Annotated in this window: 32 protein-coding genes (1 of these 32 only partly in view); 11 read left to right on the top strand and 21 right to left on the bottom strand. The window is 49.1% G+C overall.

Annotated elements, in window-relative coordinates:
• Nucleotides 1-313: 313 nt before the first annotated feature.
• The 8 genes from QEH59_RS10710 to QEH59_RS10675 form a co-directional block, all read right to left on the bottom strand.
• A complete protein-coding gene (locus tag QEH59_RS10710; RefSeq protein ID WP_308985367.1) occupies nucleotides 314-8,350 on the bottom strand; it encodes a S8 family serine peptidase in 8,037 nt (2,678 codons plus the stop codon).
• A 386-nt stretch (nucleotides 8,351-8,736) separates the two neighbouring features.
• Nucleotides 8,737-10,194: a phytoene desaturase family protein gene (locus tag QEH59_RS10705; protein WP_308947886.1), complete on the bottom strand. Its 1,458-nt coding sequence runs from the start codon at nucleotides 10,192-10,194 to the stop codon at nucleotides 8,737-8,739.
• A 638-nt stretch (nucleotides 10,195-10,832) separates the two neighbouring features.
• Nucleotides 10,833-11,276, bottom strand: a complete 444-nt coding sequence (locus QEH59_RS10700) for an SGNH/GDSL hydrolase family protein (RefSeq protein WP_308985366.1) — start codon at nucleotides 11,274-11,276, stop codon at nucleotides 10,833-10,835.
• A gap of 46 nt (nucleotides 11,277-11,322) precedes the next feature.
• Nucleotides 11,323-14,475 carry an efflux RND transporter permease subunit gene (locus tag QEH59_RS10695; RefSeq protein ID WP_308985365.1) on the bottom strand — a complete coding sequence of 1,051 codons (3,153 nt, stop codon included), beginning with the start codon at nucleotides 14,473-14,475 and terminating at the stop codon, nucleotides 11,323-11,325.
• A 1-nt stretch (nucleotide 14,476) separates the two neighbouring features.
• Nucleotides 14,477-15,625 carry an efflux RND transporter periplasmic adaptor subunit gene (locus tag QEH59_RS10690; RefSeq protein ID WP_308985364.1) on the bottom strand — a complete coding sequence of 383 codons (1,149 nt, stop codon included), beginning with the start codon at nucleotides 15,623-15,625 and terminating at the stop codon, nucleotides 14,477-14,479.
• Nucleotides 15,626-15,629: 4 nt separating this feature from the next.
• The gene (locus QEH59_RS10685; RefSeq protein ID WP_308985363.1) at nucleotides 15,630-16,904 is read right to left on the bottom strand and encodes a TolC family protein; all 1,275 of its coding nucleotides are present in this window, start codon (nucleotides 16,902-16,904) and stop codon (nucleotides 15,630-15,632) included.
• Between the two features lie 143 nt (nucleotides 16,905-17,047).
• On the bottom strand, nucleotides 17,048-17,506 hold the full coding sequence (locus tag QEH59_RS10680; protein ID WP_308985362.1) for a hypothetical protein: 459 nt from the start codon (nucleotides 17,504-17,506) through the stop codon (nucleotides 17,048-17,050).
• Nucleotides 17,507-17,647: 141 nt separating this feature from the next.
• Nucleotides 17,648-19,138, bottom strand: coding sequence for an isochorismate synthase (locus tag QEH59_RS10675; protein ID WP_308985361.1), 1,491 nt, complete (start codon nucleotides 19,136-19,138; stop codon nucleotides 17,648-17,650).
• A gap of 236 nt (nucleotides 19,139-19,374) precedes the next feature.
• Here QEH59_RS10675 and QEH59_RS10670 point away from each other — a divergent pair, with 236 nt between their 5' ends.
• Nucleotides 19,375-21,351, top strand: coding sequence for an ATP-dependent helicase (locus QEH59_RS10670; RefSeq protein WP_308985360.1), 1,977 nt, complete (start codon nucleotides 19,375-19,377; stop codon nucleotides 21,349-21,351).
• 101 nt (nucleotides 21,352-21,452) lie between these two features.
• Here QEH59_RS10670 and QEH59_RS10665 read toward each other — a convergent pair whose 3' ends face one another.
• Nucleotides 21,453-21,863 (bottom strand): ion channel, encoded by a 411-nt coding sequence (locus QEH59_RS10665; RefSeq protein ID WP_308985359.1) that lies wholly within the window; start codon nucleotides 21,861-21,863, stop codon nucleotides 21,453-21,455.
• A 94-nt stretch (nucleotides 21,864-21,957) separates the two neighbouring features.
• Nucleotides 21,958-22,662, bottom strand: a complete 705-nt coding sequence (locus QEH59_RS10660; protein ID WP_308985358.1) for a MauE/DoxX family redox-associated membrane protein — start codon at nucleotides 22,660-22,662, stop codon at nucleotides 21,958-21,960.
• A gap of 412 nt (nucleotides 22,663-23,074) precedes the next feature.
• Here QEH59_RS10660 and QEH59_RS10655 point away from each other — a divergent pair, with 412 nt between their 5' ends.
• Nucleotides 23,075-24,280 (top strand): hypothetical protein, encoded by a 1,206-nt coding sequence (locus tag QEH59_RS10655; RefSeq protein ID WP_308985357.1) that lies wholly within the window; start codon nucleotides 23,075-23,077, stop codon nucleotides 24,278-24,280.
• 134 nt (nucleotides 24,281-24,414) lie between these two features.
• Here QEH59_RS10655 and QEH59_RS10650 read toward each other — a convergent pair whose 3' ends face one another.
• The 3 genes from QEH59_RS10650 to QEH59_RS10640 all read right to left on the bottom strand — a co-directional run bounded on the left by QEH59_RS10650 (nucleotide 24,415) and on the right by QEH59_RS10640 (nucleotide 26,428).
• Entirely contained in the window at nucleotides 24,415-24,897 is a 483-nt protein-coding gene (locus QEH59_RS10650) for a response regulator (RefSeq protein WP_308985356.1), read from the bottom strand.
• 331 nt (nucleotides 24,898-25,228) lie between these two features.
• Nucleotides 25,229-25,693 carry a response regulator gene (locus QEH59_RS10645; RefSeq protein ID WP_308985355.1) on the bottom strand — a complete coding sequence of 155 codons (465 nt, stop codon included), beginning with the start codon at nucleotides 25,691-25,693 and terminating at the stop codon, nucleotides 25,229-25,231.
• Between the two features lie 84 nt (nucleotides 25,694-25,777).
• Nucleotides 25,778-26,428 (bottom strand): hypothetical protein, encoded by a 651-nt coding sequence (locus QEH59_RS10640; protein ID WP_308985354.1) that lies wholly within the window; start codon nucleotides 26,426-26,428, stop codon nucleotides 25,778-25,780.
• 703 nt (nucleotides 26,429-27,131) lie between these two features.
• Here QEH59_RS10640 and cls point away from each other — a divergent pair.
• Both cls and QEH59_RS10630 read left to right on the top strand, forming a co-directional pair.
• Complete coding sequence (gene cls / locus QEH59_RS10635) at nucleotides 27,132-28,601, top strand: cardiolipin synthase (protein WP_308985353.1); 1,470 nt, start codon at nucleotides 27,132-27,134, stop codon at nucleotides 28,599-28,601.
• 16 nt (nucleotides 28,602-28,617) lie between these two features.
• On the top strand, nucleotides 28,618-32,979 hold the full coding sequence (locus tag QEH59_RS10630; RefSeq protein ID WP_308985352.1) for a CheR family methyltransferase: 4,362 nt from the start codon (nucleotides 28,618-28,620) through the stop codon (nucleotides 32,977-32,979).
• A gap of 59 nt (nucleotides 32,980-33,038) precedes the next feature.
• On the opposite strand, the gene QEH59_RS10625 is transcribed toward QEH59_RS10630, so the two are convergent.
• Both QEH59_RS10625 and QEH59_RS10620 read right to left on the bottom strand, forming a co-directional pair.
• Nucleotides 33,039-34,268, bottom strand: coding sequence for a baeRF3 domain-containing protein (locus QEH59_RS10625; protein ID WP_308985351.1), 1,230 nt, complete (start codon nucleotides 34,266-34,268; stop codon nucleotides 33,039-33,041).
• Between the two features lie 321 nt (nucleotides 34,269-34,589).
• Complete coding sequence (locus tag QEH59_RS10620; protein WP_308985350.1) at nucleotides 34,590-35,195, bottom strand: YqaA family protein; 606 nt, start codon at nucleotides 35,193-35,195, stop codon at nucleotides 34,590-34,592.
• A 401-nt stretch (nucleotides 35,196-35,596) separates the two neighbouring features.
• Here QEH59_RS10620 and QEH59_RS10615 point away from each other — a divergent pair, with 401 nt between their 5' ends.
• Nucleotides 35,597-36,496: an SDR family oxidoreductase gene (locus tag QEH59_RS10615; protein WP_308985349.1), complete on the top strand. Its 900-nt coding sequence runs from the start codon at nucleotides 35,597-35,599 to the stop codon at nucleotides 36,494-36,496.
• Nucleotides 36,497-36,654: 158 nt separating this feature from the next.
• Here QEH59_RS10615 and QEH59_RS10610 read toward each other — a convergent pair whose 3' ends face one another.
• Complete coding sequence (locus QEH59_RS10610) at nucleotides 36,655-37,068, bottom strand: hypothetical protein (RefSeq protein WP_308985348.1); 414 nt, start codon at nucleotides 37,066-37,068, stop codon at nucleotides 36,655-36,657.
• Nucleotides 37,069-37,474: 406 nt separating this feature from the next.
• Here QEH59_RS10610 and QEH59_RS10605 point away from each other — a divergent pair, with 406 nt between their 5' ends.
• Nucleotides 37,475-37,951, top strand: coding sequence for a hypothetical protein (locus tag QEH59_RS10605; RefSeq protein ID WP_308985347.1), 477 nt, complete (start codon nucleotides 37,475-37,477; stop codon nucleotides 37,949-37,951).
• A gap of 315 nt (nucleotides 37,952-38,266) precedes the next feature.
• Here QEH59_RS10605 and QEH59_RS10600 read toward each other — a convergent pair whose 3' ends face one another.
• On the bottom strand, nucleotides 38,267-38,428 hold the full coding sequence (locus QEH59_RS10600) for a YqaE/Pmp3 family membrane protein (RefSeq protein WP_308985346.1): 162 nt from the start codon (nucleotides 38,426-38,428) through the stop codon (nucleotides 38,267-38,269).
• Between the two features lie 424 nt (nucleotides 38,429-38,852).
• On the opposite strand from QEH59_RS10600, the gene QEH59_RS10595 reads away from it, so the two are divergent.
• Entirely contained in the window at nucleotides 38,853-39,281 is a 429-nt protein-coding gene (locus QEH59_RS10595; protein WP_308985345.1) for a GFA family protein, read from the top strand.
• Nucleotides 39,282-39,340: 59 nt separating this feature from the next.
• The gene (locus tag QEH59_RS10590) at nucleotides 39,341-40,798 is read left to right on the top strand and encodes a hypothetical protein (protein ID WP_308985344.1); all 1,458 of its coding nucleotides are present in this window, start codon (nucleotides 39,341-39,343) and stop codon (nucleotides 40,796-40,798) included.
• Nucleotides 40,799-40,920: 122 nt separating this feature from the next.
• Here QEH59_RS10590 and QEH59_RS10585 read toward each other — a convergent pair whose 3' ends face one another.
• From QEH59_RS10585 to QEH59_RS10575, 3 genes are all read right to left on the bottom strand, one after another.
• Nucleotides 40,921-42,402: a CRTAC1 family protein gene (locus QEH59_RS10585; protein ID WP_308985343.1), complete on the bottom strand. Its 1,482-nt coding sequence runs from the start codon at nucleotides 42,400-42,402 to the stop codon at nucleotides 40,921-40,923.
• Nucleotides 42,403-42,424: 22 nt separating this feature from the next.
• Entirely contained in the window at nucleotides 42,425-43,042 is a 618-nt protein-coding gene (locus QEH59_RS10580) for a hypothetical protein (protein WP_308985342.1), read from the bottom strand.
• Between the two features lie 124 nt (nucleotides 43,043-43,166).
• Nucleotides 43,167-44,015 (bottom strand): heavy metal translocating P-type ATPase metal-binding domain-containing protein, encoded by an 849-nt coding sequence (locus QEH59_RS10575; RefSeq protein ID WP_308985341.1) that lies wholly within the window; start codon nucleotides 44,013-44,015, stop codon nucleotides 43,167-43,169.
• Between the two features lie 103 nt (nucleotides 44,016-44,118).
• On the opposite strand from QEH59_RS10575, the gene QEH59_RS10570 reads away from it, so the two are divergent.
• The gene (locus tag QEH59_RS10570; protein ID WP_308985340.1) at nucleotides 44,119-44,577 is read left to right on the top strand and encodes a BLUF domain-containing protein; all 459 of its coding nucleotides are present in this window, start codon (nucleotides 44,119-44,121) and stop codon (nucleotides 44,575-44,577) included.
• 58 nt (nucleotides 44,578-44,635) lie between these two features.
• Here QEH59_RS10570 and QEH59_RS10565 read toward each other — a convergent pair whose 3' ends face one another.
• On the bottom strand, nucleotides 44,636-47,686 hold the full coding sequence (locus tag QEH59_RS10565) for a thiamine pyrophosphate-dependent enzyme (protein ID WP_308985339.1): 3,051 nt from the start codon (nucleotides 47,684-47,686) through the stop codon (nucleotides 44,636-44,638).
• A 560-nt stretch (nucleotides 47,687-48,246) separates the two neighbouring features.
• Here QEH59_RS10565 and QEH59_RS10560 point away from each other — a divergent pair.
• Both QEH59_RS10560 and QEH59_RS10555 read left to right on the top strand, forming a co-directional pair.
• Entirely contained in the window at nucleotides 48,247-49,377 is a 1,131-nt protein-coding gene (locus QEH59_RS10560) for a sensor histidine kinase (RefSeq protein ID WP_308985338.1), read from the top strand.
• Nucleotides 49,378-49,422: 45 nt separating this feature from the next.
• Nucleotides 49,423-50,102, top strand: partial view of a response regulator gene (locus QEH59_RS10555; protein WP_308985337.1) — the 5' end (the start) only. The gene runs 1,609 nt beyond the window's last position; 680 of the gene's 2,289 nt are visible here — the first part of the coding sequence; the start codon lies at nucleotides 49,423-49,425; its stop codon lies beyond the right edge, outside the window.

Genomic DNA, 50,102 nt, shown 5'->3' with positions numbered 1-50,102 from the left:
TTTTGCATACAAAAACGCTACTTACCAACGGCCTTTACGTCAGCTTTTTATTTGAGCTTTTATACTCAATTATGCCGCTTAAGTCCGTGCCATTCACCTTAGGCCTGCTCTAAATCCTAGCAGTGCGGTATCCTAGGTTCTCTGAACCGGGGCGGCGAGGCTCGCTGATCCGTAACCGGCATTTGAATTAGCCTTCGACCAAAGAGTACATTTCATACTATTCCTAAAAGTGTTTGATCCTATTGAGACCTCAGCTGGCCCTTCAAAAAGCTCCGCGGGCGCCTCGCGAAGCAATCCCGACTTCGTCCGCCAGCTACGGCTGACGATTCAGGGTATAGTCTAATTTGATAAAAGAACGATCGGCTTCACTAAATGGAATTTCGACTTCAATATATTGCGATTGAGCGTCTTCTTCTATGATTCGGGTATGCGATTGCAACGGCTCCCAGCCCGAGTCCAAGTTTGAGGTATTCAAAACTTGAATACCTCCGTCTAACTCGCCCCGACGTGCCCAGTATCGGAGTACTAAACTACTCGACGTAAATTTTGTGCTCATGACCTCGTCGCTTTGATTGAATAACTGAGGATCACTGCCTGACAGGTACTCTTGAATATTTAATAACTGATCGCCGTCGGGGTCGCCTGTGGGTTCCAGATCAGCCCCACTCAATCCGACCAACTCTGCGGACTGCCACTGAGCGTATGTTTGCCCAAAATGAGCGACTAGTATTTGATCTGCATTCATCGTCAAATCGAGGGTGGCATGACTGCTATCTGAATCACCGGACCATCTGATGAATGACCAGCCATCTTCAGGAACCGCAGTGAGCGTGACCGTCTCCCCATCTTCAAACCGATCCTGAGGGACCGTAGAATCAATACGGCCGGCACCGACGACATCGTGAACTAATAAATGGTAGCTGGTAAAGGAAGCCGTAAGGTCCTTATCCTCACTCATAGTGAGAGTCAGTTGATTCAAGCCACCTGGCGTATCACCTTCCCATCCAGTGAATTCAGTATGCTTATCCTCTAGCGCAACCAAGTTCACCTGCGCATTACTTGTGTAGCGAACAGCATTGGTATCTTGACCGGTCTCACCATCGCCGCTGGTCGATACGTTGAGTAACCATTCTGGAACCACGACACTCGCCACGCTTGTGCTCTTAAAATTGTTGTTTGAGTATTTTTCCTGAGCGGAGTCGTTTGGATTAATCTGCGACAGCACATAATAGCTACCCCCCTTAATCGTATCAGGCAGCGTCCCCTCGGTCACCCACTGATTGCTCTGCATGGGGTCTGGCAACCCTGCTGCCACACTCGCCACACCGAGCACTGCATCATCGTCGCTCCAATACTTATCTTTTGATAATCTAAATTCGATATCGAAAGGCACTGAAGTGCTGGTCTCAGAACTGGCATTAAACACTTCGAAATCGAGTGCTATCGTATCACCGATACCATATTCACCCGCCGTCACGTTTAGCGAGCGATTCACCCAGTCGAATTCTGAATATAGAATCAATCGCGATCCGGTAAGGTATAATTTCCCATCAACCGTGGATGCTCCATCGACGAAGTCAATTTGCTTGAGCAACTCCCAACTAAGCCCATCGACAGAGGCATACAAGTTACCGTCAGAATTAATATAAACCAGACCATCTAAGCCTGCAGCAAGATCGTCCGGCGTATTAGATCCGGCAGGGAGTGTCGTGGCTGATTGCGTCCAAGTTAGTCCATCGGTTGATCGATAGGTAACATAACTGCCATATGAACTATAAGAGAGCAGAACCACTGCACCATCAATTTCAACAAAATCATAGATCTTGCTAGCTGGAGAGACGCCTGCCGCCCAAGTCGCACCATTGTCATACGAGATCGCGAGATCACTGATTCCCGAAAGGCTTGTGCCTTGGAGAGCAATCAGCATCGAAGCCCCCGGCACGACAGCCACCGTATTTAGCGTCGCATCGACTACAAAATACTCCCAATGGATACCGTCACTTGAACGCGCAAACCTTCCATCAGAAGCAGCGGCGACAAATAAACCACGCAGGCGATCAAAGCGTATTTCTGTAGGTGCGCCTTCTAATACAAGAGTCCAGTTTTTACCGTCGGTCGATTGATAGAGGTCAGAATTGATACGTACCAAAAACTTCCCGGCACCATAAACCACATCTTCGATTGATTGAATCATCGTCCAACCGTCGAAGCCCGTAGTCGGCCGATGCCACGACTTGCCCGCATCCTCGGACCACGCAATTCCAGGATAGTGTAAGCTGTGATTCGCGACCCAGATCCCGTTGCCCTCAACAATGTTCTCAATGCGCATGGGATCGTTTTCCAATGCCTCCACTGTCCAGGACTGAAGATCACGACTATAAGCAATTCCTTCATTCGTAACGGCGACAGCGTAACTGCCATCGGCAAGTTGCCAAACTTCAGATGAACCTGAGGGTTTGCTAGCTAACCTTGACCAGTTGACTCCATCAAGTGAGCGATAAACCGCGGAACGTGTGACGCCCACATACTGCCCTGAAAAATACTCAATGCTCTCCGCGAAGGCGTCTCCAGTGCTTGCCTCCCACAAAAGTCCATCTTCGGAGCAGGCCAAAATCTCATCATCATCGAAAAGAAAAAAGCGATTAGCCAAGAATTCAATACGATCCGGGGTCGCTCCAGCCCAAGCCGCAGGGCTCCATGCATTCAAGTCGAACGAGAATTGTACACTTCCGTCTGCCATGATCGCCACAAAACGGTCCAGCCCCCAAGCCGCATCAACGGCACGCCCTAAACCTGTATTCGTAAACTGCACCTCATAATCCGATGTAATTTCAAATGTATATAAAGCGGTATCAATCGAATAGCCGCTATTGATCGCAAGACCGCGCCCCGTATCTCCCAATACAATTTTCGAAAGATCGAAAGAAGCTTTTGTTGGCGAATTAAACCACTGAAATCCGTCGACGGAGAAAACAATACCATCTCCAAGGCTCGACATCGAATAAGGTGCCGCAAAAATACCATCGTTGAATTGAAGCGCTTGACGGAGCGTTACATTACTTCCCTCCATTTGAGAGGCGACCCAGTTCTGCCCATCAAGTGAGGTGTAAAATACACCCTCGCTGCTCGATAAAATCTGTAGCTCATTGCCAGCAACCGCGAAGCTAGGTTTTGAATCCAGTTTGGGGAGTTGTAGAGTCTCCCAAGTTTCAAAGTCACTACTTCGTAAGGTTATGCCATCTCGTGTGAAAAGATAAATATCGTCCCCGAACTGCGCACTTCCAACGGTCTCATAAGGACTATAAGGCGAATACCACGCGGGATTCTGACTTTTGTTCACCGATATTTTGATCAATGCACTTGTTCTCAGGCCACTGTCATCGGTGGCAATTGCTCTGAGGTCGCCCAAACCACTTTCTTTGACGAAGATGTTAAACTCGTGACTCCCATTACGGGTGCTACTGTAAACCAGCTCGCCACGCCAATAGCAGTTAATCGAGTTGAAGTGTCCTTCAGGATCAAAGGCTGTGATTTGAACAGGCACATCAGTAAATTCAGATACAGTGCCATAGTCGACGGGAGCGACGATCTCACAAACCGGCGCACTGGATACCGGCGTTCCTGATTGCATAATCAGCCCGTCGTCACCAACTCCGACAATCGTGTTCAGCCCAAACGCCACATCATTAAACTGACTATTGAGTGCGCTAATGCCCCAAGTGATTCCATCTGCGGATAAATATATCTGACTCCCGGATACGATACCAAACTGGCTCTCGATCCTGAAAAGATTCGGGATCGAACTAAGGTTCAAATTTGTGGTATGACTGCTCCAACTGGAGCCACCATCTGCTGAGATATGAAATTTGCGGTAAGCATCATAGACATAGATTTTGCCCCCCTCTGCCAAGATACCATTCTGATACCCGTAGCCACCAGGAAGTGTCAGCACTTCCCAGAGATCACCGTCTGTGGTGACCGACACACGGGACCAGCTGGATACAATAATTCGACCGTCCATCGCATACAAACGAGAATTCCCAGAGACAGAAATCTCTTCATTTTGTGTCCAGAGACTACCATCCGTAGATTCGTAAAGTTTGGCAGAACTGCTACTACCATGATCGTATTGAATCATATAGTAACGCCCATTTCCGTAAACAATATCGACTAACAGACCTTGCTGAGCATTCAGCAGCGGTTCTAAACTCGCTGGGTGAGTGCCCCGATATAGATACTGGTTCCCACTGGAATATGAGTTCGAAGACTTTGCCCAGAATAGGCCGTTCGCATAATGAATATCGCCGATACTATAGCCCGCCGAGCTAGGCATTGCAATTTGGCTCCAATCACTCCCGTCGGCGGAATAGTACATTCTGCCTGAATAAGAAGTCTTCCAGAAGGCATAAAATCCGTGGTCGATCGAAATGACTCGATCCAGATCGTCAGTGATCCGATTAAATTCCTCCAAATTTAAGTTCTCAACAGTAGTCGAACTTGCAAGCAAGCCGCCTTCGCCACCAACAAGGATCCGATCATTATCTGCAATTGCCTGGGTAATATCCTTCGCCGTAGTCGAGCCACGAACGTATTGTAGCCCAGACCAATTCGGCAGGGATGTAGATGTATAATAACTTCGTCCTTCAAAGCCATAGAATTGACCGTCATGAAACCCCATCACTTCCTTCAAGTCCCCATTTCCCAGAGCATCCCAAGTGATACCGTCTACAGAACGAAAGACCGCCGATGAGAAATTCACATAGAAATAACCCTCAATAAAATGACAATACTCCCAATAAGGCCACACATCGGAAGGAACGGTCGCTTCCACCCAGTTGACGCCATCTGAGCTGGAGTAAACTGTCTTTGAATTCGATTTGAATGCAAGAAAACGCCCACCGCCGGCTCGCAGCATACCAATATTCGTCAGCGAAGTCGTCGACCAATCAATGCCATTACTTGAGTGCCAAATACGGCGATCTCCTGTGCGCAAGACAAACAGCCCATTTTCAAATTCAATGCTTTGTGGTGTTTCATTTCCAAAACTGACCAAGTGCTTCGTCCAAACGACGCCATCAGGAGACGTTAAGACCGGCTTTGGATCGAAAAATGAACCTTCCCCGAGTCCAACGGCAACAAACTGACCATTGCCATAAGTAAGGTCAAAGGCACGCATATCACCGGGCAACTCGATGGATTGCCAGACACCACCATCAATAGATTTTAAAAGCACCGACTCGGTTCCGGTGGCAACGGCATAGTAGACGCCATCGTGTATCAGCATGCTTCGTATATCTGCCCCCTGTGGCAGCGGGTTTCTCCAGATCCAATCTTCTAAAGGATTCGCAACCACATCCAATGCCATCGGGCGAGAAAGTCGCGTGCCCTCACTATTAGAGACAAGCACCTCATAGATGCCAGCATCGGTATCTTCAAAATTATTAAAACTCAGAACCGGAGCATCTTCATCAGGTAGAATGACACCGTCTTTTTTCCACTGATAAGTTAATGGTGCGCTCCCGTAAGCTCGCACGGATAATTCCGCATAAGAGCTACTGGCCAATGCTTTACTAGACGATTGCCAGGCGATTTCAGGCGCGCTCAGAAACTGCATGATCGCGCTCGCGTCACTTTGTACGCTCGTATGCTCATTTCTGATCAAGCAATGGTAGCTACCAAAGTCTTCTTCACGTAAGGAATAAAACCGCAAGATGCTTTGATTACCTCCCGCAATCGCATTGCCGTCACGATACCACTGATAAGAGAGGTCCAGTCCACTACTGGCTCCCACAGAAAGAGTAACGACATCACCAACCTTGGCATTTCTCGACTGAGGTTGTGAGTAAATCGAGATATCACTTTTATAAGCACCGTTTAGCTGAAAATCACCTGCAGGAGTTTCCCGGTAAGAATCAACGACAAAGAAATACTCTTGCCCACTTTCAGCCGTGAATTGGAGCGCGCTCGTCAATGAACGGCCACCATCATCATCTGAAGCGACCTCACTCAAAACGCCTGCATCCCTCGTATAGACTGCTAGAACAGTATCAAAGCCCGAACCCAGTGTATTCAAATAAAAGACTTCATCCTCAGCAGCAAGCCACTGATACCAAACACTCCGAGAAGTCGCCACCCCGGCATGCCGGGGCTCCAGCGGTTCATGAGTCGCCGCAAAATTAAAACCATCCACGGAGAAGTTCGAAGCCTCAATGCGGACCGCTTCATTAATATTATCATTTGCAGCGCGCTGCATGAGAGTTAAATGAAACGTATTCAGCGCTTCACCCGTTGAATCGACTCGAATGCGGTAGGTCGTGCCCGCCTCAGTCTGAAAATAGCCAGACCGGCTGCTCGATTGACTTGACAGAAGTGCTGTCTCGTTGACTTGCGACTCTTTAAAAACCGCCACCCAGCCCTCATTCGAACTCGCTTGAAAGCCTAACTGCATCCAACCATCTTGCTCACTCGTGATAGTGAACCACAAACTGCCCGTTCCATCCATGGGGGCCTGATAGCCACTGAGCGCCTCATCCACCGTCGCACCGACGGTGCTCCCAGTCCACTCAGCATAGGGCCATGACAGTTCAATCGCATCATCATAGGCATCTCCCATGACTGCGCTGCTGCTTAGCTCCAACGCATTATTCAACGACAGTATGCCCGCAAAGCGTACCTTCCCCTGCATCGCGTCGGTATTTTTGACCGACGCATAAAGTCGATTCAAGAGCTCATCGACCCCCTCATCTGGATACTCAGCCTTCAATAATGCCAGTGCTCCACTCACATGTGGTGCAGCCATGGACGTGCCACTCAAATATCGATAAGAACTATCCCCCACCTCGCGCGGGCGTGGAGGCACCCCATCGACATACCTGCCCATAACAAATGATGTCGACCAAATCGATTCACCGGGCGCAGAGAGATCAACAGTACCACTTCCGAAATTCGAGAACGTGGATAACTCCCCGTCACGTCGGTGAGACGCAACCGATACGATATTATTCAAATCATAGGAGGCAGGGAACTGTGGCTGGTAATCATTATTTCCGGAGTTATTTCCCGCCGATGCCACAAAAATGACACCATTCGCATATGCGTATGCGAGCGCAGTTTGCATCGCCGCGCTCTCACCTCCACCACCAAAGCTGCCGTTTATAATATCCGCTCCCATGTTGACAGCATAATAGACACCGCTAATCGCGCCTGAAGTCGTCCCAAGACCGTTCTCGCCCAGAAACTTAAGCGCCATCAACTGCACATCCCATGCAACACCGGTGACTCCAATACTATTATTACCGACCGCGCCCACCGTGCCTGCGACATGCGTCCCATGCCCATTATCATCATCTGGGCTCTTCAATGGATTTATAAAATTCGCTCCATGAATATCATCAATCCACCCGTTGCCATCGTTATCAATGCCGTCACCAGCGATCTCCGCTGAATTCACCCACATATTAGCCGCGAGGTCCTCATGAAATGTCAAAATCCCAGTGTCTAAAATCGCGACAACGACCTCCGCGGCCGAGGTCCGACGCTCCCAAGCCTCTCTCGCATCGATATCGTAGTTGGAATAATGATTAAGGCCCCACAAGGTATCATGCTCATACGCAGGATCATTCGCGGCTAACTGTCCTAATTTCAAATAGTCAGGCTCCACCGATGCAACCACATGTGTCATCGTCGCAATTTCGCGTTGCGCCTCAGTAAGCGCCTCTTCGCTCTCCAGCGGATCAAAGGCTGCGAGCAAAAAAGGACTCGTAGCGGGAGTGTCCCGAACCTCATACCCCGCAGCAAGAATAGCTTGCCGCAATTGCTCTTTGCTCGTGCCAGCCTCAGGCATCACGATTAAATGGTCCGCAACCATCGAACGAACAGATTGCACTGCATCAGCAGCGTCCTCAACTGGCGCCGGCACCACTTCTTCAGATCGAATTAGTGGATAATGAAAATCGGTTTCGTAGAGGCGAACAAACCTTCGAGGTCCGTGCGCGTCTTTGGGGATCTCCCAAGTCCGCAAAACCTGCGTCGTAGATGAGTCAAGAAAGCCCGGAATTCGACTCACTAGGGCCGAGCCTAGTCGCGCATCGTCATCCTGAACTTCGTCTCGCGATTCTGCTACAAGCGTAGAGCCCAGAGTATGATCTAAGCGGGTCGAAGGAAGCGTATTAGTGACTGTGTTGCCAGAAGCACTCAGCAGGCGATCGTCAGCAGAAGCGATCACTTCGCCTTGAGATAAGGTGGAAACTATGGCTTGATACTTTGTCTCTCCGCCCTGCTGGCTCAGGAACAAGAATAGTAATACAGCGGAGGCACAAATAAATGTATAAAATTTATTAAATTTTCCCATCGGGAAAATGATAATTACCAAAATTCAATCCCTGCAACAGATAAACTTCGAAAAACACAGTTAGCATAACGCTCGATTCAACGAAATAGATTGATTGCAGTATAAGTTCCACACGTTGTGGCGCCTGCACATGTTGCATAAACAATGAAGCAGTCGAATGGTGCCTGCTTTCGAGGGCCTCAAGCGCAAGCCGCCGTCACCACGACTCACACGATTCATACCCGAGAAGCCGAAAGCCCACCGATCCACAGCAGCTCTCATGACGCGGGCGGGCGCCCAAAGGCATAAAAAACAAGTCGCACCCCTACATCAATGATGCCGCCGCACTCAACATAATACGCAGCGCGACCGCTCCGGCACTCGGCGGGCGTCACAAGTAACGCCCCCTACGCCTTCGCCTGCTCGTAGAGCCACTTGTCCATCTTGTTGGCGGTGATGACACCGTAATTCATGGTGCCCAGCCAGCCGGACATGATGATGCCGACGGAGCCGGCGTGGTAGAGGCCTTGGATTTGATCGGAAAGTTCCATCGAGACCTTGAGGCCTTCGAATTTGGTGCCGAAGGAGGTGCCTTGCATGGACTTGGTGTAATAGTTCACCGTGCGTGGGGTGGCGGCTTCGATGTGGTCGATCTTGTCGCGCACGCCGGGGATGAAAGTTTCCAAGCTGCTGACGCACTCTTCGCACATGCGGGCCTTTTCGGCTTCGTATTGCTCGTCGGTTAAATCGTTCCACTCGTCCCAGCGGGCGTTTAAGGACGCGACCACAGTGTAGCGTGGCTCCTTGAGGTGTGGGCGGGTTTCCGGATAATAAACGGAAAAGGTGTGGCTGCTAGTGTGTATCGATGTGAGCTCATCGATGGTGTATTCGGGGGCTTTGGAAGTAAAGACGAGGTCGCCGATGTTCGGGATGGTCTCGCCCTTCTTGATGCCCATGTAAACTTGGCAGGAACTGGTGTTGTTACGCACCGCCTTGGCCTCGGCCACAAACTCGGAGCTGAATTTATCTTCGCCCACCAGATACTCGATGGTGTTGCGCACGTTGGCGTTGGAGAGCACGGCCTTGCACTTGACGGTGCGGATCGGGAATTCTTCGCTGCCGGAGTTTTGACTGCGCACGCGCACGCCGACGACTTTGCCGTCTTCCACATCCACGCCTTCGACCAGGGCATTCTTGCGCACCTCGCAGCCGTTTTTCTCCAGCTCGGCGACCATCTTTTTGATCAAAGTATCGGTGCCGCCTTGGAAGGTGAACACACCCTTGCTCATGAAATTGGAGAATACGATCCCGTATGTAATGGCAGGGTCGTCGATATGCGAGCCGTTGGCGTAGGAGATCGGCTCCATTAGCAAGCGGTGCACATCGCTGCGGCCGGGGAAGAACTCTTCGAACATTTCACCCGTGGTCTGCGTGTTGTCGTCATAGAAATTCATCTGGCGCAGGTGGGTGTAGAAGGCTTCCACCTTCTCGCGGTCGACTTTGAAGTCGTTGACCAAAATATTGGTAAAGTCTTCGCGGTCGAAGGAGGTCCACACATCCATCTGCGGATTAATGAAACGAACATCTTTGAGCTGGTGGATGGAATCGGCGATCTCCTTGGTCCAATATTTGCGACAGCTCTTGACCATGCCATGCGGGAAGCCGTGCAAGGAGATATCGAAGATGTGTCCACCGGGACGCTTAAACCAAGTCGCGAGCCCACCGAACTGGTAGTGGTGTTCGAGCAAGAGGACCTTGTGACCGTTCTTCGCCAAGTAGTTCGCCCCGGTGAGTCCACCCAAGCCGGAGCCGATGACGACGACGTCATATTCTTCTTTAATGCCTTTGAGCCAATCCTTTGCCATAATATTTCAGTTTGTAATCAGAAAATAGAGGTCAGAAGACAGAAGGCTAAATCGACGAACCCGCAAGGTGAAAAATCTGGCCGAAGGAAAGCAGGCAATCCATCACGCGGTAGGGACGCCTCGCCGAGGCGTCCGTTCGTCCAATCAGCCGCAAACGTAAACGAAGCTCTCGGACACTCGCCGCGCCCCGGGACAACGGCTCTCTCGGCGAGAGAGCCCTACCAGACACGGGCAACGCCAACCGGTAGGGACGCCTCGCCGAGGCGTCCGTTCGTCCAATCAGCCGCAAACGTAAACGAAGCTCTCGGACGCTCGCGCGTCTCGGAACAACGGCTCTCTCGGCGAGAGAGCCCTACCAAACACGGGCAACGCCAACCGGTAGGGACGCCTCGCCGAGGCGTCCGTTCGTCCAAGCAGCCGCAAGCGTAAACGAAGCTCTCGGCCCCTCGCCGCGCCTCGGAACAACGGCTCTCTCGGCGAGAGAGCCCTACCAAACACGGGCAACGCCAACCGGTAGGGACGCCTCGCCGAGGCGTCCGTTCGTCCAATCAGCCGCAAATGTAAACGAAGCTCTCGAACGCTCGCCGCGCCCCGGAACAACGGCTCTCTCGGCGAGAGAGCCCTACCAGTAAACTGCTTTAATGCCCGCAAATACAGGCGTATTCCTCTAGCTGGCAGCCACCGCAGATGTGTTGGTTCAGATAGAACTTCTCACGCACGGTTTTAGCCTCGGGAGATGGCTTGATCGAGATCACGATCGGCATGCGAGGCTGATCCGCGAGGGGCTCTACAGAGCGCAACACGTCACCGACGCGCTCGAAGCTATATTTCACGGGTGCGGAACGATCCCCGCCGATGAGGCTCACTGTTTGTTGCTCGGGCGCAATCGCCTCCCCCTCCGCGTTCAGGAAAGTGATTTGCGCGTAGCGATCGGGAGTGAGAAAGAACTCCGCATGGGGCTCAACTTGCTCGATGACGCGTCCGCCATTGGGACCGGCGGATTCGGCTGCCTGCGCAAGCGATGCGGCGCTAAGCAGGCTCAGGCTGACTAGGAGGACGGTGATGTATTGTTTGATTTTCATAATATTTGATTGGTTGCTTGGATTGGGTGACAAATACCTCGCGCCACTACTCAGAAGCAGCGGATTCGAGGCGGATGGATTTCTCTGCCGACTGGCGACAGAAAGTGTAGAAAATGGCGGGCGTCACTGCGAGGCCGAGCAGCGTGGAGCTGATCAGGCCCCCGACGATGACAATCGCCACGGGATTGAGAATTTCTTTGCCGGCCTCATCGGCGGCCAGCAGCAGCGGCACCAAGGCGAGTCCGGCGGAGATAGCGGTCATCAGAATCGGCACCAGGCGCTCTTGGGTGCCACGAATCACCATGGCCTTGGAAAAGGCTTCGGCCTCGTGGCGCATCAGGTGCAAATAGTGCGAGAGCAACATGATGTTATTGCGCGCAGCGATCCCGGTGACGGCGATGAAACCGACTAAGGTGGCGATACTGATATTGTTGAGCGTCAGGCTGGTATAGAAGATCCCACCGACCAAAGAGATCGGAATGATGGTGAGCACCACCACGACAAAGCTAAATGTTTTAAAGTAGCTATAGAGCAGGAACACGATCAGCAGCAGGATCAGCGAACACATGATCAGAATGGTGCGACGCGCCTCTTGCTGCGCTTGATACTCGCCCTCGAAGGAGACGGTGTATCCGAGCGGCAACTTCAGCTGTGTCGCCACAGCCTCTTGCAACGCTTCCACCACCTGATTGAGATCGCTCACAGTGGGGTTGATCGAAACCACAAAGCGGCGCAGTGTATTTTCGCGTAAAATGGTATTGGGTCCCTTGGCCTGGCGGATGTCGGCCACCGAACTGAGCGGCACGCGCTGCCCGCTCTGGGTATCGATATAGAGATTCGCCAAGCGCTCGGGCGACTCACGCCACTGTGCCGGCAGTCGCACCACCAGATCGTACACACGCTGGCCTTCGTAGACTTCGCCCACCACTTCGCCGCCCATCAATGCGGCCAGTTGCGTATTTAACTCACCAGGAGTGATGCCGTAGGCGAGTGCCCGGTCACGGTTCACCTCGATGCGCAGTTGCGGGATCAATGCTTGCTGCTCGGCGCGTGCCTCTTCCAGGCCGGGAATGGCGCGGGCGATCTCGGTGACCTCGTTGCCCAGACGTCGTAACTCGGCGAGGTCGGGCCCGTAGATTTTAACCGCAACCTTGGCGGACACCCCGCTCAACATGTGTCCGATGCGATCGGCCAAGGGCGTGCTGAGCGCGCTAAAGGTACCGGGTATGGTGCGCATGACATCGCGGATTTCCGCCAGAACTTCGTCGCGACTGCGGGCACTCTCGTCGGTAAACTCGACGTCAAACTCCACGGTCGACACTGGCACTACGTGGTCGCCCCGCTCGGCACGGCCGACGCGATAGCCCACGGTTTCGACTTCGGGTATTTGCAGCAATAAATTCTGCGCGGTTTCGGAGAGTTCGGTGGTATGCTTCAGCGAGGTGCCGGGCGCGGTGGTGGTGGCAATCAAGGCCGTGGGCTCACGAAAGGCGGGCAAGAAGTTGCCCCCCATACGAATCACCGCACCATAACCGACAAACAAGAGCACCCCTGTCAGCGCCAGCACTAACAAAGGTTGCGAGAGCGAAAGACGCAACCAGGTCGCGCCATAAAAACGCTTCAAGCTGCGCACCACAAACCCATCGCGGTGCACTTTGCCCGCTGCGGGATTGAGCAATAGCGAGCACAGCACCGGAATCACGGTCAACGAGACTAGGAACGAAGCGGCCATGCTGACAATGGTCGCAATCGCGATCGGAGAGAACAAGCGCCCTTCCACCCCACTCAACGCAAGCAGCGGCAAGAAGACTAAGATGATCAACACCGTGGCATATAAAATGGAGGAACGCACCTCGGCGGAGGCCCGCGCGATGACTTCGAGCCGCGACTGCGGCTGCGCCAAGGCGGCGTTTTCCCGCAGGCGCCGATACACATTTTCCACGTCCACGATGGCATCGTCCACCACCATACCGATGGCCACGGCGAGGCCCCCCAGGGTCATCGAGTTCACACTCAAATCAAAGGCAGCAAAGACCAAAATGGTCGCAGCAAGCGATAGCGGGATCGCGGTCAAAGTGATCAGAGTGATCCGTATATTAAACAAAAATATAAATAGGATCAAAGCCACCATAATGGCTCCATCCAGCAGGGCTTCTTTCAAATTACCGACGGAAAGGTTGATAAAATCGGCTTGGCGATAGAGCGTTACAATTTCGACACCTGCGGGCAGTGCGGTTTTCAATTCTTCCAGCGCGGACTCGACGTGACCGGTGAGTGCGATGGTATCGAAGCCGGGCGACTTGGTCACACTAAGAATCACGCCCGGGTAACCGGTGACCGACTCGCCGTTGGAGATCGTCTTCGAGCCCATACCGGCATCCCCGCGCATCGGCTGAATATCCCAAGTCAATTCCGCGACGTCACCGAGCCGCACGGGACGGTCGTCCTCGTAGGTCACCACCGTGTTGGCGATGTCCGAGAGTTCGGTCGTCATCGCAAGATTGCGCACCATGATCTCTTGCGCGGACTCCGTGAGAAAGCCGCCGGTGGTGTTTTTGACCGAGTTGGCCGCCGCCGCATGAATCTGCTCAAAGTTGACATCGTGCGCGCGCATGCGATCCGGATCGGGCTGCACTTGTATTTGCTTTACGCCACCGCCCATCGAGAGCACTTCGGCGATGCCGGAAATGGATTGCAGGCGTCGGCCCACGGTCCAATCCGCCAGTGTGCGCAAGTCACGCGGCGCAATCTCGCCAGTCGGATCGGCGATGCCCACCAGGAGAATGTTGCCCATCAAAGAAGCCACCGGCGTCATGTAAGGGTTCACACCTTCAGGGATCGATTCGTCGGCACCGGCCAATCGTTCCTGCACGAATTGACGCGCTTGATAGATGTCGGTGCCCCAATCGAATTCCACAAAAATCAGCGACAGCCCGACATCGTTGACGGAGCGTATGCGTGACACCCCCGTCGCCCCCATCAAGGAATTCTCCAATGGGATCGAGATCAGCGTCTCCACCTCTTCCGGCGCAAAGCCGGGCGCTTCCGTCAAAATAGTCACAGTAGGCTTGGTCAAATCGGGCAACACCTCCACCGGCAACTCGGTCGCCGTCTTGGTGCCCAAGACCAGCACGATGACCGCGAGCAAGCAGATCAACAAACGCTGCGAGAGCGAAAAACGTATCAGTTGATTCAACATTTTAAGCCGCTCCCTCTGTTTTGCGCTGCAGCAAACGCTGCCACAGAATAATCGATACGAGTGTAATCAGCGCAGCGTAAACCATGAGGAACTTACTGGTCTTGGCCGGCTCGGCATCCGGCACGTCTCCCCGTGCCGCCCGCGCCTCCGCCGCCTTGCGCGCACGGTCGGCATCGGTCATCTCGGAGCCGTCCTCATTGTGCTCATGCCCATGCGCCGCATCCAGTGCTTCCTTCAATGAGATGCCCGCACCGCCGCCGGCAAACATCAGTGAATACGCTCCGCGCGTCACCACTTCGTCGCCGGGAAACAAGCCGGAAGTCACTTCAACATAACGGTCATTACTTTCGCCCAAAATAACAGGTACCCGCACAAAGGCATTGTCCAAATCGAAGTCGGTTACAAACACCACGCGATTCGAAGGATCGCCCTGCACCGCCTCGCGCGGCACAGCGATCACATCCTCACGCTCTTGCAACACCACCGAAAACTCCGCCCGCATACCGGGGCGCAAGCGTCCCTCAGAATTGGGGATTTCAAAGATGCCCTCCACCGTGCCCGACTCACGATCGGCATTCACTCCGAAGCGCTTCAAGCGGCCCTCAATCATCATATCGCCCAGCGCAGGCACTCGAATGTGCGCCTTCGAGCCAACCGCAACACCCGCCGCTTCCTGTTCGGGGATGCGCGCCACCGCCCACATCACTGAACGATCGGAGATGTCCATTAACTCCGAATCCGGCTCGACCGGCTGCCCCAGACGTATGTGAGAAGTCACCACTAGCCCGTCTTGCGGCGCCAGCAAATCGATCGCGGGGGGCGGATCCCCTAACTGACGGGTCTCAATACGAGCGACCACCTCACCTTTTTTAACGTAGTCGCCCTCAAAGAAATGAATCGCCTTCACCCGGCCGGCGACCCGCGTGGACAGCACCGCACGATGCGAGGGCAACTCCTCGATCCGTCCGATCGCAAAGACCGTGGTCGAAAAATTTCGATAGTCCGCCTCCTCGGTCAGGATGCGTAAATTCCGCACCCCGCTCTCATCCAGGATCACGGTATTGGCTGCGCGATTGGATGCCTGCAGCAGCGGGAAAAAAGAGATCAGTGCGCCCGCCCAGCAGGTCGCTTTTGTGTAAAATGTATTCATTATATTATAATCCGGCTAGCTCGACATCAGTGGCGGCAGACCAACGGATTTTAGATTTTTTAAGTTCACTCAGCACCTCGATTTGAGTGGATTGAATTTTGAGCTGTTGCTCCTGACTTTGAAACAATTCGGGCAGACTAATCTGACCATTGGTGTAGGCCGTCTGCATGGCCGCGGCATTGCGGTCTAGCACTGCCCGCAATTGCGTTTCATATTTCTCGGCCTGATGATATAGCTCACTGGCGAGCTCAGATTGTAGCTTTGCTTCAATTTGCAACTTCGAAGCGATCGACTGTAGGCGCCACTGCATTTCGTTGCGGGCCGCACGACTCGCCGCGATATTGCCCTGATTACGATCATGCAGCGGCAGCGGCACCGAGATCCCCAGTCCAAAAGAACGGCCACGCCCCAGCCCCTCGGGCGCATCCATACTGCGCTCCTCTTTATAAAAGATTTGAATAGCCACATCGGCCCACCGCTCAGCGCGTGCACTGGCGATGCGGCCTTCCGCTAGTTCTAAAAGTAGTTGCCGCAAGCGATAGCTCGGATGTTGTTCCAATCGCGCTTGACTAAACTCTGGAAAACTCGGCGCATGCGTCGGCGTGGCTAGCGGAGTGCTGAGCTCAAACTCGTAGTCCGCCGGCATCCCCATCAACTCATTCAGCGCAGCGCGGTCTACAATCAATTGATGCTCCAAGTGATGCGCCTCTTGCTCGGTCACATACAAGGCCATCTGCAACTGGTCGACTTCCACCGTCGATGCCTCACCGGTCTGCACGCGCGACTCGATAAACTTAAGGAAATTTCGATTCAGCTCAGTCAACTGCGAGCGCAGCGCCCACTCCGCCTGCGTGGTGGCTAGCGTCACCACCGCCAGTCGCACTTGCAACTTAAGCTCACGCATCTGCTCCTCGATCTCGGCGCGCGCGACTTCGATTTCTTTCTGAGCGAGTGCCCGCTCCAGCTTCAGACGATTTGTAACCGGGAAGCGCTGCGTAAAGGCAAGTCCGAAGTTCTGCTCGCCCTCATCGTTAAAGGCCTGATCGCCCTGATAGCTCAAGCCCAGCTCCGGATTGCTCAGTCGGCCCGCTTGCAATAAGCGCCCCTCTGCCTGTGCCACCACGGCTTGTGCCGCCAGCAATAAGGGCTGATTTTCCAGCGCCAATTGCACGGCTTGTTCCGAACTCAGCTGAACTTTTGATTGTGCGGACAGCTCTCCTGCCCCGATCAATAACGCAACGCAAAGCAGCGCGCGCATAAAATAAAATTTTGAATACATACGATTCCTGATACTGTTGATTAAACAGTGCCGCCAAATTCCGTAGAACTGAGGTCGACACCACAGAGCCACCGCGATGGCCAAAGTGAACACACTTTAGAGTCACATCCAACGGACAGCCGTTAAACGGGTATCAGGAAATCTCAGACGCGCAGGACCGTCGTCTGCAGATAATATTCAGTCAGCCAAGCCGACTCAGGCAGTGACTCAAAGACCCGCGGCCCCGAGCATTGGAACACCAGTGAGCGCGAGGGCTCAGGTGCTCGTAGGCAATCAATGAAAATAGCCAACAAGACCAGCGATTCAGCCGAACTAACATCCGACTTAAACCTCACAACAGGCAGCAGCTCCGCCGGTAATTCGATATCGATACAGCACTCTCCAGTCGCCAGACAAGCATCCGCTTGATTTGGCAGGCAGTGATCCGTCACACAAGAGGCAGTTGCCGCAGCAGCCGCAAGTTCTTCGTTCACCTCTTCCGCATGCAGTTTTTCCGCATGCAGTTCGAGGTCTTGATGAATGCACAGCAGTAAGCCACCAAACGCCCCAAAGAGAGCGTTCCAAGCGAACAGACTAATCAGCCCTACTATGCCTAATTTCATTTTCACAGTCTCGCTAGACAGAATGCAGCTAACAAATACTGTCAAGGGTTTCTCGGTAAATTGATGTCGGGGCTTCACTGGTGAAGACCGCCGAATTTATGCGTCACCAAATACAGTCTTCACAAGTGAAGCCCCGACGAATCATGCCAGCACGTCTAGCAAGGCGCGTAGTTTCATCTCCGTCTCGCGCATTTCCGTATCTGGCTTCGAGCCCCTTACAATACCTGCGCCCGCATAAAGACGAGCGAGCTTGCCCTCAATCAAGGCCGAACGAATGCCAACGATCATCTCTCCCTCATTGAGATGATTAAACCAACCGACCACACCCGCATAGAGCCCGCGCTCCATTTGCTCCAATTCGGCAATGCACGGCACCGCCTGCTCCCGTGGCGAGCCACCGACCGCGGGTGTGGGGTGCATCTCAGGCAAAATATCCAACAAATGCACCGACTCGCCCACTTCAGCCTGAATACGAGTGCGCAAGTGCTGCACATTGGCCAACAGAAGCAATTGCGGATGCGACTCTGCAACTCCGCCCACGCCCACTTGTTCTAAACGCCGAATGATTGAATCGCGCACACAGATATGTTCGTGCAAATCCTTCTCACTCTCCAGCAAATCGCGCGCATATTTAGCATCCTCACCCGCAGTTTGCCCGCGTGGGGCGGAGCCAGCGATCGCCTCCGTCAACAAATGTCCATTACGAACCTGCAGTAAGCGCTCTGGCGTGGCTCCAATAAAGCTACGCGCATCCCCGCCCGCAAAAGAAAAGGTAAAACAGCCCGCGAAGCGCTCCCGCAAGCGATTCAAAGTATCCAGTGGCTGCCACGGACGATCCGCTTCCAATTCAATGCCGCGCGCCAAGACGATTTTCTCATAGGCACCCAGCTCGATCGCCGACAGCGCGCGCGCCACCGCCTGCGGATACACGTCCGGTGCCAACTCACGACGTGACTCAATTTTAGGTGACGGTGCCGCATCCTCCAAAGCCGCTTCTGGCAAATAATCAAAGGCCCCAAACTTACGATAGGCCCCCCAAACCCGCATCACTAAGCTATCAATATCAGTATCGGCCTCGACCTTCAGATTAGCAACAGCTCCGTATTGACCTTTCGAACGCGACACCTGCCAGCGCGGCAGAAATACCGTCGCCGCGGGAAAAGGGGCACTCTCGCTGACCGTATCATCAAAAGTAAAAGCGGTAAAAAAATGCGGGCCCGTAAAAGCCTCACTCAAGTCCCCCACCGCAATAGTATTCTCCAGAATCTCCTCCGCAAAAGCCTTCACCGAGGCGAATCGATCAGAACCATCAAAGCGCGCCTGCACGACTGCCTCCGCGGCGGCCACCGCCTCATCATCGCTGGCACGCTCGATGTAGCAGTGTAATTCATCCGGCTCGTAAATTGACTGCAACACTGCCAGCGGCGCAATGTGCTTCACTGCCAAAGAGATACTGGCAATCTGATAGTGTCGCTTAGCACGGGCCGCCTCACGGCAGCCCACAAGAAATTGACGCAGTGCACCCTCATCACGTTCAGGCAACATACTGGAGGGAATAATCTGCATTCGAGCGAGAAAAACCAAGATGCCTGAAATCGCAACCAACAAAGCCGAAGCAGTCAGATCTGGCATGGGATCATCACACGCCTACCAAGCACTGGGAATACAGGGAATGCACAGCGCGATGCCATTCATAGGCAAATATTTGGGCAGTCTTCATCATGCCGTATAGCGCCATATACCCATAAATTATTAAAGTGGTAGAAACTTCAGGAGGTTTTGTTTTGCGAAATGCAGCATTCCGCCTTCCATTTCGAAGCTCACAGTCCCGGATCTCGGATTTCAGCGATTCCATCTACTCACTTTCTATGCAAGCACCACTCCCTCCCATCGATTTCAAAGCCGAACTGAACGACAAACAATACGCTGCCGTCACCTCAGAGCCAGGCCCGGCGCTAGTGCTGGCAGGTGCTGGATCGGGAAAGACGCGCACCCTCACCTATCGCGTGGCGTACTTACTGCACCAAGGCGTGCAGCCCTATGAAATCCTGCTGCTAACATTTACCAACAAAGCCTCGCGCGAAATGCTGGAACGTGTGGAAGAACTCACTGGCATCAATGGCCGTCAACTCTGGGGCGGCACCTTTCACAGTATCGCGCAACGCATTCTTCGTGTACATGGCGACCTGGTCGGCCTCAAGCCCAACTACACCATACTCGACCAAGGCGAAGCAGAGAGCATCCTCAAGAACGTCATTCAGACCATCGACTCCAAGTTTATCAAAACCAAAAACAACCCAAAGCCCAAAGTGGTAGCCGACATGATCAGCTACGCGCGCAATACCTGCCGCGAACCACGTGAAGAAGCCGACGAGCGCTACCCCTTTCTCGACGGTATGGCCGACAAAATCGACAAGTTCTATAAAGCCTACAAGCAGGCGAAGCTCGACCAACAGGTGGTCGATTACGACGACCTACTGGAATACTTCCTCAAGCTACTGCACGAACAGCCTGAAATCCGTCAACAGTATCAGGACCGCTTTAAACATATTCTGGTCGATGAATTTCAAGACACCAATCGTCTACAGTCCGACATCGTGGATCAACTCGCAGGCCACCACCAAGTGATGGCCGTCGGCGACGATGCGCAGTGTATCTACACATGGCGCGGCGCCGACTTCGACAACATCATGCAGTTCGAAGTACGCCACCCCGGTGCCGAGGTACACAAGATCGAGACGAACTACCGCAGCTCGCCCGAGATTCTGGGCTTTGCCAACGCCGTGCTCGCATCACAGCCCAGCGGTCTGGGATTCTCCAAAGAGCTTCGCGCCATCAAACCCTCACGCGAACGCCCCTACTTTGTGCCCGTAATGGACACACGCGGTCAGGCCAAATTTATAATCGAACGCATTGAAGGCCTCCTCGACGAAGGGCGTAACCTCTCTGACATCGCCATCCTCTACCGCGCCCACTTTCAGGCGATGGATCTGCAAATGGAACTCACTCGCCTCAACATCGACTACCAGATCACCAGCGGCGTGCGCTTCTTCGAGCAAGCCCACATCAAGGACTTCACCGCGCAGCTGCGTTTCGCCTCCAACCCAGCCGACGTGTCCGCCTTCGCCCGTGTCACCTGCCTACTGCCCAAAGTCGGGCCTAAGACCGCGGAGCGCATCCATAAGTTCACCCGCGAGCGTGCGGCTAAACTAGAGAAGAACTTTTGCGATGTGCTGGTCTCTCCTGAAGTGCTCAAAAAAGTGCCTGCCGACGCCAAAGAAGAATGGCCCTCACTCGCCGAAACGATTCGCGAAGTATCCGTGGCTCTTACCGAGCGCGCCCCCGAAGAAATCATTCAGCTCGCGCTGGACGGTTGGTATAGCAGTTACATCCGCGAAATCTATCCCAACTGGACCGACCGTGCTGACGATCTACAAAGTTTAGTCAGTTTCGCCGGCCGCTTTGAAACAATGGAGGAACTACTTGCTCAGCTCGTGCTACTGGCTTCCGAAAGCAATGAACGTAGCCCGGAAGAACAACAAAACTGCTTGCGGCTCACTACCATCCACCAAGCCAAAGGCCTGGAATTCCCCGTGGTCTTCGTCATCGGGCTAGCCGACGGCACATTCCCGCTTAAGCGCACCATCGATGCAGGCGACCTAGAAGAAGAGCGCCGCCTCTTTTATGTAGCCGTGACGCGCGCCGAGGAAGAGCTCTACATGAGCTACCCCATGCTCAACAATCAAGGTAATCAAGTCATGCGCCTCAACCCCAGTCGCTTCATTCAAGAAATTGATCCCAGCCGCTACGAAACACTCAGAGTCGCGCCCTCGCGAAGATACTAACACACAGCTATAGCACCAAGAGTTTGGTGAAACCCAAAGCTGTGTCAGCGAATGAAACTCCCAGACATTTGAATTAAAAGTAGACTGCAATTCCGCGCGACTCACTGGCTCTCTGGCCCACGTCCCATTACGCTATAATAAAAAGTCGCGGACCAAGTCAGTAATATAATCCCTGTTAGAGATTCTAAAGCTGTCATAAACTTAAGGTGGCCTTGAGGCATCTCACTCATTCCAAGTGTCGAATAGGTCACGGCCGAATGATAGAAGAAATCCATGAAGTTCTGCTCAAGCCCACCCTCGAGCTGCCCTGCCCCAGAAGTGAGGGAAAGAAAATAAAGGCCAACTGCAAACCCCATAATCACTACCAAGTGCACACTCACCAATAATAGTAGCACCAATACTGGCCGCAGAAAATGCTGATGCTGCTCATCACGTGATGGAAGATAGTTCAACAACTGCCCCAAGCTCCAATAATGAAATGCCACGGCAATAACCATGATAGTCAAAGACACTATAAAGCTAAGCAACATGACTTAATCTGAAGACCATCTTTCCATTTCACATGTAACTCGGCACTCAAATACGCTTAAATTTTGAATTACATAATTATCTCAACAACATCCAGATCGCCATCACCATCATCATAATATTCTCCGTAAGGGAAATGAATCCAAGTGGCACAGTACTATTTCCACCCACACATGCACATTTCAAATCACGCTTCTCGATGTAGACCGCCTTGACAATTGAAATCGCCCCGATCCCACTGGCAATCAGCACAATGGGACTAATGATCCATAAAATAAGGCCCGCGACCATCAGAGCACCAGCCAGCGTTTCAATAGCTGCATATACATACGCATAGGGAACATAACGCTGCGCCAGCAAATCATACTGAACGAATCCAGTTGCGTAAGCCTTTAAGTCCCTCAACTTCTGAATGCCTAACACACACATACTAAACGCAATAAATAGCTCCAAAACTCGTATCAGCTCAAGCGTTCCCAACGACGCCCAGGTCACCGTCAAAGCCATGCTGAATGTAACAATAAAGATAGCAATAATGGGTTGATAACTCACCCCCTCGCGTGGATCTGCAGCAAGCCCTAGATAATCACGCAGTGCATCATAACTGCCGACTAGATCATCATCTATAAATATTTGCGGAGTTTCATCCACCCCATGCGACTCCTTATACTGCTGATTCGCCTCCAACGTTGCAAGATGATGATCTTCGACTTGATATCCATTACGCTTTAATAAATCCAAAGCCTTGATTCCCCACGGGCACAAATGATCAGGAGTTACCATTCTGTAAATAGTCGCTTTTTTAGTCATAGCACCAAGCAACTTGCAGACTACATGCCAATCATACTCTTTTAATATGGGTATTGGACATCAGACATTAAAAGAACAGACCGCACATCTGTCTCCAATCAGAACAGACGATATGCGCACGAGTTTCTTTAAATACGACTTTAAACAACGTCAGCCCAGAAGACTAAAAATTAACGCAAAGTGCACGTTTCATACAAAAAAAATCGGGATAATTGCATGCTCGCGAAATTGAAACAACGATTTGAATGCCCCACCTCTTGAATAAACAACGACGACACTGCGACGCATTAAAATTGGCATAGCATTAGCGTCGCCACACATCGCGGATGCACTTCGGCATACGCTCTATGAACCTTACATAATACTAAAAAAAGAAACACTACCCATGATGAAAGCTAAAGACATAAAATGGATTACCTCCACTTCCTTGATCGCAGCACTCACATCCAGTGGCGCCTTTGCGGAGAGATCCAACAAACAGACATACGAAAATTCAGCTCAACACCAGAACACTGTTCAGTATGAACGGAGTCACACTCAAGCAACTTCAGAAGAAGAGTGGTATGACCCGAGAGATTGGTTTGATGGTGATAAGATTGATCACGAACCTGCAGGCGACAGCAAATCCAGTTGGGCGTTCTGGCAGCAAGACAACTGGGAAGACAATTATCCAGATTCCACGGTGCTAGAGAACCAAAGCCAAACACGAACAGCCAGTGGCTATGTATGGAATGACGAACAACAAAAATGGGAAAAAGACGATTCCATTAATTCGAATGAGAATTATAACTACGGAACAGCCACAACAAATGTAGATGGCAGTCAGCTTCGAACTCGTTCAAGTCAGCATTCAGAGAATTCGACGATGCGTGACAACGACCATCGCTCAGACAGCAAGATGAAGCAGCAACATCTCTCGGGGCAGATCCTTGCTTTTCGCAAGATGAACCTACAAGCAACAGACGCTGCCACTCCAACTGAAAACATCGTAGCGAAGGTAGAGCTTAATAGTGGCAAACAGATTGTAATGAGTTTAGGCGAAAAACGCAGTTTGGACAGATTGGAACTAGAAAAAGGCGACTCCATTGAATTAAGCGGTGTCGGCGGACAAGTAAATGGCGAGCCTCTATTCATCGTCAAAGAGTTGAAGTTTAAAGATCGCACCCTACAAGTAAATCGTGCGATTCAAATAAACAACGCTAGCGCGCTTGCACAAAACCATTCGCTACCCGCCTCACAGAATACGAACTCCCAAAGCAATGAAGGAGTTTACAATGATCGTACAGCTCTCTCAAATAGCACGCATCAACATGCGGACATTCGCGGTACTGTTGCTAGCTTCGAGCTAGAAGAGAAAACGCATGCAAATGATGCCATGCGCACAGCAACCTTGAAGATGGACAGTGGGCAGTCACATACTGTCGCGATCGACAAAGATATAAATGCAGCACTCGATCAGTTAAACCTTGAACCAGGCGATCTAATTCGAATCGAAGGAGAACATCAGGAGATGCATGGTGAAGAACTTGTCGTAATCGAGCGCATCTGGATCAATGGCGAACGTCCTCAGCAATTTAGCGCCAATTTCTAGAATAGAAGCAGCCACACAAGCAGGCGCGTAAATCCGCTTCGAGTGGTGAGGCTAATTCAATCAAAAATAGAAGCCTCTCAATCACACACCCATCCCAAGTCGTTAAATGCGGCTTGGGATGTTTTTATTTCTATCTAAGAAGCATGATTGTCAGGGTCCGATCCAGTTGGCGGCTTTGAGTGGATGCCATCCGGCATCGCATCCACAACGCGCGGGGACAAAAAATACTCCCCCGCAGCCACCACTCGAACACCTTCGATAAAATCATTCACATCTTCTTTATATATATACCCCATCGCTCCAGCTGCGAAAGATTCACTAACATATGCTTCATCTGCGTGACCAGAAAACACCACGCAACGTATTTCAGGCCACTGCTCACGAATACGTTTTAAGACAGTCAACCCATTCAAATCAGGCATCGTCAAATCAATCGAGATCACATCCGGTCGTAAGTCCGGAATCGCTGCCAGTGTCTCATGCCCTGAGTTAAAAGAACCACAACAACTTAAACCAGGCGTCCCGGCTACAATCCGCTGTAATACTTCACACAATCGATCGTGATCCTCCACAATCATAACTCTGACTTCAAACGCAACGGATTCATCTTTACTCATAAATATTTAGGGCAGGTTAAGGAGATCGAGAGATTAGCGAAAATTGAGCATTCGCGATTTCAAACCTTAGCAAATTAGGTTCCTGCATCTCATTACATAGATAAAAAAATCGTTAATGAGCACCGAACCTCTCGGACTAGAAATACAAATCGGTGCTACACCCGTTTAAATCATAGCGATCAGCGTATTTGCCGTCATGTTAAGCAGTTGATGGATAGATTTAAGTTTTTATTCTACCTAACCTCCAGACATGCAAAAAGCATGCATTTAGCATGCTCCTCATTTGCAAGATGCAATGCACATGAAGCCACACAGACCTCGGAAAAGATTGTTACAACAGCTTATCGAAACAAGGTGAGACATAGCGCCTTCCTAGCGCGACCTGATTAATCGCCTTCAAGAATTCCTCAGCACCACCTTTAGCCACATACCCATAAGCTCCCTGCTCAAGAGCGTCCCGCACATAACTAACATCAGTATGACCAGATAATAGAACGCAACGTATCTCAGGCCAATGCTGTCGCAGATAGCCCAAAACTTCAATTCCACTCATCCTTGGCATGGTCAAATCAAGACTCACAACATTAGGCAAGAGCTGCTCTGGTGACAGACTATCCTGTTTCAAAGCCTGTAAGAGTTGCTCCCCACTAGCAAAACCGCCATAACAATCCATGTTGGGGGAGAATCTCACGAGTTTCACCAAAACACCACGCAAGCTGGCGTGATCTTCGACAATACCCACTCGAATACGCTGTAAATCGGTATCACTACTATCTTCGCGGCGTTCCATATTCATTCTAGCCTCCAATTCTAATTAAACAAACAACGAGAGCCCCCTCTTACTCATAAGAGGGGGCACCTATGAGTTGAAACCTAAGAATTATTTATGCGGCGTACTTGCGCGGGTGTTAGGTTGGCTGATAAATCCGCGTGCTTGAACCTTCGCATCATGATAACTGGAGTAACTTTTATGTAAACGATCACGCGCAAGCTCATAATCGCTCTCTGACGATTGATTCAACAAAGCTAAGTCATTCCGCACCTGATTGCGCCACGAATCCACTTGTTCCTGATGCTTGACCCAATCTCGTGCGAGCTCTTCGTCACGCTTTATCTCATTAACGATACTGCGTGATAGACGGTCACGATCTTTATAGTTAGACATACGCAAATCCTCAGCTACATTCCTATCGTTTCTGCCATAGCCTGTGTCTACACCACTACGCAATTGGCCATTAGTATCGATGGTGTAATTATTCCCACGACTGTCGGTTAGAATATTATCTGAATCATGCTTATTAATACTTAAATCAGATAACTGCTGCACTTGTCCTGACTCAGGCGTTTCAACATTCATGGTATTTTGATAACGTTGATTCGCTTCAGCAATCTCGTTACTATTAATTGTTAATTGAGATACAGCACGTTCCGATTCATGTAGATTATTCGAATGACTCTGAACATCAGTTTGAGCGGAAGACCACGATACAGAAGCCATAATGGCAGAGAGGGTAATGAATTGTGCTTTCATAGTTTTAAGTATATATATTAATGCTTAATTCGATGGCTTCAGCCGAATGCTAAAGCGATCAGTCATGGACTTTGCCAATACCATGCCAACTGCAAAAAAACAAAGACTACCAAGAACGCATCTGAATGACTAAAAATGACTTATAAACGAATCAATAGGATTCAGTATCTATATTCGACTGGAGATATGCATGACACAATCAGAGAAACTCATGCGAATTGCAGGGCTCCCGAGAGCAGTCGATGCCAGCGTTCAAAACGGCCTCGAATCATTTAGAATTCATTACTCACAGGCCCTCACATAGAGATTCCATACTCGAGAAAAAGCTACAAATAGATCTTAATTAAGGCTCAAACACGTGATGCAATATGCACGAAGCACAACGCACTTGCACTGCACTTTGCCCGATGAAGAAGAAGGTATTTATTCTCATAGTATAAAAGACTCTTCAAAACACTCCCCAGCTACAATATGCATCAAAACACTGGTCTGAATTACAGGGCTTGGCATGCGTTTTGCGTTGGGCTCCGAAGTGAACACAATTATTGCAGACTTTCCTGAGATGCTTCCTCGCCCGAATCAGGCCAGGGCTAGTTGTGGATACCGTGCTGGCGCAATGATACGCTCAGATTCGTTGCTAGCCGAGACAGTTGAAAATGCACGAACAAAATGGCGGCGCCCATTGAATTAGGAATCAATAACGATGTCCCTGATTACAAAAAAAGATAACCCGCAAAAGTCATCTAAACGGTCTCGAAAATCGATTTTATTTTGGAGCACGCTCTGTTGTTTTCACATGATTGGTTTTTTCATGTCTATCAACGCCCTGATGAGTGTGCGCACTCCACAAGGCACGACTGCATGGGTGCTCGCATTAAACACAGTACCTTTCATCGCCGTACCTAGTTACTTAGTATTTGGTGAAGTCGACTTTAAGCAATATATCGATGAAAAAAAAATCTACACTGAACAGATTGCACCAACAGTAGCAAGATTGAGAACCACCCTTGATCAAAAAGGGCTGCTGGCTCAGAATTTCAAAGGCTCAGCCGACCTATTGGCTACCTTGCTCCCGCTCCCGCCAACAACCGGCAATACTGCAGAATTATTGCCTGACGGCCCCAAGGCCTTCACATCAATATTCGATGGAATCTCCGCGGCAAAGGACTATGTTCTAGTACAGTTCTTTACGATTTCTGACGGTCAGGTGGGTGCCGAATTATCGGAACGACTTATTGAACGCGCCAATTCTGGCGTACGTTGCTACATTATTTACGACGATATGGGCACTAAAGTTAGTAATGACTATCTTAAGCCGCTCCGTGAGGCTGGAGTACAATTAGTCCGCTTTAACATCGTCCCTCAATGGACAAAACTGTTCCGCCTGAACTTTAGAAACCACCGTAAATTGGTCATAGTCGACGGCAATTCGGCATGGACGGGAGGTATGAATATAAAATATGACTACATGCAATGGCGTGATACCATGGTAAGGATCAATGGACCTGCCGTGCAAACAATGCAAGTCAGTTTCCTGCGTGATTGGGCGTGGTCGCGCAATGAAATGCTGACAGGACTTAATTGGAACCCTCGATCTGAATCTGGAAGTTCTGACGGCATACGAGTGGCCAGCCTACCTTCCAGCCCGACCGACGGATTTGAGCGATATACCCTCTTTTTACTAGATGTAATTCATCACGCCAAAGAACGACTTTGGATTGCGAGTCCGTATTTTGTACCTGACGATGTCATTCTACGCGCGCTACAAGCAGCGGCTCTACGTGGGGTTGAAGTTAAAGTTCTGATACCCGATGAAACAGATACAATGATCGCACGTCTTGCACAATTTGCAGCCTGGAGCTACATACGAGAACTTGAAGCTGCCGGAGCCGAAATGTATCAATACACCAGTCCCTTTATGCATCAGAAAGTGATCCTGACAGATGACAACTTCTGTATGATCGGGTCCGCCAATTTCGACAACCGATCATTCAGACTCAATTTCGAGCTAAATGCTGTGATCAATGATCCGACTTTTAATGCCGAGGTCGCCAACATGCTAAGGCAAGACTTCATCAATGCGACTCCTATTCATCAAAGTGACCTTGATGGACAAGGCTTCTGGGAGCGTGTCCGTATTCGTGCCTCCCGATTAGCAGCTCCAGTGCTATGATAGCCACTAATCGCTAATGAGCATGCGAACATATTGGAATAATAACAATCATTACACGACAGACATCATGAGCGACGCTAGAAAAACAACTGCGCCCCCCAGCAGTACCCAAATCTCACAAAAAATAAAGAACACTCATCCTCAACAACAGGGAGAATATGAGACAAATCAACTCGACGCTCTACTACGTCAACTCAGACAGCAAACTGGAATTGATTTTAGCCATTTTAAACTCAACACACTACAACGTCGCATACAGCGTAGAATCGGATTAAAGCATCTCGACAGCCTGCATGCTTATACCAAAGAAATTCACAGTGATTTGACTGAGGCTAAACAACTCGCGAGCGATTTATTAATTAGTGTAACAAGTTTCTTCAGAGACGCCAAGGTTTGGAAATTATTAGAGCAAGAAGTGATCCCAACAATCATTAAGCAAGCTGACGAAAAGAATCCTCTGCGTATTTGGGTGCCTGCCTGCGCAACAGGAGAAGAGGCTTACAGTTACGGAATCTCCTTCTCTCGCACCATGCGTCGGATCGGCAGCACACATAAGCTACAAATCTATGCAACTGATATTGATGACGAAGCACGGGAGTTTGCACGTCAAGGCATCTACCCGACTAGCATTCGCAAAAATGTATCTGCAGAAATATTGGAGGAATATTTCGACTCAATTGATGAACAGCATTACCGAGTAAAAAAGAGCCTTCGCGAGATGATAGTATTCGCTCACCAAGACATTATCTATGATCCTCCATTCTCAAAATTAGATTTAGTCAGCTGTCGTAATATGCTCATCTATTTTGATTCGGAAACCCAAAATCGCATCTTCCCGCTCCTACACTTTGCGTTAAAACGCGATGGTTACCTCATACTGGGTAATGCTGAAAACATTGGCAATCAGCTCGAACTTTTCAATACAGTATCCAAACAATGCAGAATTTTTCAACGTATCGGTGCAAGCCGAATTCTTGAAGCCAATTACAGGCGAAGCAGGATACAAGCACCTCAGCAAGTTGAGGTCAACTTGCCAGAAGCTGAGGCATACGAAGAACAAGCCCGCCGCTTATTAACTAAACATCTTTCAGTTGCTGGTGTTTTCGTAAATAAGCAACTTCAGGTAATGTATACTCGCGGATTAGTAGAGCGATATCTGAATTACGCAGAAGGTGTCCCAACAAATCACTTGATTTCACTCTGCCCCGCAACACTTAAAGCTAAATTACGCAAGGGGCTACGAACTGCTTTCAACGAGAATAAGGACGTCGTATTACGTAACATTACACTGACAAATCAAGACTGCAACCGGCTCGTACGAATAACAATTAATAGAACTAGTTTCGGAGCAATTACAGATGCTGCCTTCATCATTTTCGAGGACGAAGCGAGCGCTCCAATTAGCTCCTCAACGGCAGCAACTGCAGAGGAAAATGACAACATAGCTGACAACGACTTAGAAGAGCAATTATGTATGATTCGCCATGAACTGCAAGGCACCATCGAGGAACTGGAAACCTCTAATGAAGAGCTAAAAGCATCCAACGAAGAAGTAATTTCTATAAATGAGGAATTGCAATCTTCGAATGAGGAACTCGAAACTTCCAAAGAAGAACTACACCTACTCAACCAAGAGCTGAGCACTCTCAACAATCAGCTAGAAGTAAAAAGCCAAGAGCTAGCATACACAAATAATGATTTACAAAACCTCTTAACCAGTTCCGAAATTGCATCCATATTCCTGGATTCACAACTCCGCATAAAACGATTCACACGAAAAAGCGCCGAGCTTTTCAATCTAAGCGACGCCGATGTCGGCCGTTTACTCAGCGATTTAAGCACTCACTTTGCCGACTCGAGTCTGCTTAAAGAAAGTCAACAAGTACTCCAAAAACTTGATATTTCGGAACGTGAAATTAAAGGAAATGAAGACCGTTGGTTCTTTCGCCGTATCTTACCGTATCGCACCCAAACCAACGAAATCCGCGGAGTTGTCATTACTTTTTTCGACGTTACAGATCTAAAAGAAGCTCAATTTCAGGCAAAAGAAAGTGAGTACAGTTGGCGACGCTTACTTGAAGATACTGAAATGCTAGTCGCTCTGTTTGAAGGACCTGAACATCGCTACACCTTCACCAATCGCCGACACCGTGAATTCTCATCGCGCGTTCAATTAAACCGTCCGTTGCAAGAAGCATTTCCAGAACTAGTAGGACAGGAAATTCTGGACAAGTTTGACGAGGTTTTCGCGAGTGGACATGCGTACCACAACCCCGAATACCATGTTTCCATGGATAAAGACGGCAACGGGGAACAAAAAGACTATTATTTCAATCTGATGTTGCAGCCATGGTACAACTCAAATGGCTCTGTACGTGGTATAATGAGCTTAGTCAGCGAAACCACAGATGTCGTACGCGCCCAACGAAAAGCAAGTGAGCACCTACGTCTCTTTGAAGTCACAGGTGAAAGCATCCCATATGGCGTGTGGTGGTGCAATGCACAAGGCACATTCCAATATGTTTCCGAAAGTTTCTTAGAAATGACAGGACTAACACTTGCTGAACTGCAAAACGATAACTGGCTCAAACTCTTACCTGAGCAAGATCGAGAACCGACTCGTGCCGCATGGAAAGCTGCCATGGAAGCAAAAGTTCACTGGGAAAGAGAACACAGAATACGAAGTAAGGACGGCGGTCAACGTCTCGTACTATCCATCGGTCGGCCGGTCTTCAACGCTAGTAACAAGATTGAGGCGTGGGTCGGCCTGAATCTGGATATGACCGAGCGCAGAGAGTACGAAGTCGCCCGCCAAGATACGGCCACTCGTTTAGACCTCGCGCTAAGAGCCAGCTGCCTGGGAACCCATCGCTACACAGTCCAAAGTGGCACCATTGATCTAGACGAACAATCAAGATCGATTTTTGGCCTCAGTCCGAATCAACGATTTGACCTAGAAAGCTTTAGATCACGAATACACCCAGATGACCTTGCAGAGGTCGATGCCTCATTGGCAAGAGCCAGTGATCCCGACCTAAGAGAAACTTATCAGGCAGAATATCGCATTCATCCTTTCGATGGATCCTCCGAACGAATCATTGCAGCCAATGGCATTTTTGATTTTGAGGACCAGGAAAGTGGTAAACCTCACGCCATTTCGCTAGTCGGCACGATTAAGGATGTAACCGAACGACGATTACACGCACAAGAAATGCTGATCGCCAAAGAAGCGGCAGAAGCGGCAAATCGCACAAAGACAGCATTCTTAGCAAACATGAGCCATGACATTCGTACACCACTCACAGCGATCAGTGGCTATGCTGAAATCGTCGCACAACAGTTAGACGCGGAAAATGCAGAATTGGCCGATGAGATGAAAAACGCATGCGGTCATTTGTTGCGAACTCTGAACTCTGTGCTCAAGTTCGCTCGAATGGAGGGCAAAGCTATAGAGCTCGACTTAACAGACATTGATCTCAGCCAGGAATGCCGTCGAGCCTACGACCTCTTTCTCCCCATAGCACGCGCAAAAGGAGTCAAACTAAAGTTCAACAAGCAGGTACATTCTGTTCATGTATATGCAGATCTCGCAGCACTGAATCGCATTCTTTCAAACCTATTAGACAATGCGATTAAATTCACCCCCGAAGATAGGTATGTCGAAATCACCGTTTTCTCAACTCAGCAGCGCGGAGGATTACGGGTGGAAGACCAAGGCCGCGGGATGGCTAAAAATTTCCTAGGTCAACTATTCAACCCTTTCTCGCAAGAACGTGAAAAACACGACACAACTCTTGGAGGAAGTGGATTGGGCATGGCCATTGCCAAGCAATTGGTGGACTCAATGGGCGGAAATATAAAGGCCGACAGCGAGGAAGGCAATGGAACCACAATTGAAGTTCAACTTCCATTAGCTAAAGACAGCAGACCCACGGACCACCCTTTTAAACTCGAAGCTAAGCAATCTCCGAAAGAGCAGCCTGCTCCTAAAGTAATGGAAACAGGTGCAAGCTCAAATCAAACAAGGATATTGGCCTGCGACGACTATCCCAACACTCGTCGTATTCTGGGACTGACCTTAAGGGATTACCCCCTCGATCTAGCCGCAGACGAATCCGAATTGTTTGAAAAGCTAGATGGACAGGACGTGATTCTACTGGATATAAATCTACAGGGTCGCAATGTTGGAAGTGAACTACTTAAAAGAATCCGTAAAGATAGTAAAAATAGCGCTGCTCGTATCATTGCATTTACAGCGCACTGTCTTCCTGGGCAGGGGCAGGAATTCATCGATGAAGGATTTGATGGCTACCTACCGAAACCTTTTACCCGAGATGAATTACTCAGCGTCATACGCGAAGCAGAACCAAATAAATAACATTAAATCCACAAGAAAAGACAGTAAAAATACCGCCTCCGTAAACACAGAATACTGGCTTAAAACCTGCCTACTGCAATCGCCCGCCTACCATTTGGTAGACGATCTTTACTCACAGCCATAGCTGATCCGCCATGCCGATAAGTTTCATAGGCAATATAATCCAATAAATCCGTTTTACCGAGTCGACCACTTTTTTCATCATAAAGGACCTGCATGCGATCAAGGTCACAACGCCCATGGACCTGTTCATCTTTCGCAATGAATACTCGCTCAAGCCGTCCCGTTGCCGCAGCCAAAGCGCACTCAGTGATACCACTGATATCTTCACCACGACCAACAGCCGCTTCAACTTCATCCAACGCAGCCGACACCTGTCGATCTATATCGAGCTTAAGCAGCGCCACTGATTCCTGCGAGAGACGTGATGCATCCCACCTACTGGCATCGTGCTCAACGTAATGGTAAACCCGCTGACTAGCTGCATTGACTTGTTTGAATTGTCCAAGGTTCCCCGCAACGCCAAACACAACGAGCGGATCTTTCTTATCGGCCAAAAATGACTCAATCGCAACTGCCACAGCTTGAATGAAGCGCTTTTTAAGATCATCCTTATAAGTATCCGGCATACCATGACCATGGAAACCTGAGACAGGTGTGGAACCGGTTGCATGTGACCGGGAAGTCCGCGTAGCGGAGTGATTCTGAAGCGTTTTCTCAGGGTCATCAAACTCAGCAACCTCTTCAATTGTATTCGGCATCCCTTCAACATCCACAGAAGTCAAATTGCCTCGAACACCACGATAAACCTGCATCCCACCCTGATTCAAACAGAGTGCCGTAAACGTTGGATTCAGTTGCATTATTGGTAGTAATGGTTTCATCGCAAAACGCTCATCCACACAACAAAATGCAGGCGCTTCATAATCCAAGCGTATACGCCGCAGCGCATGGCCATCCAAGAGAAATGCGAGGGATGCAGCTTCCTGGCGTAAGCTTTGGGGGTTATCGACAAAATATTGAAGAGGCGCAATAAAGTTGGACACATGTGAGACTTGCATCCCGAAGATCTCGAGACTTGCACGAGCCTCCTCAATCAATTCCCGCAATATCTGTGCGTTCTGCTGTACTTCAACGCCGTCGTTGCGGATGGGTAAAAATAGCGATATATGTGGACCGCCGTATTCTTTGAATAAAGAGTCAATCACTTCAGGTTTAGCTTCAATATCAATAGTAGGTATGTGTTTCTCAATCATAGGTAAGTGCGTGTTCGGTAAATATTCGGTCAAGACAGTGTTCTAAATCTCGCAAGTTGCATGCCAGAATCCAATTTGAGTTTGGCGCCAACATACTGCACCGAATAAACGCTCTCTTCGTCCCCATTAACTCTCTGACTCACGAGCCTCAATGCATGAAGAAATTTCAAAAGCTTAACTATAGATGTAAACATCCCTTACAGTATCAGGCATTCTGCAATTATAATTCCAGCAAAACGCAATGCCACAGAAATAGAAGAGGCTCGAACAAAATCGATTACAAGCTCCCACCAGCACGTGACATCAGAATATGCTTGCCAGAAAAGCCCTAGCTGCGACCGCAATTTACAGCAATCAGGGCGACTGCATCAGAGTCGACTCAAGCCAGCGTCCTAATCCATAAATACATCCAAGTAATAACAATGCGATTACAGATGCTTTGATTTTGTTTTTATTCCAGACCTCCAAAGCACGTTCACCATAGTATTTTACTAATAGCGCCAAGCCGAAATATCGGATCCCACGCGCCAATGTAGCCGCCAATATAAAATAAAGATAAGAGTAATCAACAGCGCCAGCTCCCAGCATTGCAATCTGAAAAGGAATCGGCGATATCCCTGCAGCTAATATCAACCAAAAGCCGTGTTGATTTAAGGATTCCTTCAATGATTCAAATCCTGATGGGCTTGATAGCAGCTCAATAATAGAACGCCCCCAACTATCCATCGCCAGCATCCCTATCCCATAAAATGCACTCGCTCCCAACAAGCACGCGACGGTGACTACCAACGCGGTACGCCAAAGGCTATCACGGTGTCGATGATAATATGGGATTAAAAGCGCCTCCAAAGGTATTGGTATAATAGTTGATTCTAAAAATGAAGCCACACCCATAAAAGACAACTGAGCCTGTGAGGAATTGGCACGTTCCTTAAAAAAATCTGAGAGGCGATGCATCATACGTTAATATACGTTAATATACGTTAATAATGGGGACAAGAGCGCTGTACCGATAGAATATAGATAATGAACACGCAGGTTTCATGCCTGCTCAATCATGAATGCACCCCGTAATTAACAAGGACACAAAAAAAACTCGCTCATAAAATCACTCGTACTCGCATGCACTGACATTGCAAAAATTAATAATGCCCAGTGGCAGCACCTTGCCAATTGCAACGGCGACCTTAGCAGCAATAGAAGACCATCAAATTATCAAAATGCAGATATAATTGATCATAAGAACGTTACGCCAGAACACAACATGAACCTCCCCCCTTGGCACACCATTTGCGAAATGATGCTGCAACAAAAATGAAAGGCAATTCAGCAACTGAGCTGTAGCAAAGGAATATTTACACATGAAACTAAACCATACCCCAAATCGCCCGAATCCACTCTATATAGGTGCGCTCCCCCCTTTTAATCCAGAAAAAGCTTGCGGGCCTGGTGAACCGACAGACCAACTAAGGCCCCCCGCAGATCATGGAGAAGAGAGCTACACAGGCCACCAGCAATTAGCTGACTGCGTCGCGTTGATTGTGGGCGGCGATAGTGGTATCGGTAGAGCGATTTCCTTGGCCTACGCACGTGAAGGCGCAAGCATAGCCTTCACTTACCACCAGAACCAGCATGATGCAGAAGTCACCAGTAAACTCTTACAGCAAGAACATGGGGTACGCTCTCAGGTATACCAACTAGATCAAAGTAATGCTAATGACTGTAAGAATCTGCTACAACAAGTAGTTAATGATTATGGAAGATTGGATATCCTAGTCAATAACGCGGCGACTCAAACAACATACCAATCGATAGATTCGATCGAAATAGAGGACTTTGAATCTACCTTTCATGTTAATGCATTTGGTACATTCTATCTCTGCAAGTACGCACTCGAGCACATCAAAGAAGGTGGCTGCATTATTAATACCGCGTCCATTCAAAGCTTCGATGCTTCTGCATATCTACTTCCCTACGCAGCTACCAAAGCAGCTATTGCGAGTATGACAAAATCGTTTGCATCCTTCGCAATACAACGAGGCATACGCGTCAATGCTGTAGCTCCAGGTCCCGTATGGACACCTCTTATCCCAAACACTATGCCAAAGGACAAAGTAAAACACTTCGGGTCCAATACATTACTGGGCAGACCAGCACAGCCGGCCGAACTCGCACCAGTATATGTATTCCTAGCATCTGCCCAAGCCAGTTATGTGACAGGAGAAATTTATCCAGCCACTGGCGGTAGACAACAAATGTAATATCTTAACTAATCATTCAACTTCTTGCAAATGGGCATCCTGCCCAGAATACAAAAGAACCCGACGCATAAAGAGCGACGGGTTCTTTTTTTTGATCCAGTGTTAGAGTCCGATGCTTAAAATGAATAGATCATCAGCGTGCGCTTCAGCTCATTTTTTTATGCAGCATCTTGCGTAAAACTAGTAATCATCTGATATTTGCGCTCACTCTCCTCGGCAATTTCACACAGGATATACGCACCATCACTTGATAGATTTGCACGCATTGACACAATGACTGAAGCACAATCGACCAACTTATGAACAAGAACAAACACAGTATTCGTTCTAAGGAAAGCTCCCATGGACCTAACAAATTCTTTAGCTCCATCGATTGACTCAAACTGATACCGCTTCTTACAGAACAGCACATCCATATCTATCTTAACTTCCCATTCACAGAGGGAACGCAATTTACATAAAATTTCTGAACAAATCCGTGCCTCCTCATGCTGTTCCTGGCAAGATCCTTCAGCCATCAGTTGTGTTAGGTGATTCGTATTGTCCGGCGCTTGATTAGTTTGTGTATCCATGCCTCGTCACTTTCCATTTTCCATACCATGTTCATCGATAAATTCGCAACTAACGCCTCATCATATAGATATATTTATAATTAAATATTTCACGAGTCTCCACGATGCAATTCGCCAGCCTACAATGCCCTGAATAGGGCATATTGCATTATAGCTACCCCTAAAACCAGATACAATGACTCTGTCGGATCCAACGATAACATACCCAATATGTAATCTGCACAGTCTAAGTAACAAAGCAGTATGCAGAATGCATCACAAGCGGTTTAAATTCAAAGAAACAAAAAATCATCCAACTGAATATAAGTAAGTTACAATATTCAAAATAATTTTGGCACGCTTTCTTCTTAAAGCGACAGCAGCAATCCAGCGTTTACATCGACAACATTAAATAAGCTCAAAACGAATGAACACGATGACAAAAAATAGTCTATATAAACAGAAAATAAATACTCTAGTCGCTCATATCAGTGCCTCGGTCAGCGAGTTCGAGGAAGTCGCCAAACTGGTGAGTCCCACATCTGCCTACCTCTCGACACGATTCGAAAACCTCGCTCAGCAACGGGGCATTTACACCGAGCAATTATGCAAACAATTCAATATCGAATATAACTTCAAAATAGAGGAAAATAGCGATCCAAGAAAGTTTCTAAAATCAGGAGACATGATTAGCCATGAGATGGTAAAGGAAATTTTAAAAGAAACCGTCACGAGGGAGGAACAACTAGTTGACGAACTACAAAACACGCAAACTGCAATGAAAGGAATCTCAGAAGAGACGATTCGCATTGTAAGTGAGATATGTGAACACGCTGAAGGTGCGGTTCAAATCATGAACAGGCAAATCACAGAAGCACTCGAAAGCTCAACCACTACAGATTGACACGCTTCGACTAGACAAACAACGAATCAGCACAATTAAATACACACACAAACAGGAGACAAAAACAATGTACGGATATACTCTCGCCACAATAGGCATGATCTTAGCAATCATTCTCATTCTGCTATTTGTCATAAAACCCAATGCCCCCAAAGCTCGAAAAGCAAAGCGTACCGACGAAAGTAAGGGTCTGACACGCACTGAGCCCAGCGCGGAACAAGTAAATACTGCCTCGGAGCAACCTTCAAAATCAAAGCACACTAAAAATTAGTTCATACTTCACGCACAGTAATGTCCTGCTCAAGTTAACAACTCTTAATCTCGAGTTAGAATAATATACAGTGCGTGAATAATCCCTGGAACATAGCCAAACAATGTCAGCAAGATATTAATCCAGAACTGAAGCCCAATACCAACTTGTAAAAACACTCCAAGTGGTGGCAGGAGAATAGAGAGTATAATACGTATGATGTCCATATGGCAACTTACGCAGACTCCATACCAATATGTGCCAAATAGCTGATTGAAGGAAAACATCACTCCCTAAACGCAATTATTTGTGTAGAACCTGCATGAACAAGCTGATTACAAGTGAACTAACAGACTACAAGCGACAAACTTTCGCAACTTGGAGTCTAAATCAGCAAAAGTAGACATGCAATTCGCACGCTTATCCATGGCATGAGCCTGCAAATTGCCTGAATAGAAAGTCTCAGCTTTAATATGGACCTAGACAAAAAAATACTAACACGCATAATCCAATCAAGCCCTCTGCTCAACAGTAAGTCTGAGCATCGCCACGATTGACCTGTCGCAATATCTGGTTTGCTCGAGCTCGAATACTCAAGCGCATGAAGGCCGATAATTAATAATCGTAGAGTATATTTATAAAATTCCATCAATGAATATCCAAAAAGGTTCCTGCCTATGTGGTCGAGTCACGTTCGAAGTAGTCGGAGATTTTGACAATTTCTACCTCTGCCACTGCAGCCGTTGTCGCAAAGATACTGGATCGGCACATGCCGCTAACTTGTTTTCGTCAACGGCTAAGTTAAAGTGGCTCTCAGGAGCAGATTCAGTTTCAAATTTCACCTTAGAGAATACCCAACACAGTAAATCCTTTTGCTCCGCTTGTGGATCTGCACTCCCCAATATTCAAATGGACGGAAAACAATTAATGGTGCCCGCAGGAAGTTTGGATTCTGACTTATCCATCCAACCTACAGCACATATCTTTATATCAAATAAAGCGAATTGGGATATGAACCTGGAGAAATACCCCATGATCGAGAATTTACCTGCTCCAGCATCAACAGAAAGTAATCCCTAATTTGCCGTCACAAGTTGAAGATTGCAAACACCCACTTTCTATGGCGTTATTCACGAACTATGAAACGTATATCGCCTCTACCGCTCGCAGCAGCCATACTCACGCTCTTAATACCAAACTCTCCGTCGGCTGCCAGCTTTCAAGACGCCATTCCACACATCGACCTCGATGGCTCCATCCTCGGCTACGTCAATTTTGAAGACGATGGCCAGGAAATTGGCACTGCACTCAATGACATCTACCAACAGGTGATCACTCACACGCCTGAGATGCCCCCCATTCCAGTCGATTTCACCCAGCTGCTGGATAACCTAGGCTTTAGCTCACTGAACGCCGTAGCCTTTAGTTCCAAAGACCTCAAAGACGGCCAACATCGGAACCGATCTGTGGCATTAATGAACGGCAGCCCCACCGGGATTTACGCCCTATATAGTCTTAGCCCACTCACTTTTAGCGCCGCCCAAAAGGCTCCGGCTGACGCAACTGGTGCGATGACCACGAGCGTCCAGTTAACAGCGCTTCGCGATACAGCCACGTCGATCATGCAACAAATCATGGGACCCATGGGCGAAAGTCTGGTAAAGCAACAACTCATGCAGGTCATCCCTGGAACCGATCTCAGCTACGACGCAATAATCAACACCCTCTCCGGGAAATGGGATGCCTTCTGGCATCAAAGCTATCGCGAGAACTTGCAACAAGAATTTAAGTTCTGGGTCAGCATTGAAGGAGCGGGAAGCCTACTCCCCAAGCTGCGAAATTTTGCCGAAACACAGGGAGTCACCTTTAGTGAAAACGATACCACGCTAAAGGCAAACTTCGGCCTATTACTAGGAGCAAATGCTGCCTTCAGCCTCTACGCAGAAGCGCCCAAGCAGGGAGGGGAACTAATTATATACTCGCATCCAGACTGGACCCCGCAGAGTCCTGGTGAACGCCTGGCATCCACTCCGGCTTTCCAACAACTCGCAGCACAGCTTCCAGCGAAAGCCATTGCATTTAACTACAGTGTTGGCGCAGATCTTAAACCTCTGCTGGAACAATTCGCGACCATGCCACAATTGGCAAAGTATAGCAAAGCCGCAGAATCGCTGATCGAGTTACTCATCGGCGACTTCCTCAAACCAAGCATGACAGTCACTTATATGGCTGGGGAACACATTGCAACCGATCAATACGCAGGCTACTCGAGTAAACAAGTGATCATGGCCTTGCCCACCCTTGCAGCCAGCGGCATAGGTGCCGCCATGGCGATCCCCGCATTTCAAAAGGTGCGCACAACCTCTCAAGAGAAGGCAGTGACCAATAACTTGCGTCAAATCGCGGCTGCTGCAGATCAATATTTTTTAGAAAATGGGAAAACATCCGTAAACATTAAGGACTTAATAGGCCCCGATAAATACCTTCGATCAATAACACCTGTTGCCGGAGAAAGCTATGAAGGCATGACCATTGAAATGGATACAGATATCAGTGTCACACTCGGGAACGGCAAAGTAATCACTCTGGATTTTTAATATTATGCCGCAGAGTGCTCTAGAAGCAGATTGACTAACAATCACTGCCTGTACTCCTCAGAATACCCCCACAATCACAGATAGCTCCGTTCACAACAGGGATATTAGGCCGATCCAATTAGCTAGCGCTTCCGGTAGGTAATCGTGTGCGCCTGATTCAACGCCACACCTGATAATTCCTGTTGAGTTCCGTCTGGCCAGAAGATCTGCAAGTCAACCGTGCTCTCTGAATGAGTCCCTAAACCAAAATGAAGCACTAACGCGTTCTGATTCCCTTCTCCCGTCCCAGCTTCGACTTGTCGCACCAGTATTTGATCACCTAGCTCCAGTCGAACTTGAGCTCCAATTGCAGAATGATTCACGTAATGACCATCGCCTTCCAATTGAACCTTAATCCAATTCCCAGCGCCACCTTCATTTGTGAATAACTTTCCAGCGACCACCAAGTCCAAGCATCCATCATTATTATAATCTCCCCAAGCGGCCTGATAAGAGGGTGGCAACTGACTTAAATGAGCGCTTCGAGTCACATCAACAAATTCAAATACGCTTGTTTGCTCAAATAGAACAGGGTAATTGGGTTTCTTAAACGAAGCGACACCATATACAGTCGTTAATAATAGATCTAAATCTCCATCATTATCATAGTCTCCCAACGCTGGTGATGCGTAGGATTCCTGATAATAGATACCACACTCCCCCATATCCTCAAAAGCGCCTTTACCAGCGCCTGGGTTGCGCAAAAAGCGAGATGTAGGCTGATCCCCACGACTATCACGGTGAGCAAAATTCCCAACCAAAATGTCAAACCAACCATCGTTATCGATATCACCCCATGCAGATCCGATCGTATGACCGCCGGCAAAATCTGTTGCTCCCGCAAGCGTATTATATTTCTTGGCGCGATTGAGAAAATTCCCCACACCATCGTTCAGCATTAACCCATTAGGTTGTAATCGATAATTCGAAGTATATACATCCAGTCCATTCTCACGATCGAAGTCACATGCAGTCACCCCTCGAGTGCGCGCATTACCGTCCTGCGGAATGAGCTCAAACACCTTACCCTCACGATTCAAAAAAAGTAAGTTTTGATAGGAAATGTTACGCTCCCAGACCTCATAGCCTCCGACATACAAGTCCACAAAACCATCTCTATTAAAATCTCCCCAGCAGGCCCCTCGAGAATTATGCTCAGGAAGCTCTGGCAGTGGCATTTGTTTAAAACGCTTACCTTGCTGGTTACGATAAAGCTTCAATTTAGAATAGCTGAATAAATCAGGAAAACCATCATTATTATAGTCTGCGGCAACCACAGCACCCAGGCCATTTTGTATCCGTTTGAACTTCTTACCTTCAAGATTACGCCAATACGTTCCAGCAGCAATCAGATCCAACCAACCGTCCGCATCTACATCCACCCAACAAGCCTTGCCATCTTTTAACGCCAGCCCCAGCTCCTCGGAATTTTCAACAAACCGAACCGACCAACTCTCTTCAGCAGGCGCGGACAACTGAAAACCAAGAAGTATCCCTGCAATATACAGTCTAAAATTCACTAATGAGCACAAATAATTAGCAATAAATTCTAATATAATTTTCATCTCTTCTGATAACTAAAATACTTTAAATCGCGAGAAACAAGACAATCACTGCAAGGCAGGCGCACAAGACAGCGCAAAAAGGACGCATTCGGTTTAGCGACTGAATCGTAATCGGATACGGCACACGCGTGGCAAACGTCAGCGCTAAAAAAGTAAATTGCCCCCACCACCACGAAACACCAATCAGTGCGCCCAGCAGCACGCGTTGCACAGTTGTCCAATCGGGGCTCGAATGTACGAAAACACCCGTCGCCAGTAAAATCGCCATCGCGGCAGGTAGACGCATAGGCATCGCCAGTGATTGACTCAATGCAATTCGAAATAACACCCACGGCTTAGATAACGTCTGAGCATCATCAATGCGCACAACGCGCTTCGACCGAATAAATTTAAGCGCCATATATACCAACACAAAAGCAGCAAATAAATGCATTCCAAAACGGACGAATGACAAATGCGCCGACATCATCATCAGTCCCGGCACCGCAACAAATAACCAGCCAAAATGAGACAACCAAAATGCCAGTCCCACTGCAATCACCTGCCGATAAGAACCATTCACCCCAACCTTCGCCAACCACACGGTACCTGGGAAAAGGGTCAGAGAGAATATAAAACCTGCGGTAATACCTTCGAGCATGTCTATAGTTTGCCCAATATGTGCATGGTAGCAATTCGGAAGATGCCTGTAGAAAAATATCCAATATACATTAGCCGACCACCAACAGCGCCCCACTCATACGCTCGTGCATGGTGCTGTTCAATCAGCGCTTTGCGACCAAAGCACTCAACCATCGGGCAACAATCAGCACCGACACTAAGCCTGAAATAAGCAAGCAGACCAAAGTCACCCCCATGCCACAACAAAGCCCTTGATACACACTGCCTCCGATTCCCGATACCAATATCGCCACTGCAACCCAATCACTATGCCAACGTCGAATCCGTGTCGCACGATAGACTGAAACCACAAAGGGCGCAGCTCCAAGCAATAGCGTAAAGCACACGCAGACCAAACTTAGCAGGCTCAGCAAAGCAGCGGGCTCCTCTCCAGCAGCTGGCATAAAATGCTCGTAAACACTCAACAACAGAAGATTACACGCAAAAAAAAGTGTTAGCATACATCGTAGCGCCAGAGGTGACAACCTCGGCCGCATATCCGGACTTCGTGGGCTCGCATCCAGACGATAACCGAACTTAAACAACGCCTCTCCCAATTCCGGCAAATTGAAATCAGCACTACGCCATTCAATAAAAAGCGAGTGGTCCGACAAAGTGGCCTCTGCATGCAGATGCCCCGTCTGTGTCCTTACGAGTCGCTCGACCAACCACACACAGCCCATACATGACATACCTTCCACTCTGAATACAGCATGTCCAGTACTAGCCCCAGCCTCTACCTTAACTTGAGCCCGCTCAAGCGCCTGCAAATCGACCTCCTCAAGCGCCCGATCCTTCAGCGGTTGTGCCACTCGATCCTGCAAGCGATAATAATCGTCATGACCTTGCTGGCGAATGAGCGCATATACCTGTTCACAGCCTGCACAACAAAATCCATTCACACCAGAGCTCTCAGTGTATGGAGTTGCACAATGCTTACAGCGTTCAGTCATAGAACACCAATTAAAATCGAAAACAAGAGACGGATCAATACCAGAAGAATTGACATCTGAGCTCAATTAAAGCACTAGCATAATCTATAGAAAATAAAACCTCATGAGCGGCCACCTCCATCAAATCATCTACATTAGCACCGCTGAACCAGAGCTGACAGAAGATGCCTTATTGGAGCTATTACACGCATCAGAAAAGCGCAATGCCGAACGTGGCATCACCGGACTCTTACTTCACTCCGATGGCAATATCATTCAAATCATTGAAGGACCCGAAGTTGCCACCAAAGAACTTTATAAGAAAATTTGCGCAGACACAAGACACCGCGGCGTCACCCTAATCGCGAGTACTATAATCGAGCAGCGAGACTTCCCTCAATATAGAATGGGCTTCAAACGTATTAAGCTAAAAAATCGTAAAAAGATATCTCCCAACTTCAGCCCAATCGTAGAAGAGAGCAGACTACTACAACAAGAAATGAAAAGCATGTCTAAATTAGTTGCGGTCTTCCTGGAAACCTTCGCACGCACGACCCACATTTATCGCCCGGGACAAAAGTGAGCATCGCAAGTAATCGATAAATAACTAAAGCGAGTAGAGAGACCTACGACTTGGCAGCCTAAACCAAATCAAAACGCTCGATCCCCTTACGCACGTCAGATAAGAAAGCCGCGGCACCGACACCATTGATCCAGCGATGATCGAAGGTCAACACTAAGGAGGCCACTTCCATCGTAGCGCCACTTTTAGATTTAGGATCCGGCAACAGATATGGAGCCCCGATAAAAAGAGTCGCGATCGACGGCGGCACTACAATTGGAATTGCCGAACGCACATTATAGGCCCCCATGCTTGAGATTGTCAAAGGCACGCGATTCTTAGACTCCACCTCACCATGCCGTGTGCGACGTAGTGCTTTATTGAATACTTCTGGAAAAGCATCCCAATCCAAAGAATTCGCATTCTTAACTACTGCCGTTTCCAAGGCATCGCCTGGCAGTGCGACTGCCACACCCAGATCAAATCGATCTGGATCATATACAAGATCATTTCTACGCACAACCGATGCAAAGCGCTCATGCTTCTTCATCGCTTGGATTACTGCCCAAGCTGCCATCGTTGCCGTGGAAAGCGTGCCACCAGGCGTTTGCTTACTACGTAGCCGTGCATCCCTGACAGTCTCCCAACGACACGTCACATCAATAGTTGCCGGCACAATACCTTGCAACTGCTTAACCGCCTCCTGTGACAGCCCTCCAGTCCGCTTTAGCGCCTCATAGGGTATTGGAGCTGCTGATGCCACCGGTTCAGAAACTGACGTGGGCTCAATGTGAGTCTCGCCAGCCATACTCAAAGCGATCAATTCCTGACCGACCTGCACTTCATCGTCTTCACGGATCAACCATTCACCGAGCACTCCATCCTCATCACATTCGATCGGAAAAACAGCCTTATCAGTCTCCACCTCACACAGTGGATCGTCTGCCTTCACAGCGGCTCCACTTTTCTTCAGGATTGATACAACGCGAGCCACACGAATACCTTCGCCTAGAATTGGCACGGTAATCATTTTACTGGAGCGAGATGAGCTCGATTCTTCTGAAGCAATCATAGCAGGTGCGGAGGAGTCTTCAGCGCGAGCATGTGATGCCTGTGCGCTATCGTCTAGGGAAGATTGTAGAGTGGACGCGAGCAAACGCTCCAAAGCAAGAGTAATACGCTGCTGATCGGGCAATGCCGCGTACTCGTAAATAGGATTAAAGCCAACATGAACATCAGCCTTGGAAACAATAACCGGAGGACTTTTAAGACTCTGCATGACATCGCTGCGCGCGCACATTTCAGCCACGATCATTTGCCCCACACTAGCACTAATATTATCTTCCTGAACTACCAACAAACGTCCAGTCTTTTGTATGGAATCTGCAAGCCCTTCACGATCCCATGGCTGTATCGATCGAAGGTCAATCAACTCAATATCCACCTCAGTATCCATTCCAGCCAGTGTGTCTTCTACCAACTCGACACAATTCCCCCATGTCACCAAGGTCACCAGTAAGCCTTCACGAACAATACGTGCCTTCCCCAAAGGGACTGGTTTGACTCTCTTTGTCGCTTGCGCAGCCCACATGAGGTGTTTGGGTAATAAAATAATTGTCGGATCTTCGCCCTGCAGAGCCGTCCAAAAAAGGCCAGCCGCATCTGCCGGCGTCGAAGGTACCACCACTCGTATCCCTGGCACGCGCGCAAAGGATCCCTCCCCCGATTGACTGTGCCACAATGCACCACCCGGTAAATAACCACCGCACGGCGCGTAAATGACCAATGGACATTTCCAATGCCCATAACTACGCCAGCGTAAAGTCGCCATATTGGACACCAATTGATTCCAACCTGGATAAATAAAATCGACAAATTGAATCTCGAAACATGGCCGTTTACCATAAGAAGCGAGCCCCACCGAAACTCCCATAATAGTGGATTCCGCCAAAGGAGAATTCACAGCACGCAAGGGATCCTTCTGCGAAAGCCCCTTGGTCAAATTAAAGACGCCTCCCTTAGGGTCCGCGATATCTTCACCAAAAAATACCACATCAGGCATCGTGTCCATTGCAGCATGGAAGGTCTGATTTACGGCGTCCAGTATTCGACAAGACTCACCCAATTGCAGCTCTGGCATTGTGTCCGGCGTGCTTAATTCACCCGTCAAATGCACACCACACTCGGCCGCCAAGGGATCTTGAGCAGCGCCAGCTCCGCGATATGCGGCACGGATCTCCTCACGCAGCTCCTCTTCAAGCCGCACTGCCTCTGTCTCCGTCAACAGGCCATCCTCAATCATACGCTGTTGGAAGACTGCTATTGGATCGCGTTGATGCATAGCATCAAGTTCATCAACGCCTCGATACATTCGCTGATCATCCGCGCTGGAATGATTGGAAAAACGCTCCACATCACACCAAATAAATGCAGGGCCCTTGCCAGCACGTGCATGCGCGACCGCCGCATTTCCCACAGCAGCCACCGCTTCGACATCACTTCCATCGACGCGACGCCATTCATCCTGATTTAACACTCCAAGCGCAATTGGGTTGGTCTCAGCCGTCGACGTACTAATGGCAATCCGATTATCCTCAACCACGAAGACCATTGGGAGCTTACGTTCTTTCGCGAAACAGACAGCTTCAAAAAAATCCCCCTGCCGTGCAGATGCCTCCCCCAAAGAGGCATACACTACGCTATTCTTACCATCCAATTGCATCCCCCAGGCAGCGCCACAAGCTGGTAATAGATGCACAGCAACTGGCGAGGGGTGACTCCATATATTGAGCGCCCGATCACTGAAATGCCCAGTTAACTGACGCCCACCACTCGAAGAGTCCCGCTTAGCATAAAACGCCAATGCCATGTCGCGATCTGTGAGCCCGCGCTGTAAACAAAAAGCACGGTCACGATAATACGGGAATGCATAATCCTCCGGTTCCAGTGACAAAGCCACCGCAGCCAATGCCTCATGCCCCATCCCAGAAATGTGAAACCATCCCTTCCCCTGTCGAATCAGGCTCTGCTCCCGTAAATCGCCAAGACGACTGCGCCACAGCGAACGCAAGAGAGCGAGGCGGGTGGCAGATTCGAGTTGTGAGGTCGCTTTAGATGCTGATTTCGGCATGTAATGTATAGGTGATTATCCCGTTGTGGGAACGATCAATGCGTGACAATTAAAGGACTACTAAAGGCAGCTCCCTGTCGCCTAGCAAGTATGAATCAAACTACTCTTCCCTGCCCTAAAATGCAAATGGCCCGAGCGCCTACCAAACGCTCGAGCCAACTACTACCCTCTATACTAACCAAAGTTGAGGACAGTCTTCAAAATTAGTCAGACTAATCAAACTTTTTATTGAGTTTAGATAATCTAATAATAAAGACTTATAATACAAGTTAGGAATTCTTAAAATAGGACAACTCACTGCCAGCTTTCACGTCAAAGTCAGATTAAGCACAAACAGGTAACCTAAAGTCGACAGGCAATAAACAACTCGATCAATCCAGCTTGCTCAGCCCACCTCCCCACCTCATGAAATGCAAAACGAACATACTGCACCCAACCCAATTAACGCCAAGCCTCATAGGGCAAATGCCACAGTATAAGAAGTTGCCGATGGCACCAAACATAGCGTAAGCTCTATAAAGATACTCAATCCACCAATGGCCACCGCCCCTCATCACGAAATGAATAATCAACTCATCGCGCTCCAGAATGCGCTCGATGTCAGTGGAGTCGGATTTTGGCAACTCGATGCGAATGACCAAATTCATTGCGATGCCCACAGTAAAAGACTTCTAGGTCTAAAACCATCCGATTCTCTCAACGACCTCACAGAATTCCTGATGAGAATCCAAGAATCGCAGCATGCCGCGTTTCTGGATGCACTGGATTTGGCTCGCACGGACAACCAACCAATTGAATTTCACTTACACTTGGATAAACCAGCAAGTCAACGCGTCACAGGCTTTAAGCTATCGGCCCGCCTCTGCCGCCTACCAGGCCAGACCGACACCTATCTGTCCGGCCTGCTACAACCATTACCTGAAAGCTCATTAGAGGTTGAAAAACGATCCGAATCAGCACTCGCCGAAGTACGCAGCGCCAATGCGGAACTCGCCAACTTCGCCTCGATTGCCTCTCACGACATGCGCGAGCCTCTACGCATGATCACCAGCTACTTGCGCCTACTACAAGAACGTTCCCCTAAGGCTCTGGATGATCGAGCACGTCGCTACATTAGCTACGCATGTGAGGGCGCCGACCGCATGCGCAGCTTGATTGAAGATTTGCTTAGCTATGCCCGTCTAGATAAATCCGACAAAGCATTTGAACCACTCGACCTTGAAGACATCATGGCACATGCGATCGACAACTTAAGAGCGAACATACGCGAAACTAGAGCCGAAATCACCATCGCCGTGGACACCGCTCCTGTCGTGATGGGTGACAGCGTGCGCCTCACACGCCTTTTCCAAAACCTACTAGCAAACGCAATTAAATTCAATCGCCCGCAAGCAACACCTCATGTAAATGTCACTTTTAAAGATGGCAGCAAAAACGAAGCTTCAGGGCAATGCATTGTCAGCATTAAAGATCAAGGTATCGGCATCGACCCAGACTATCACGATGTTCTTTTTGACTTATTCCGCCGCCTACATACCCGCGATGAATATGATGGCTCTGGAATCGGCCTTGCCATCAGTAAAAAAATCGCTGAACAACACGGTGGACGCATATGGTTCCAATCACACCCAGGCCATGGCAGCACCTTCTATGTCGCATTGGATAAAGCCGATGCACAAAGCCTCGCTTAAAAATTGATTTCCACAGTATTTAAGTACAAAAACAAATACACAACCATGCCGACTGCCGAACCAAAAACGATCGAAATACTGTTATTTGAAGACAATGCAGCAGATGCCAATCTCGTAGCCGAATATTTGGATTTATCTATGCTGAATTTCAGCATCACCACTGTCAAGCGTATGGCCGATGGCGTCGAAAAACTTAAAAAGAAGCGCTACGATATCATATTACTCGACCTGAGTCTCCCCGACAGCCAAGGCATCCATACTTTGCGCACTATCATGGCTGCTGCAGACGATGAAGTCATTATTGTGCTAACAGGTGCTGATGATGAAGAACTCTCACTGGAAGCTCTACAAGTCGGCGCACAGGATTACCTATTTAAAGATCGTTTAAACGGAGAAGTCCTGCGTCGCTCGATACGCTATGCAATTGAACGTTCTAACTTATTACGAAGCTTAGAAGCCAACACTGCCGAAATTCAATATCGAGAGTCATTACTACGCCGAATTTTCGATGCGAATACCGATGCCATGCTCATCTTATCATGCGCATACGAAATTAAATTTCTCAATCCGGCAGCGGGACAACTACTCGAGGCTCAGCCGAACCAACTGGTAGGAGAGATTTTCCCCTTCGAAGTCAAAGGCGGCGAAATCACCGAACTCGAGATCCCCGACTACAATGATCTCACACGCATCGTTGAACTCGCTGCGGTCGACCTCATCTGGGA

The organism is Thalassobacterium sedimentorum (assembly GCF_031127905.1).
Lineage (GTDB): Bacteria > Verrucomicrobiota > Verrucomicrobiia > Opitutales > Coraliomargaritaceae > Thalassobacterium > Thalassobacterium sedimentorum.
This window is presented reverse-complemented; position numbering and strand designations above follow the sequence as displayed.

Coding starts and splice junctions, on each gene's coding strand:
- QEH59_RS10710 (WP_308985367.1), bottom strand. CDS start 8,350: ATGGGAAAATTTAATAAATTTTATACATTTATTTGTGCCTCCGCTGTA.
- QEH59_RS10705 (WP_308947886.1), bottom strand. CDS start 10,194: ATGGCAAAGGATTGGCTCAAAGGCATTAAAGAAGAATATGACGTCGTC.
- QEH59_RS10700 (WP_308985366.1), bottom strand. CDS start 11,276: ATGAAAATCAAACAATACATCACCGTCCTCCTAGTCAGCCTGAGCCTG.
- QEH59_RS10695 (WP_308985365.1), bottom strand. CDS start 14,475: ATGTTGAATCAACTGATACGTTTTTCGCTCTCGCAGCGTTTGTTGATC.
- QEH59_RS10690 (WP_308985364.1), bottom strand. CDS start 15,625: ATGAATACATTTTACACAAAAGCGACCTGCTGGGCGGGCGCACTGATC.
- QEH59_RS10685 (WP_308985363.1), bottom strand. CDS start 16,904: ATGTATTCAAAATTTTATTTTATGCGCGCGCTGCTTTGCGTTGCGTTA.
- QEH59_RS10680 (WP_308985362.1), bottom strand. CDS start 17,506: ATGAAATTAGGCATAGTAGGGCTGATTAGTCTGTTCGCTTGGAACGCT.
- QEH59_RS10675 (WP_308985361.1), bottom strand. CDS start 19,138: ATGCCAGATCTGACTGCTTCGGCTTTGTTGGTTGCGATTTCAGGCATC.
- QEH59_RS10670 (WP_308985360.1), top strand. CDS start 19,375: ATGCAAGCACCACTCCCTCCCATCGATTTCAAAGCCGAACTGAACGAC.
- QEH59_RS10660 (WP_308985358.1), bottom strand. CDS start 22,662: ATGGTAACTCCTGATCATTTGTGCCCGTGGGGAATCAAGGCTTTGGAT.
- QEH59_RS10655 (WP_308985357.1), top strand. CDS start 23,075: ATGATGAAAGCTAAAGACATAAAATGGATTACCTCCACTTCCTTGATC.
- QEH59_RS10650 (WP_308985356.1), bottom strand. CDS start 24,897: ATGAGTAAAGATGAATCCGTTGCGTTTGAAGTCAGAGTTATGATTGTG.
- QEH59_RS10645 (WP_308985355.1), bottom strand. CDS start 25,693: ATGAATATGGAACGCCGCGAAGATAGTAGTGATACCGATTTACAGCGT.
- QEH59_RS10640 (WP_308985354.1), bottom strand. CDS start 26,428: ATGAAAGCACAATTCATTACCCTCTCTGCCATTATGGCTTCTGTATCG.
- cls (WP_308985353.1), top strand. CDS start 27,132: ATGTCCCTGATTACAAAAAAAGATAACCCGCAAAAGTCATCTAAACGG.
- QEH59_RS10630 (WP_308985352.1), top strand. CDS start 28,618: ATGAGCATGCGAACATATTGGAATAATAACAATCATTACACGACAGAC.
- QEH59_RS10620 (WP_308985350.1), bottom strand. CDS start 35,195: ATGATGCATCGCCTCTCAGATTTTTTTAAGGAACGTGCCAATTCCTCA.
- QEH59_RS10615 (WP_308985349.1), top strand. CDS start 35,597: ATGAAACTAAACCATACCCCAAATCGCCCGAATCCACTCTATATAGGT.
- QEH59_RS10610 (WP_308985348.1), bottom strand. CDS start 37,068: ATGGATACACAAACTAATCAAGCGCCGGACAATACGAATCACCTAACA.
- QEH59_RS10605 (WP_308985347.1), top strand. CDS start 37,475: ATGAACACGATGACAAAAAATAGTCTATATAAACAGAAAATAAATACT.
- QEH59_RS10600 (WP_308985346.1), bottom strand. CDS start 38,428: ATGGACATCATACGTATTATACTCTCTATTCTCCTGCCACCACTTGGA.
- QEH59_RS10595 (WP_308985345.1), top strand. CDS start 38,853: ATGAATATCCAAAAAGGTTCCTGCCTATGTGGTCGAGTCACGTTCGAA.
- QEH59_RS10590 (WP_308985344.1), top strand. CDS start 39,341: ATGAAACGTATATCGCCTCTACCGCTCGCAGCAGCCATACTCACGCTC.
- QEH59_RS10585 (WP_308985343.1), bottom strand. CDS start 42,402: ATGAAAATTATATTAGAATTTATTGCTAATTATTTGTGCTCATTAGTG.
- QEH59_RS10580 (WP_308985342.1), bottom strand. CDS start 43,042: ATGCTCGAAGGTATTACCGCAGGTTTTATATTCTCTCTGACCCTTTTC.
- QEH59_RS10575 (WP_308985341.1), bottom strand. CDS start 44,015: ATGACTGAACGCTGTAAGCATTGTGCAACTCCATACACTGAGAGCTCT.
- QEH59_RS10570 (WP_308985340.1), top strand. CDS start 44,119: ATGAGCGGCCACCTCCATCAAATCATCTACATTAGCACCGCTGAACCA.
- QEH59_RS10565 (WP_308985339.1), bottom strand. CDS start 47,686: ATGCCGAAATCAGCATCTAAAGCGACCTCACAACTCGAATCTGCCACC.
- QEH59_RS10560 (WP_308985338.1), top strand. CDS start 48,247: ATGAATAATCAACTCATCGCGCTCCAGAATGCGCTCGATGTCAGTGGA.